Here is a 57,671-nt window from a genome sequence, read left to right as displayed (position 1 = left end):
TCAGAATCACAATCGACAGCGCGCGCACCGCATATAAAAAACACAGGATTTTCCGGCTGCTCCACCGATCCGCTACGATTCCGGACAGTAAGATACCAGCGATATTAAAACCGGCCAGCAGGCTGACAGCGGCGCTCGTAACAGTTGTAGAAAAACCGTGATCATGAGAAAAGGGAATTAAATGGGTATCCATCAGCCCGACGGTCGTAAAGCCGCAGATTAAAAACGGAAGGATCAACAGCCAAAACTGCCTCATACGAAACATCGCAGTTACTGAGCCTGCTTTGGTTTTTAATCCTGTTTCTACCTCCTCCTCAGCAGTCCCGCCGATCGGCTCTTCATTTTTCTCTGAAGGATGATTTCGCAGCAATAAAAGGGCTGCCGGAAGGACAATGACCATTAACAGCAACCCCAATGCCACAACCGTCAGCTTCCAGCTAAACCAATGGATCAGCATAAGCGAGCCGGGAACCAGCAGCATTTGCCCCGCTCCAAAGCCCGCTTCCATGATTCCAAAGGCAAGTCCGCGCTTTTTGCTAAACCAATTCACCACCAGCACACTTGTTGCTACATTCGATGCTCCGCCAACTCCGAGTGACACCCCCAACCCGTAAAGCAGAAAGAGATGCCACGGTGAAGTGATAAAACATGTCGAGAAAATGCTGATCCCGGTCAGTAACGTGCTCCATGATAAAACCGCCCGCGCGCCCCATCTGTCCACAAGCCGCCCGATCACAGGCTGGGATATCCCGTAAACGACAAAGCTCAGCGTTGAAATCAGCGAGATGGTGCCCCTATCCAGCGAAAACTCCCGCTCCCAAGGCTCGACAAACGCACCAAACGACAGGCGCACACCTTGTACGGCCAGTAAAATCAAAAAGGTGATAAAAACAATGATCCAAGCATAGTGGAGTCTTTTCATGACAGCTCTAAATCCCACCGCTCTTCTGTCAGATGCTGTCCCCATAATGGCGTTTCTTCTTTCACTTCACTCAGTCTGAATCCAAATTTCTCGTAAAGCGGACGGGCTTCAGCCATACTGCTCACTGTCCAAAGATAAATCCGTTCAAACTTCATCTCTCTGCTATATGTAACGAGATGCTCAAGCAGTTGTGTGCCCAGCCCTCTGCCCCGAAAAGCGGCATCAACCAAGAACCATCTCAGCTGCACCGTCTTTTTATCTTGTTTGACCAATCCGACACAGCCTGCAAATTTTCCGCCGCTTTCCGCGATCCATATCTTTTCAATTTCCGCGTCAAATGTCTCATGGAGATAAGCTAAAAATGTATTATCCCAGCCATGAGCTTCTGCATAAAATTGCCTTTGCTTTTCGATGAGAAGGTGAATGTCATCCGATAGATAATAATCTCTGATTGAAATACCCGATGTCTTGGATGAGAGCGACTGAGACAATATGGCTTCAATCTCCTCCATAGCTGTCGCAAGCTTGTGCTGCTCTTCGTCATCGATTTCCTTTAACATCAGCTCAACCTGTTCATTTGCTTTCTTCTCAAGCTTTTTATAAATGGTTTCCCCCGTTTCCGTCACATATATATAATGGTGGCGGGCATCAGCTTTGCTCTTCTCTTTATAAATCAAATCTTCTTTTTCAAACTGTTTTAGCATTCTGCTGACATATCCCCGGTCAAGCCCAAGCTTATCCTGAAGATCTTTCGCCGTACAATTCGGCGTATTGTAAATCTCAAATAGAATCCGTGTCTCCGTTAAGGAAAACGGGCTGTCATAAATGTGTTCGTTAAGGAAGCCAAGAACATTCGTGTAAAATCGATTGAACTTTCTGAATTTTAATCCCACAGCTGATTCATTGATTTTCAAACTCATCCCCACTTTCTATATCGTTGATTAAAGCAATTATAATCATATATAGTTGCTATAGTCAACGATATATCAAAAAGCGAGGCGAGATTTTATTTTCCAGATGCCTTCCTCTTCCTCACCACCATCAATGTAATATACGATAAAATTAGCGAAAACAAACTATAGACAACGGCCCATCCCAAAAATGATTGATTAAAAATCGTAAACGTAAGCACGAGAGAAATAATCAGACTAATCAACGGCATCATATACACGTTTTTACAAACATAAGTCCCGGCGACCGATAACACAATAACCGCTAACGGTAAAATGCCGAATGCGATATCTAATTCATCCACCTGGCAACAGCCTCCTCCCAGATTTTTATGCTACTTGTAAAAAAACATAACCTCAATGATTAAAAGGATAATATTTACTTTTTTCACTCCATTTAAAATTACCCGTTTACATTCACTCCAGACTATGATAGTTTAAGAAAGCGCTATCATAATAAGTTAATAGCTTGGATGGAGATGAGGAGAGCCAGGAATCCCCCCCTTTTGACAAGGGGTGTTTTCTGGCTCTTTTTGTTTGTCAGAAAGGAGGCACGTCACACATCCAACACAAACAGCAAAGGGGATGATTTGATGTTTCACCTATTTAAACCGGCTCCTCACATTGAGAGACTGGATGATTCAAAGACGGATGCGGCTTATAAACGGCTAAGGCTGCAAGTATTCATAGGTATTTTTATCGGCTACGCAGGTTATTACCTGCTGCGGAAAAACTTTGCCTTTGCCATTCCTTATCTGCAGGAACAGGGGTTTTCAAAAACCGAGCTTGGATTGGTGCTGGCCGCGGTATCCATTGCGTACGGCTTCAGTAAATTTATTATGGGCATGGTGTCCGATCGCTGCAACCCGAGGTATTTTCTCGCGACAGGCCTATTTTTATCTGCAATCGTTAATATTCTTTTTGTTTCTATGCCTTGGGTAACTTCAAGCGTCACCATCATGTTTATTTTTATGTTTATCAATGGATGGTTCCAAGGGATGGGCTGGCCTCCATGCGGGAGAACAATGGCCCATTGGTTTTCTATAAGTGAACGCGGCACGAAGATGTCGATTTGGAATGTCGCTCACAACATTGGCGGGGGAATTCTGGCTCCGCTTGTCACTCTTGGAATTGCTATGTTTGTCACTTGGAAAAGCGTGTTTTTCTTCCCTGCCATTATTGCAATACTGATTTCATTTTTAATTGTCCTTTTGGTGCGGGATACCCCTCAATCTTGCGGACTTCCGCCAATTGAAGAGTACCGGAACGACTATCCAAAACACGCTTTCAAAGATCAAGAAAAAGAATTAACGACAAAAGAAATCCTCTTTCAATATGTACTTAATAATAAGTTTCTTTGGTACATCGCATTTGCAAACGTATTTGTTTACTTTGTGCGATACGGCGTAGTGGACTGGGCGCCTACTTACTTAACAGAAGCCAAAGGGTTCTCTCCGGAAGACTCCCGGTGGTCGTATTTTCTTTACGAATACGCCGGCATACCAGGAACGATCCTGTGCGGCTGGATCAGCGACCGCTTCTTCAAGAGCCGCCGTGCACCGGCAGGCGTTCTGTTTATGGCGGGTGTTTTCATTGCCGTATTGGTGTACTGGCTGAATCCGGCCGGCCATCCGCTGGTAGACAACATTGCTCTGATCAGCATCGGCTTTTTAATTTATGGTCCTGTGATGCTCATCGGTCTGCAAGCCATTGACCTCGCACCGAAGAAAGCAGCCGGAACGGCGGCTGGATTGACCGGGTTTTTCGGATACATCGGCGGATCTGCTTTCGCAAACGCCATTATGGGACTTGTCGTTGACAGATTTGATTGGAACGGCGGCTTCATCATGCTGATCTCATCTTGTATACTGGCTATCGTGTTCTTGGCTTTGACATGGAATACGGGAAAACGAGCGGAGCATGCTTAAGAAAAGATTATAAAAGATTAATATTTTCCCAACACGCCATTTACATCCGTTATCTAACATAAAAGCTGTTACTGCTTGTTCATAAGGAGGAAGAAAAGATGCGAAACAATAGATTACTAGCTTTGGTTCTGCTATCTTTTGGTTTGCTGTCGTTTATGGTTACACCAGTTTCGGCAGCCTCAAAAGGAAACCTGCTGTCTCCTGACCGGATCCTGACAGTCGCGCACAGAGGGGCTTCCGGATATGTGCCTGAGCACACCATTCTGTCCTACGAAACCGCTCAGAAAATGAAAGCCGATTATATTGAGCTGGATTTACAGATGACAAAAGACGGGAAACTCATTGTCATGCACGATGAAAAACTGGACCGCACCACAAACGGAACGGGCTGGGTGAAGGATCATACGCTCGCGGAGATTAAGAAACTTGATGCCGGCTCTTGGTTTAATGAAGCTTATCCGGCAAAAGCAAAGCCGCAGTATGCCGGCCTTAAAGTTCCTACATTAGAAGAGGTATTAAATCGTTTTGGCAAACATGCTAACTATTACATTGAAACAAAATCGCCTGACACCTATCCAGGCATGGAGGAAAAACTGATCGCTTCCTTACAGAAGCATAAACTGTTAAGCAAGCAGTCAAAGCGCGGGCAAGTCATCATCCAATCGTTCAGCAAAGAAAGCCTGTTAAAAATTCATCAATTACAGCCTAACCTGCCGACTGTTCAATTGTTGGAAGCAAAACAAATGGCTTCCATGACAGATGCTGCTCTGGAGGAAATCAAAACCTACGCTGTCGGCGCGGGTCCGGATTATAAAGCATTGAATGCAGAAAATGTCCGCATGATTCGCAGCCACGGTCTGATTTTGCATCCTTACACAGTCAATACAGAAGCAGATATGCGCCGCCTGCTCAACTGGGGAGTTACCGGCGTGTTTACCAACTATCCGGATGTATTTCATCATGTGAAAAAAGACTACAAAAAAAGCTTTGAATCCTAGGATTCAAAGCTTTTTCTCATCATTTTCCCTCAAGTACAGCCTGCGCAATATTTACCGCATGATCGCCGATACGCTCCAGGTTACTGATCATATCAACAAATACGATACCCGCTTGCCCTGTACACAGTCCTTCATTTAGACGGATAATATGCTTTTTGCGAAGCTTTCGTTCCATCTTGTCAATTTCATCTTCTTTTTCAATGACATGAGCAGCAGTTTGTTCATCATTGTGGTGCAGAGCCTCCATTGATGCCTTCACAGTGGAAATTGTTAAATCCATCATGTCCGTTAAATCCGTCATGGCTGATTCGGTAATAACGACACGGTGTGCCTGCTGATACTCAATCAATTCAATTACATTTTCAAAATGATCGCCGATTCTTTCAATATCTCTGACAGTATCCATCAGCATATGATGCTCCTCAGATTCATGATCTGAGAGGGAGCTCGATGAAAGCTCAATCAAATAATCGGTAATTTTCCGGTCGAGATTGTTGACCGCATCCTCTAACTGATAAGCATTTGCCGCGTATTTTGTCTGTTTTGTCACTAAGAATTGTTTTGTGACTTCCAGCCCCTGAACCGCAAAGTTCCCCATTTGCAGCACTTCTTCCTTCGCTTGTCCGAGAGCAATAGATGGAGACTGCTCAATAAAAATCGGATCAAGATGCGACTTGTATTCCATCATTGAATCCTTGCCCGGAATCAATTTTGTCACAATCAAAGCCAATAGCCCGACAAAAGGTAGCTGTATGATCGTATTTGACGTATTAAAGATTCCGTGAGCAAATGCAATCGTCATTTTAGGATCAAGTCCCATCGAAGCCTGGAGCCATAAGATCAAAGCTGTAAACGGCTTGAGCAAAATCATGAAAATGGTTGTCCCGATTAGATTGAACAGTACATGAGTAGCCGCAGCACGTCTCGCTGCAACAGATGCTCCAAGAGACGCAAGCACCGCGGTGATCGTCGTCCCGATATTGTCCCCGAATAACACTGGCAGCGCGCCGTTAATATCAATCAGACCATCTGCGAATAAACCTTGCAGAATACCGATAGTGGCACTGGAGCTTTGCACGAGAACCGTAAACAAAGTGCCGATGACGACACCGAGAACCGGATTTGAACTCATATTGACTGTTAAATCATGAAAGGCCTCGAGGGAACGAAGCGGTTTCATGCCGCCGCTCATTAACTCCAATCCATAAAATAAGGCCCCAAACCCAAACACAATCTGGCCCACATTTTGCACATTTTTATGCTTAAAGAAAAACAATAAAAATCCGCCGACAGCAATAATCGGCAACGCATAGGCCCCTATATCGATTCCGATAATAAAAGCGGTAACCGTTGTACCAATATTGGCGCCCATAATGACCCCAATCGCCTGCCGCAGTGTCATAAAACCTGCGCTCACAAGTCCAACGGTAATAACCGTCGTTCCAGAGCTGCTTTGTATCAAAACCGTCACAATCAAACCCGCTAACACGCCCATTAGCGGATTGCTTGTAAAGCGGTCTAAAATATTTCTTAGTCTATCTCCAGCCGATTTCTGAAGCCCGTCTCCCATGAACTTAATCCCAATCAGGAAAATACCAAGGCCTCCCAGAAATTCGAACAGTAATGTTTGTAAGTCAATCCCCAACATGTTCACCTCTATTTAGACATTATTCAGCAAACTCTCTTCGATTATGTTTCAAGTTCATATGATTGTAAACAAGTCGCCAGACAATTTTACAATAACTTAACAATGAGTAAGAAGGACCCCAACCGCATTTACATTGGTGTAATATTTCACGATAACCATGACTTGTTGACTAAAAAAACCTTGTGCTCTCAGCACAAGGTTTTCTCCATTTATTCTTTTCCCGCAGCAGCTTCTGACTGTGCGCTTATCAGCTGGCTATTAATCTCCTTCGCATCTTTCAAATACTCTGTCTTAAATCCGCTCTTCAGCGCCCACACATAGAAACCGAGCGATACAAAGGCAATCAAGGCCATATCCCAGCCATACGTAATGACGTTTAGACCGCCGAATTTGTCACTGCCCAAATAGGAAATCATCATCATGACAAGCAGGTAAAACACCATCCATATGCCAGCTTTAACGTTTTGGCCAAATCCTTTCCATTTCGCCTTAGCCTGATAATAGAAATAAATCGGAAGTCCGATCAAAATAATAAACAGAACCTGCCCTGTTAACGGCCAGCGCGCCCAATACAGCACAAGCGACGCAAAGATAAATCCAAGCGGTGCAATTACGCTTAAGCCTTTTAAACGAAGAGGCCTGTACAAATCCTTCCCTGTCCGTCTCAATGTCATCACTGTAACCGGGCCTGTAATATAAGAAATTAATGTGGCTACAGAAATAATTTCCGCTAATACACCCCACCCTCTGAACAGGAACAAAAAGATAAACGAAACAATCAAGTTAAAAAACATCGCTTGGCGCGGAACGCCGTAAATCGGATGAAGCTTGCCAAACACGCTCGGCATGTATTTGTTCTTCTCCATTCCGTAAATCATGCGGGAAGTCGTCGCCGTATACGTAATACCAGTTCCGGAAGGTGACACAAAAGCATCCGCATATAATACGATGACAAGCCAGTTAATATTTAATGCAATCGCCAAATCAGCAAAAGGAGAATTAAAATTAAGATGGCTCCAGCCGTGAGCGATATCAGACGGATTCACCGCTCCGATGAAAGCAATCTGCAGCAGCACATAAATGACTGTCGCAACTAACAGAGAACCGACAACTGCAATTGGAATCGATTTCCCGGGATTTTTGGCTTCTCCCGCCATATTGATCGGGCTTTGAAATCCGTTAAACGCAAACACGATACCGGAAGTCGCAACCGCAGTCAGAACACTTGCCCAGCCATTCGGTGCAATGCTCTGGCCCGCTGTAAAGTTTTCTCCATGAAATCCGACAAACAGCAAAGCGCCAATTGTCAGGCCTGGAATAATGATTTTAAAAATTGTAATTAATGAATTCGCTTTCGAAAACAAATTGACTGTCCAGTAGTTCAGCAGAAAATAAATCAGAAGCAAAACAGAAGCAAACACCAATCCTTCTCCTGTCAGCGTTCCGTTTTTCACCAAACCGCTTGTCCATTTCGCCCATTCCCATGGCCATGAACTCATATATTGAACGGAGGCCACAGCTTCAACAGGAATAACGGATACAATCGCAATCCAGTTGGCCCAGCCTGCAATAAATCCGATAAACGAACCGTGTGAATATTGCGTATATTTTACCATTCCCCCTGCCTCAGGGAACATAGAACCTAATTCACTATAAGAAAGAGCAATAAATAAAATAACGATCATGCCGATAACCCATGAAATAATGGCAGCCGGCCCCGCAATTTGGGCAGCGCGCCACGCCCCAAATAACCAGCCTGACCCGATCATCGACCCGAGCCCGACCATCATAAGGGCAAACGTCCCCATTCTTCGATGTAACTGATTCATATCGTAAACACCTTTCATGTATGATGACATTCTGTTGCTAAGTTATATTATTATTCTGATTACTTCACTTTGTCAATATTTATCGAATTTTAACTAAAATAATATAAAATCAATGTATAGTGCCTTCCAATATAGGAATGAAGTAACTAGCTTCACCTAAAATAAAATGTACTGTTGATAAAATACACAGAGGTTTAGCCTTAAGCAAAACGGGAATGATACAGGAAACATTACTTTTAAAATAGAAAGGAGTTATTACCATGAAACAAAAGCTGTTATTTTCCGGTCTCGCTGTTTCAACTGTCGGCATCACTTCTTATCTATTAAAAGACCCGTCAAACCGCCAAAAGGCAAGAGAATTCATTCACAGCATGAAAATGAAGTTAACAAAACAACCAGACATGGAAACGTTCCCAGTCGATAAGGCCGGTCACCCGCACCCGCATGACATTGAGGACAACAAAATGGTATCCGAAGGCTCCATGTACCCTGTTCAATACTACGATGAAAAAAAGAAGTAATCAAAAAAGCTCTCTTCGAAAAGGAAGAGAGCTTTTATATTTACCTTTTCCGTCTAATGCCGCTCATCACAAATCCGCTTTCAGGCATTGACGGCATTCTGGCAAGACTGTAATGCAGCGATTGTTTTGGCACGTCATATTCAACCTGATTCACGAGAAAATCCAGGCTCGCTTTCATCACTTCAATGGTAATCCCTTCCCCCGGACAGCGATGGCCCTTCTCCGCGTTGCCCCCGCCTTGAGGGATGAAATCAAACGGATTTTCCTCCCGCTCTTTAAAACGCTCAGGCCGGAATTCATCAGGATTGTTCCACATACGGGGATCATGATTCGTTCCATACACATCAAGCAGCACTGATGCCCCCTTCTTAAACTCACAGTCATTCCATATAAAATCCTTTTTGACAACGGCTCCTAAAAACGGGCCAAAGGGATAAAATCTGCGCACCTCTTGCACAAACATTTCTCTTTCCTGACTGCCTCCAGAACGAAGCCATTCCTTATACTTTGGGTGTTCATCCAGCGCCAACGCTGAAAACGAGATAAAGTAAGCAATCGCTATAATCGGACGCAGCACATTAATGAGCTCGATGGCTGCCATGCGGGCATCAAGCCGGCTCCCATTCTCTTGCGTATAAAAAGCCATTTCATGCAGCGCTGATCCATGTTCTGTTTTCAGCCTGCCGCCGCGGACATCTTCTATCAATTTTTCAATCCACTCTTCCGTCCGAGGTCTTGCCCTTCTTCCCTTCCAATGCCGCGGCCCCACTGCACCAAACGCGTCTACCATATCAATGAAATCGTCCGCTCTCTCTTTCACTTCCGTTTCCTTCAGCGGAACACCCGCCCAATAGCAGGCCACTCGGCATAAGATTTCTTTTGCTTCATCAAACAACACCACCTGATCCGCCATTTCCCATCTTGTTACAGCCGCTTCCCACTGCTCTTTCATCAGATCAGCCAGCCGTTTTTGATGCGGAGGTGTCATCAATGACAGAAAAAGCAGCTTTCGATGGATATGAGCGTCGCCATCCATTGTCTGGATCGCATTGACGCCAAACAGCGATTTCTGCACTCGTTTCGGGAGAGCACCCTGCCGCTGAAACCGTTCAGTATCATAAAATACCTTCGCAGCCTCCGCCCCGCTCATACAAATAAATGTTTTTCCAAGCAAGCGTGCCTGAAACAAATCCGAATGGTAATGTTCTTTTCTATTCTTGATAAACAAATATCCTTCCCGCATCAAAGCCACACTGTTATCGAGGCTTTTGTCATGTGGAATCTGCTCATTCATCCCGCAACCCTGCCTTCCTTTTTTACTTCTGTTTTCACTTTATCTCACGAAGATAAACCCAATGACAGTATTTGCTTCCAAGCATTTTTTCATTACTTTTAAAGGTAGAAACACAGAAATGGAGAAAAGATAGATGATCAAAACAAAGGGGAGATCAAAATGAAGAAATGGATATATGCTTTTCTTGTGCTGGTCATTGCCGGTTCAGGAGGTTTGTCCCTCCATGCAAAAGCGCCCGCCAATGAAACAAAAAAGCACCTGAATGTAAGCCGAATGAATGTGGATAAGGAGTTCAAGGATACTGACGGAACCTTTATCCTTCATGATTTAGAAAAGGATCAGACATTTGTCTACAACAAGAAACGGGCCAACAAAAGACAAACTCCGCAATCTACCTTTAAAGTGACCAATGCCTTAATCGGCTTGCAGGTGAAAGCTGTCCGGGATGAATATGATGTCAAACGCTGGGATGGCGTCAAACGCGAATTCGAATCATGAAACCGCGACCATACGCTTGGCTCAGCCATGCGGGAATCTGCCATCTGGTATTACCAGGCATTAGCGAAGGACATCGGCGAGGAAAGAATGAAAAACTGGCTTCATACCCTGTCATACGGAAACGAAGATATCAGCGGCGGAATCGACCAGTTTTGGCTGCAAAGCTCTCTGACTATTTCTCCGTTGGAACAAGAAGCCTTTATGGAGAAGCTCTACAAAGAGAAGCTCCCGTTTGACAAAACAGTCATGAAAACCGTCAAACGCATGATGATTCAAGAAGAAGGAGATCATTATACGCTTTACGGCAAAACCGGAACTCGCCTGACAGACATGGGATTAGGGTGGTTTGTCGGATTCATCAAAACAGAGCACGGTTCCTATACGTTTGTCACCAATGTTGATGACTCCGGTACAACAGCCAAAAACATCACAATTGATCTTCTAAAAAAATATGGCCTGATCACTTCATAAATGAATGAGCCCTGCAAACGCACAGGGCTCTTAAATGTCATTCTCAAAGCAATAATGATTCACAAGCTCTTCAATTAAATCATGATCCGGGTAATCACCGTTAAACTCGAATTCAATTTCTTCAACAAATTCTCCATGACGATACACGTGGATCGCCCCATTTTGCCGGACGACACTAAATTCCGGCTGAAACATATATCCGCTTCGTTCAATCGCACCCAATTTCATTCCCGCCTTTCTCAAAGCAGTAATTCATACACCTCATTTAATTCCTTGGCCCGTTTTTGATCCTGTTCGTCTTGGGCATACTTAATCTCCTTTTCCAGCACCTGATTCAAATATGACATCTCATCGTCATCCAAATCCTTTACAAACTCCTCTTCATTGGCATACCGCTGCGCCAGCATCTTCTTGCAAATCCGCAGACAGACTTCATTTTCAAGATGATTTGAAAGTGACTCCCGCAAATAACCGAGTGTAACATCCATGATATAAGCACCTTTCCTTTGCGTTCTTTATCCTATAGGTTGCTGAAATGAGAAAAATTCATACGCAAAAAATGAAAAAAGAGACATCAGTCAATGTCTCTTTTTCCTGTATTATTCAGCTGCTTGATTTCTTTTTGTAACGTCCGCCTGCACGCGCTTGCCAATTCCAAAAGCATAATAACTGATGACCACAAGAGCTAAGAAAATAACCCCTACAATTAAAGATATCCGAGTATCATTATTAAACCACATGCCGACAAGAACCATCAGCAAGAAAGCAATTGTCAAATAATTTGTGTAAGGTGCAAACGGCATTTTGAACGGATGTTTATCTAACGCAGCGCCCTTCGCTTTTCTGAACCCGAGGTGGCTGATCAAAATGATAAACCAAGGGATCATCCCCGGCAGCACGCTTGCGCTGTATACATATACGAAGATCTTCGGCGGCGCAACATAGTTCAGCACAACGCCGACAGCTAATCCGATCAGCACTGCGATTGTGCCATACAGCGGCACACCATTTCGAGAAATCTTCGCAAAGAATTTCGGTGCCTGTCCATTGACACCTAATGTATAAAGCATACGTCCCGCGCTGAAAATCCCGCTGTTGCAGCCTGACATCGCCGCCGTGATAACGACAAAGTTAATAATGCCGGCCGCTGCCGTAATTCCAACTTTAGAAAACGTAGACACAAACGGGCTTCCAAGTGCATTCAGCTCATCCCAAGGATATACCGTCACGATCACAAAAATAGCACCAATATAGAAAATCAAAATGCGCCAGATAATGCTTTGAATCGCGTTGCGCAGCGTGTTTTGCGGGTCCTTTGCTTCTCCGGCAGTAATCCCGATCAGCTCAACCCCTTGATAAGCCGCTATAACCAGAGACAATGCAAAGAAAAATCCTGAGAAACCGCCCGCAAAGAAGCCGCCGTGAGACCATAGGTTAGACAAACCGATAGCATCTCCGCCATTGCCAAAGCCGAAGAAAATAATTCCTAATCCCGCGATAATCATTAAGATAATCGTCACAATTTTAATCATCGCAAACCAAAATTCAAACTCACCAAACGACTTAACAGAAATTAAGTTCGCTGCACCAAGAATTGCCATAGCTACGATACCAGGTATCCAAGCAGGCAAATCCGGGAACCAATATTTCATATAAGAACCGACTGCGATAATTTCTGACATGCCGACGATCACCCACTGGAACCAGTTGCTCCACGCCGTCATGTAACCAGCAAGGGGATGAATGTATTGATGGCCAAATGTTGCAAAAGAACCGGTACTTGGTTCCACATACAGCATTTCACCCATTGCACGCATGATAAAAAAGATAAAAATTCCGCAAATCGCATAAGCCAGAAGGACAGACGGGCCAGTCCATGAAATCGTGCTGGCAGAACCCATAAATAAACCAACACCGATCGTACCGCCCAAGGCAATCATCTGAATATGACGGGCGCTCAAGCCCCTCTTCAATTCTTTATTTTCCACTCCGCTTCCTCCTCTTAAAAACGAATACAGCTCAACCGAAATAGCATAAAGGCCGATCAGCCTTCAAAACGTTCTTCATTTCGTATGAAGCTACAAATATCAGAAAATTCAATCATAAAATTGTTAGATAATCTCCAAAATTACTTATTTCATCATAATAAATTTCTCTGGAAAATACAATTGTTTTTTTCGGGTAAACACTTTCATTCAATGGGTTTGATCTATCACTTCAATTAAAATCTTTTATATGAATATAATGAAATCAGAACAATATGAAAACGATATATGATACAGCTGCTTTCATGAGATGGGCATAAAAAAATAAGCTGTTCACGATGAACAGCTTACCTAATAATTTACGCCAGTTTGGCGTTTTAATGTTTCTAGCCACTCCGTATCACCTGTCCCATAGCCCTTGCTTTGCCCCAGATCTCTCAAAGACCCATTGATGTAGCCAATTGACAGTATGAAATCAGGGATGGCATCATACCCGATTTCCGCCATTTTACTGAGCTGTGATCCATAGTGAGATATAGCATAGGAAGCAGTTTGTTTTTGCATAGGATCATTCTCAAGTTTTTCTTTATATACCTCTAATAGATCTCGTCCGTCAGGTGTGATGTATCGGCCGTCGACAACTTCTAAATCCTTCAAATGGTAGCCTGTGACTTCGTACATCTCACGAACTGCTTGATACTTTTGATACGCCGCTTCGGAATATTGTGATGAATCACGGGCCTGGCTTTTCATGATATGTACAAACAGCTCTTTGCTGTTGTCTCCAGATTGCAGCAATCGCTCAATTTGACCGATGAGCTCCTTGTCGTCTGTTCCGCTCACCTTTACCTTATAATCGATGGGTGTAATGGTAAACGTAAGTTCTGTACCCGCCGGGATTTGAATATGGTTCCGATTCAGGAGCACTTGAAGCTGTTGGTTAACCTGGCTTCGCTGGAACACCTTTGCATTCTCCGATTCCGCTTCCCCATTAAACGTAAGATTGCGAAACGCTGCATCCTGGAGATTATAGTTTTGCGCCTTTCCTTTGAATAGCCATTCTGTTTCATTATCGTAAGCAGCCTGTCTTTCTGCAGCTGACAGATCACTTCTGAAATAAGGAGACTTCGAATTTTGATACTTATCCTTTATATAACCTAAAGGATCGGACTTCGTTTTGTTTATCGCATTCATTCGGCTGTACTTTTCATCTAGAATTTTGATTCGGATATCGCTCTCAGATTCATAAGGATTATTGGATCGAATCACAGTTTCTTCCCCTGTGTCTGTCACTGTTCGGTCATTTGCTGATTGAAACACTTTGCTGAAAGTCCCGTTGTTCCCCGCTACACTGGTTTTTGAGTAATTGAGCTGATCGATTCCCTTCTCAGAGGGCCGTGTCTCAAGCCGGCTGTATGCCTTTTCCAGCACCTCTGCAGATGTACTCCTGCCTTTATCAGCCGAAACCTTTTTCGTGATATTCTGTGCCATGAGCTGGGTGCGGATATATTGACGATTCAGACGCATTCGATTCCCTCCTGAATAATTCTCTCTTCTCTATTTATCGGCAAATCCCTTGTATATATTAACCTCTTAAAACATTTATTTACACTTTAAACTTTATTATGTATGATGGAAAAAAAAGGAGGTTTTCTCATGACTAAAAAATGGATCATTCAATTCGCTATCATGCTGTCAGTTCTATTTACTTGTACTTATTCTGCTTCCGCAGCCGGAATCAATGCCATTACAGGGAACAATTCATTTGATACAGCAGCCCCAATCGGATATTGGAAATATAAGAATATAGACACAACGATACTGGAAGCCGGACAAGATGAAGCCTATTTCACATTTACAGCCAATAAGGGAGAAAAATTATACGTAAGAAGTACATACCAGAGTGCGTACACAGGGATGAAAATCGAAATTTACGATAAGAACAGAGTACCTGTTTCGCAAGGCACAGAAGTCATTAATCCTAATACATTTTCTTCTTTTATTTATGCAAATGCCGACGCCCAAAACACCACTGATACATTCTATGTAAAAGTGTCCCGCGGCACCTATACTGGAAACATGTATTTCACACTTTCAATTGAAGACCGGATCAAATCCGGCAGCGGAACGTTCCAATTCAGCGGCGTGGCTGAAAATAAAGGAAATACAAGCCTTAGCCCCTCAGGTTCTGACTCCAGCGTCATCAAGCTTGACTTAACAAACCAATCAGGAATTCCTCGTGATGCCACTGTAACAAGAGTCCAAACAACCGCTACTCAAACACCAAGCCAGGGAAATACACGACATATCATCATGACGAGTGAAAACAGCGAATGGCGCCGTGCTCTTGTGAATAGCTCAACTTCGGGATCATATGATATATCCTTAACAGACCAACTCAGTGCGGCAAAGGTATGGAGTTTTAAATACAATACATTAGCGACTGCGAAATCAACGATGAGTAATGTAAAGGCAAAAATAGATTATCAATACGATGTCACAAAGCAGTTTTAATGTCATACTGAGCTGGCTCAGATTCCATGATCCGGCTCTTTTTTTATGCTAAGCTTCCATAGAATAGACTTAGCCCAAGATGCAATTGTTTTGATAAACTATCATCAGTACAACTAAGGGAAGTGCAGCGCGAATGGCATTAAAACAGTTAAAAAAGCTATTATTTGACCGCCCTCTGAAGGACGGCGTCATACTGAACAACCAATACAAAATCGAAGAATGCCTCGGCATGGGCGGCTACGGCTTGGTTTATGTGTGCACCGATGTCCTTACGCAAACACCGTACGTTTTAAAACAGCTCCGTCCGACAAAAGCCAAAAAACAAAAGGAAAGAGTCCGATTTCAGCAGGAAATTGGTCTGCTCAAACGCATCAGCCACCCGCAAATCCCGGCCTATATAGAAGACTTCATCATAGACGGACAAGCCTACTATGTCATGCAGATGATCGAGGGCGATAATATAGAGGAATTGTTATTTTTTCAAAAACAGCCGTTTACAGAGCTGATGGCATTACAGCTGATGTCTCAGCTGCTGGACATTGTAGAATACCTGCATGAACGTCTTATTTTTCACAGTGACATCAGAACGCCAAACATTATGATGAATCACGGTAACGTATGCCTCATCGATTTCGGCCTTGCTAAACAGTTGTCTCGTGAAGAAGATGAGGAATTAAAGCTCAGAAAACGGGATGACTTCTTCGACCTCGGTGAAACCCTGTTGTTCCTGCTGTACTCTCAATATAAAGGGAAAAAGAAGAAAAACGCCACTTGGCTGGAGGAATTAACGCTGACAAAAGAAGTAACCCTGCTGCTGAAAAAATTATTGGGCATTGAGGAAGAATATCAGCACACCGCTTCTATTCGCGAAGACCTGAACCGCGCGATTCAATCAGTGACATAAAAAAACCCTTGTCCCAATGCGGAACAAGAACTTTTTTGAATTAACTGCTGCTGTAGCTACGGCGTTTGTAGCGGTGACTGCCGCCATAACGATCGTAATGTCTTCTTCTGCCAGAGCTGCTGCTGTAGCTGCGGTAATGCCGGCGCCGGCTGCTGCTGTAGTGCCGGTGTCTCCGATGGCGATCACTCGAGCTGCTTGAGAGGTACTTGATTGTTTTGATGATTTTTTTAAACATATGCTGTTCACCCCTTTTCTGCTTCCTATTATATATAATTCTCTGATAGAAAGAAAAACATAGCAGGATCACTTTTTTGAAAACAAAAACGCAGTACCATTTTCATTTGTCTGCAGCACATAGGTAATACGAAGCAGCCGGCATACATCCTCAATAATCTTCAGCCCAAGCCCGTCACTGTCTTGTTCTCTGTCAAATCCAATGCCATCATCGCGAATCGAAACAGCGCCGTTTTCTATCTTGACTTCCAGCTTTTCAGCTTTCGAATGCTTTAGCGTATTTTGAAAAATGTTATCGAACAGTCTCTGCATCCATAAACCGTTGCTTATCCATATCACATCTTGATCTGTTGGCTTATAGTGCAATTCAATCCCATTCACACTGTATAAATAATCCCACTTTTTCACCGCTGTTTCTAATAGATCGTTTATTCGTACTTCTTCATTTATAATATATGAACTCTCTAACGTTTCAGTGGAAAATAGATTCAAGTCATTCGTTAATTCCGCAATATATTCAATTTGCTGGTACAAAGATTCAAATGCAGTTTGATCCTGGCACTGGCTCTCCAAATAAAATAACTGCAGCCTGAGAGCTGTTAAAGGTGTATTAATATCATGCCTTAGTTTTTGCATCAGCTCCTTTTTCATGTCCTCTCGCTGACTTAGTTCCAGTTCCCGGTACGTTGTCCGTTCAATTAACAAGTTAACCGACTTAATCAATTCGCCAATTTCATCATCGTTTTTAACTTCCAGTTTATTGGGGATCTTTTTATCGCCCGCTAAACGCCGAATGGTTTGATTCAATAGATTGATTTTACGCAGCAGAGAATGAATTGATTTTGAAAATAAAAAAGCTAACAAAAAAAGTGATAATAAAAATACGGCCAGCATTGCCGGATACGCAAAAGACCTGTGAAAAGGCATGCCATGATTGATCGGTTTAAACATGCTGTCATAAATCACCGACATCAAAATGCTAACCGCCAGCAACAGTACCGGAACACTAATGACGGCCGTACATAATAACAACTGATATTTTGTCTTTAGCTTCATTTCTTCACAACGGTATTCAGCCGATACCCTTCTCCATAGATATTTTCAATGATCTCACCCGCTACATCATTAATTTTCGCTCTGATTTTTTTAATGTGCACATTCACGATATTCGGGTTTCTGTCTTCAAGCTGCCATAGATAGGCAAAGAAATGTTCCTTCGTTAAGATACTGTTTTTGTTTTCGTACAGATAGAAGAATATTTTCCGCTCAATCGCGGTAAACAGCACTTCATGATGCAAATCTCCATTGAATACCTTTTTGGTGTCTGCATCAATATGCAAATGTTTAATTCTCGTAAAGGTGCCATAATGATGCTCAAGCATATTCTTCATTCTCAGCAGCAGCTCTCTCGGATCAAAAGGTTTTACCATATAATCCTCGCCGATTTTTAATCCTTGAAGCTTGCTGTCCATATCATTGCGGGCGGACAGAAAAATGATAGGAATATTTAACCCTACATCTTTTATTTTTTTAGACATTTGATACCCGTCCTCACCCGGCAGCATGATATCCATAATGACCAAATCAGCCTTCTGAATGACTGAAAGCACATCCGCTCCGTCCGTTTTCCAGCTGACATCGTATCCCTCACGCTGCAAAATCTTCTGCAGCAGATCACCAATCATGACATCGTCTTCCACGATTAAAATATGATAACCCTTCATCTTAGCGAACCTTTCATTTCAGTTTTTGTTTGAGAAACTTCATAGAAAGCTGATAGATCTGATCAGGCTGGTATAAATATATGCTGTGTGTGCCCCTTAACTCTCTCACTTCTGATACTTCTAATTGGTCTGCAAGTTCTTTATAATCTTTACGTTGCTGTTTTGTATATTTTGAGTCTTTATATTGATCAGCAATGGCATCTAAAAATAAAATTGGTGTTTCTTTTGGTACCGGCAGATTCACAGATTTCCTGCCGTTTTGGTAAGACTGTAACAGCTCATGCGCCATATCAGCATTGAAAAATTGCTTAAAAGATATGGCTTTATAGATTTCTTTTTCATGATCAGTTAAAAACGACTGCCGAATCACCTCGGGATTATAGGCAGCAGACGGCATAAACCGATGAATACCGATCGACGTTAACAGATGGAACCCCCTTACTTTCAGTCTGTCAATCCCGCTCAATTTATACGTGACATACTGCTGAGGCAATCCAATGTCCATCGCAATAATGGCCTTGATTTCCTTAGGATATTTCTGCGCCCAATACATCGCTTCAATTCCTGATATGGAATGAGGCATTAAAATATAAGGAGGCTTATTCCCGCTTTGCAGTAGCGCTTTTCTCGTCTGTTCCAATATTGTATCAATATCTCTGTCATCATCATACACATCGCTGTAACCATAGCCCGCACGATTCACTACAGCAATCTTGTTTTCTTTTGAAAACTTGCTGTACAACCCCTTCATCTCATAAGCAGGCGCAGCAACCCCCGAACCTGACATAAACACAAACGTATCCTTCCCGCTTCCCTCTTGATAAACATTCATTCTCTTACCGTCAACATCGACTACTGTGCCTTTTTCTTTAAGAAGTGCTGCTTCCTTATTTAGTTGGTAATGGTGGTAGATAAAAACGGAAACAGCCCCAAGCAAAATCAATGCACCTATGCCGCCAAAAAAGATTTTTACGACTTTCCATAATGTTTTCATATGATGCTCCTTTCACGTGATACCGAAAGGATACGGTATAAAAATAAATTTCTGATTAACTTTGGAAAATTTTATTTTCACATTTGACTTTGCCCTTACGGAAAGGTGTACATTTGGAGCATGGAGGTGATCGCTTGCTATCGATCGGTGAATTTTCGAAGATATGCAAAGTATCAACAAAAACATTGCGATACTATGATGAAATTGGATTAATCCACCCCGAAGACATTAACCCTGAAAATGGATATCGATATTATTCGATCAGACAGCTGAAAAAAATGCTCTTGATTAACCGTTTAAAGTCCTATCAATTTTCTCTGGAAGAAATCAAAAACATTCTCGATTTGGAAGAGGATCTGGCTGAAGAAAAGCTTGGTTCTGCCCTTCATCGAAAAAGAAAAGAAGTACAAGAAAAGATCAATGCTTATGAATATACCCTTACACAATTGAACCTCGATATTCTGCGTGCAGAGAAAGGCAAACCAATGATGTCATGGCTTGACGATATAGAAGTAGTGCTTGCCGAAACCCAGCCAATGACCATCCTGTATTTACGCAAAATGATGAGCAGTAATGACTATGCCCTAGGATACGAAAAATATTTTAGCAGGCTATATGAAAGAATTGCTGTTGATAAACTTACCTTGCTCGGTACGCCCATGACAATTTATCACAGCCCTGAGTACAACCCTGCCGGCAATGATACAGAGTTTGCGATTCCAATAGAGGAGACTGTTAGAGGAACAAAAGATTTGCGCGGAGGTCTATGCGCAAAGTCTGTATTAAAGGGCCCCTATTCAGAATTGACATCCGTATACGCTAAGCTGAGGGAATGGGTCGAAAATGAGGGCTATGAATTGGCGCAATCCCCCTATGAAGTGTATGTAACTGATCATCTTCATGCCGCCATTCCAGAGGATATTGTGACCGAAGTGTATTTTCCAATAAAGAAAAAAGAGAGGTAACTGTCATGCAAAGAAACGACTGGCCAACTGAAGACCCGGCAGCCTTGGGGATGGACGCCGAAAAACTGTTTGAGCTTGACCCTAAGATAAAATCTGAATACAGCAATATAAACGGTATTGTGGTTGTAAAAAATGGATACATCGCTTATGAACGCTATTATCATGGCTATGGACCGAATGATACGCATCATATAGCATCAGGAACCAAAAGTATCTTATCCGCCCTTATTGGGATTGCGATAGATGCAGGATACATAAAAAATGTCGATCAAAAGGTGCTCAACTTTTTCCCGGAATATATACCCCATCCTGCCGACAAACAGAAACGAGACATCACCATACGCCATCTTCTCACAATGACGGCCCCCTACCCATTTGAGGAATGGCACGAACCACTCGACAAGATGTGCATGCAGCCAGACTGGGTCACCTATACGCTGGATATGCTGGGGCAAGGAGGAACGATCGGCACATTTAAATACTCCACCGCAGGCGCGCATCTGCTGTCAGCCATCATCACCCGCAGAACAGGAAAAAGTGCCCGCGAATTCGCCAACGAGCGCCTGTTTAAACCGATCGGCGTGAAAGAAATCCCGCATTATGGTATGCAATCATTCGGCTTTGACGATCTATTCGGAAAAAATGTGAAAGGCTGGGTGAATGATCCCAACGGCAACTCAACCGGAGGATGGGGGCTTACGATGACTCCGCGGGATATGGCACGGTTTGGTTGCCTTTATTTGAATCATGGTACTTGGAACAATCAACAGATCATTCCTGAATCATGGATTGACCAATCAACTGCGATGAACGCTAATAACTACGGCTATCTATGGTGGCTGCGTGATGAGGACAGTGTTTTTTCATACTCAGCACTAGGCGATGGCGGGAATGTGATTTGCTGTGTTCCGGAGAAAAACCTGGTTGTAGCCATTGCATCGGAGTTCATCATGAATGCTCGTGACAGGTGGCAATTGATTAAGGAGTATTTAGTTTCTCAATGAAATTATGAAAATTGACAAACGAGAATTCCTTATTGGCAGCCTGCTCTAAGGAGCACGATATTGAGAAGGCTGCCATTCTTTCTTATGTCAATTAAACTTTCACAAAACAGAATTCAGCGATATTTTATCCATGTAGTAACATAAAATCACCACAAAGCCTTTTTCTCTTCTTCCTGCTCGATAAACAAATGATTTTCAGGACGGCCCAAAACAGAAAAAAGCGCCAAAAGCAACTTCCATCCTCGAAGCGGACTTCCGCATCTAAACTTCAACACTTCTCCTTCCGCTAAAGTAAACCTCAAAGTTGGGCTTGTACACCAAGCAATCTTCACTTGAATAACATGCTCACCAGGCGGCAAATCAATTCGCAGCCTCCCTCCATCTTTGATATTTCCCATCTCAGCCCCATCAATTAGCACTGAATACTCTCTCAATTTGTTGATGTACTGCGATGTCCTTCTCATTTCAATGTACGTCTTTTGATTCACGATGACACATCCTCAAAGTAGTGATCTTACAGGCGAGAAGCGTTAGAACCCTTCCGCCATATCGTTATTTCCATTCCTAGTATATTATAAATTGCTGTACCTCAGATCTCCGTCGGCAAAAATCTCTTTCAGCTTCAGTGTGCCTTCTACTTGGGCTTATAAAAAAACACCCGCTTGTATTTACAAGCGGATGTTAGATCTTTCGAAATGAACCCATTGAATTTTAACAGTAAAACAAAGCAGTATATTATTGTTTAATATCTTTTAGCGCCTGTTTCGGTTGTGAATGAAAACTCATCAATGATGCAATAATTGCAATCATAACCCCTAATGCACCAATCCAGGTAATCGAGGCCAATGATACGTTTTATACAAAAACCCCGCCTATTCCTGCGCCGACTGCCATGGCGAATTGCATCATTGACTGATTCATGCTAAGCAAAACACCTGACATTTCCGGTTCTATTGTAGCCAAGTGAAATTGCTGTGTCGGACCGGTAGACCATGCGGCAAACGACCATAATATCAGAATCACCAACACTCCGACATAGGAATGGGTGACAAGTGACAGCAGAATCAGTGTGACGATATGCAATGTCATCCCTCCAACGAGTGTAAAGGGCACTCCCCATTTATCGGTGCTATATCCCCCAAACTTTGATCCAACCAAACTGGCAATCCCGAATATAAGCAAAACACCGCTAAGCAGATTGCCGCTTATTCCTGAAATGTTCAAGAGATAAGGTGACAAATAGGTATAAGCAACAGAATATCCCCCGAGCCAGAAGAAAGTGATTGATAATCCCATCGCCACTTTCCGTTTTTTGAAAAGGGCAAGCTGTTGAAGCAAAGGTACGGGCTTATCTCCTTCAGTATGCGGAAGAGTAAAGAATATAACGGCCATTGCGATCAATCCCAACAAAGCAATTGCACCAAATACAGACTTCCAGCCTAATGCTGTTGCTATCAATCTTCCAAGCGGAACACCAATGATTAAAGAAGCGGTAAATCCCATAACGACCGTAGCGATGGCACTGCCCTGCTTCCCTTCCGGCGCAATCTTAGCGGCAATCGTTAATGCGGTGACAACAACAACACCTGCTCCCATCGCCATAATGATCCGTGCTGCAATAAACCATCCATAACCAGGCAGGACAAAGGCCAAAATATTGCCGAACACAAACAAACCGAGAGCATACATCATCAACCTGCGTCTATCCATACTTGCTGTCAATGCCATGAGTACGGGTGTAGAAAGAGCATAAACAAGTGAAAAGATTGTAATGAGCTGGCCCGCGGCAGCCAAGGTTATCCCGAGTGTATCAGCAATGTGATCCAAAATTCCGGAAATGATGTACTCTGAAGTTCCGACTAAAAAGCTGACAATGGCTAAAATGTAAATCTTCCAAGTGTTAGACATAAACGTTCACTCCTTAATCATTAATATAACTACATATCACGAATTAACGATATGTTGGATCAAAAAATAAACACATCGTAATATGTCGATATGTATGGCGTAAAAATAAACATCTATTGATGTTTATTTTTATATCTCTGTTTTAAGAAAGTCAGCAAGTTTCCCAATGGCTTCTTCATCTCTTTTGTAATACGTGTACTTTCCGATTCGTTCCGCCTTAATCAGGCCGGCTCTTAAAAGGATGGTGAGATATTGGGAAGCCGTCGATTGCGTCATTTTCAATTTGTCTGTTATTTGACTGACACATACCCCGATTGTGTTCATATCAATCCCTTCATGGGGTGCAAAATGACGATCCGGTTCCTTCAGCCATTGCAAAATTTGCAGCCTTGATTCATTTGATAAGGCTTTGAATACTTCAATTGGTTCCATATTGATTATTATATCGTTATATTCCGATATGTCAATTCGTTTTTTTATTTTTGATGACTGACTTTTTTAGAATTAAAAATCTGAAGACTTATTTCAGTTTTGTTGGAGGTATTACAGAACTTAACTTTCGCCTATCTACTGCTAGATTGACCATTAGAAAGCGTTGCTTTATATATACTTTGCCCTGCTTCTGCTTTTTTATTTCTCCAACAAGGACCATATCTTAATCTATCCATAACACAAATTTTCGCTTCAAAGCCATTATGATGCATGTGTTTGCTCACGAACAACAACTTCCTTGACGTTTCCGCGAATGCTTGTGTTTGGATATGTAAGAATGTTTTTCATGTCTTTCAGTTAAATTGAATGTAATACTGTTCAAGTGTAGACTGTAAAAAAAACATCCGCTCGTAACAAAAGCGGATGTTAGATCTTTCCGAAATGAACCATTGAAGCTTCAGGAATAACAAGACAGTGTTTAATAAAACATTTTAACTCTCTAGATTATAATTTTTTCTCCAGATCATTACTTAATTTAAATACCATCACTCGCTCACCTGTCCGAGAGCTTAAATCTGTATGAAAACTTTTCACTTCTTCTCCAGTTATCGTTAGGATGATATTCTTAAGACCTTCTATCCCTGATTCAACTAACTCCGAACGAGTTTGTTTAATAGATAACATGCCCTCTTTTGTTCCACAAACTGTATATTCAGCAGGTGTTAAAATTCCCTTTAAATTAACAATGATCATATCCCGCAATATATCAGTCTTAACAGACACAGACCCGCGCCCAAGATAATCCTTTTCCCATTGCGTAATTGATTTACTGATCTCTGATTCATAAGAACCCTTCGATTTCTTCATATATAAAACATCTCCTGGCAAAATAATTAGCAGCATATTCTATTTGTTAGTTCGTCTCATTAATATTCTCTTACAACATGTCCTTCATATACACCTTCAATATCCAAATCAGTGTTACCGTTTCTTAAGACCACTATCATTTTGGATAACATATTTTCTTCCATCATAGAGTGTACATGCAAAATACGAATGCTCCCTAAATGGGTTTCCTCAACTTCTTCATAAGATTTTAAATGATAAAAATGAATTGCTTTTCTTATTACTTTTTTCAAACATTCCATATTTTCACGATCAAACGAGCTCATTTCCTCTATTGTTTTCGTGACAAAATCAGTTATATTGGCGCCCATTACATTCTCCTTAGAACTGCTTTCTCCCCTATATGGGTGTAGAAGCTGACCACTTCACTCCATCATGACAAGCAATGATCAGGTAAGGCTTGACCTGTTTTGCTAGAAGGAACCTCCACAATTGAGGATTCCCCATCCTTATGATCAACGATTAAACCTCTAACTTTAACATATGACGGCACAAGTGGATGTTGGCGTATGATATCAACACTTTTTTCAATCGTGCCGCTGTTATTTTCATTTAGCCACTCATCGACCGTACCGCCTAAAAATTCAGGCTTGCAATGTTGAAAGAGATAATCCAATGTTTGTATTTTATCTTTCATTGTTTCAAGTTGAGTGAGTCCATAACCTGTTGAAGTCCGCTTATCATTGGTTCCTACTACAAAAACCTCCTCAACATCTTCCTGGTAAATCGCAAAAATAACAGACCTCATGATTTCTCCATAAGGATGTGAGATAGCGGCACCATAGCTTTGTATAGTCAGCATATTTTCTGCTGGAGTGTTAGTCACTTCTTGTAAAATAGGCTCCAAACCGTTTTCAATGTCCGTCAAAAATAATACTTTTTTATTTTGATTTACATTCATATAGCACACCTCTTCTACATGTTTATCATTTTTATATTAAGTAACAAATCCATTTGATAACTGTTTAGAATTATAATTACCAGCTTTCCCAACATCCTTCTGGATCAATACTAGCCAGTCGAACCCATCCATTTTGAACTTTCTGCTGAAATACTGGGTCATTATTTAATAACCGTTCTACATGCTGTCTAGGTGCTTGAATGACAATCAACAAACGAAGAGGAGAATGATAAGCCTCATGATCTGATTGCATGACGGATTGCCAAGGCAGTCCGGCTAACAAGTCACTTGCATTCCCCTGCATAACTCCGAGGCCAGCAGTAACGGTTTGAGTTGCTTTATTTCCGCTGCCATAATAATGAGGTGCTACTGTTGATGCGTAATATTGTAAATTAATCCATTGGGCCACAGTTCCAGGTCCTGCGATAATATTTGCTAGGAGTTCACCGTTTTCATCCTGCTTCCAATCATAATTATGAAGAAAGGCTCTTCCTTCCAAATCACAATCCTGAGTGAGTTCACGTTGGCCGATAATAAAAGCGGCATTACGAGCCAGTCCCCATTCCGGACGTATCTCACTCCAATCTTCCGCAAATCGGTGTGCCTCAGCCTTCGGGTTTTTAAGTTTCGATTGGACATTCGGTAATTGGGCCAGACGTTCTGCATTAACGTTATGTCTCACTTTCGGCATAATAGCTTCAATATGGTCAAATGCTTCCTGTGCAGCTTCGGAAAGCTCTGGTACATAAAGCCAGTGTAATTCATCCACCGTTGTATTATGTTCAGCAGCAGCAAAAACTGTATCCTCAGGGATTTTCATTCCTTCAGTTAATAGAGCTTCTCTTACCTCTGAAAGATTACATAAAGCAGCTAAAACTCTTGCATTGAATCCACCGGCCGCTCCACCGCAGGCACCACAATCAAGAGCAGCGGCATAAGGATTATTGGTGCTTTGGCTGCCATGTCCGCAAATCACGACCAATGGGGCGATATTCTCTGTTAACCCCATCATTTTTAATGCTTGGCGAGCATAGTTTACTTTTTCTTCATCAGTAAAACCCAAAGGTATTTCTGCCTCTGTAGCATCATGATGAAGCGAGAGTTTTGTATCAGGTTTGCGCAACCAAGCCTCACGGAGATGACGAATGAAACGACCCGCCTTTCTTGGCACAAAGCTACGGGCTGCCATTTGCAGAGTAAGCCAAGGTCCACTTAGCTCAGGCAGTAGTAAGCTCGAAAGCACATTCTGCTTCATCGTTTTAAATGTATGGCTTAAAGAATGAAACGCTTGCGTTCGTTGGTTGTATTTTTCGAGTACATCTTCATCTACAAACTCTTTAACTTTATGTTGTGGTTTTTGTATGATCGGCAAGGAGGCATGACTGTGTTTACTGCCAAGTTCACAAGTTGCAATCGGCACCCCGAAGAAACCAGCCATACCAATCGTTTCAAACGGCCCTTCTTTTTCTAGTTGACGACGAAAAGGTTCTGATCGGACATCGATGCAGAATGCTAATTGAGCTAATGCAGATTTTTTACCATTGGTTTCACGTTGCTTCGAGATGATCTTCTGACTTAATCGATCAGTGTATGTTTGTTCCCAAGCTTCTAACCAAAGTTTCCTGCGAAGTTTCTCATCAAAGCTGTAGGCAAATGATAAATATTCGTTTTGTTCATCAGCCGACATCTGTGACCATTCCTCTAATGTAAGTCCCCCCCAGTGAATCCAAGCTGCTAAAAGGGGAGGAATCGAAACGTTTTTCTCAGATCGTTTATTAGTGAAAGGTAAATATGGCTTTATAAGGGCCCACTCCATAGATATTCGAACTGCTAAATATTCTGTTAGGAGTGCATGTTCTTTGCTCGATTGTTGGGAGCGCCATAGCATCATCCCTGCCCATCCAGGTAAGGAAAGTAAATGACCTTCAAGATAACGCTGGATTTCTGATTCGGGGATTTCTAACGCGAATAACGCTTTTTGTAAAGCCAAATGTGCCTCTTGCGGCCAGCCTTTTAACCTTTCACGCTGCTTTTTACTAAGTGCTGGATCATACTGAATGAGATGCTGCCAGGCACGATAGAAACCTTCCTCACGATTTGGCATTGTCCAACCTGCTTGAGAGTCATCAAGATATAATTTAGACCACTTAATGACATGATGATCCAGTATATTGACTAACCTTTCACCATCCTGATTCTCGATATACGAACTGATTGGTTGCATAAAAACATTCTCGATATGATCCAGTCCACTACATTCATTCACCAATTGCTCCAGCTTATGTGATGATAAAAGGTTGGAAGGCAGTGGTTCTAATTTTAATCCAGCATGACAAAATCGCTCTGCCACGTCCCGTGGGATGTTAAAAGAATGTGAATCCAGCCAACGCTGTAGCCCCATTTCCACAAAGTCTTCATCAATCTCGCCTTTATTCTTTGCTGAACGGATCATAGACACACTAGGGTATATATCAACATCACGAGTATTTTTCAGCCAGCTTGCAACCTGATCAAAAGGTTGGTTTTCAAGTCCCATCCACGGATTACGTGCAGCAAATGTAGAAATAGGCCAGAGTGGCGCAATGACTCGGCTGGCAGATGTAATTAAAACGTGAATATCACTTTCTTGAACATCAATATCTGTATCTTTGTTTTTTACATTTTCTTTCGTTAATACGGATGTAATGCCCATCTCTGATTAGCTCCTTATGATAAATATTGTTTAAGGTAGTCTGGGTGACTCTCTACTGACTTTGGTTTTGCTTCACCTAATCGCACTAACCAAAGATAGATTACCGCGGAGAAAACTGAAGAACGATGACGAGCAACCCAAGTACCTAAAGCACTGCCAAATAGTAAGAGACATACGACAATGATGACAGCTGACATTGGAGGTTGAACACTTTGAAAAACGCTTGTATGCAGCCACTTATAGAAGAGGTTATGAATGATAAAATAAACAAAGGCTGCTCCGCCTAAACATGTTAAGCCGGCAATTCGACCCAATCTTCCCTCTCCAAAAGCTACAAGCTGAGTCCAAGAAACGGACAATGACCACCCTAAGATCAGCGCACTAATGAATTGATACCCCTCTCCAGGAGCAGCGAGCCAAAAAGCAACGCCTATACCTAAGGATAAAACCCGACCAGCCATGATCCATAAATAGGATGTTCCTTTATTAGCGCGAGCTGATACTTCATGACTTCGTACTGCCGAACCAGCCTGTAAAAACAACGTAGCTTTGAATAAACCATGTAAAATAAGATGAATAATGGCTGCGATATAGGCTCCTAATGCACACTGGATGAGCATAAACCCCATTTGTGCAATTGTGGAGCCGACTAACTGGCGTTTATAATCAACCTGGACTAAACTAATGCCAGTTCCAATCAATACTGAGATGCTAGCAAGCATAAGTAAAATAATCGAAGCTATACCTCCATTAAATAAAGGAGAAAATCGAGCCAGTATGATCCCGCCTGCATTTACTAAACCTGCATGCATAATCGCAGAAACAGGAGTTGGAGCAACAATAGACTCAATTAACCATCTTTGGAATGGCCATTGAGCCGCAGGAATCATCACTGCTAATACAATCAATAGATTAATCCCTGTTCTCTCCCATGCCCCAAATTGAGCTAAGCTTTCATTTGTTAAAACCAACGATAACTGCCATTGACCTGTAACTTGAAAAAGCCAAACCATCGCGAAACACAAAGAAAACCAACTTACCAAAAATAAGCGACCAGAAACCTTGGCTGCTTCACTGGCCATTTGCCAGGCACTGTTCAGCCTTATAAGCAGGGTTAAACCGACAAGAGTGGCTCCCCAAAATAGAACCATCAAGCGGAGATCACCACTTAACCATGCAATTGAAGCAGCACCTGTAGTGAAAGTAAAAAGCGTAAAATATTTTCGATAAGATCGGTCTCCCATTAAGTAACGTACAGAAAAACGCTGAATGATTAAACCAATTGTCAAAACAAAGAAAGTCATTAACCAAGCTAAGGAATCGAAGTGCCAAGGGCCAACATTTCCTTCCACACTCTTTTTGGCAAGATTCACTAAGGAAACCAAAGGCGGTAAAGCCAAGATACCAATATGAATGCGGACATAACTCAAAGGTACGCGTGGATGTAAAAACAATAGTCCACTTATCCCAGAAGCAATAAGCGTAATAAAAAATAATGTTAATAATGATGATAAGCTCAGCGAAACTAACATTCTAACTTCTCCCTTTTTTAGATCTCGTTATTGTTCAAAAGACCTTTCAATCAGATCATTTTTTTATTATTTAATACAATTTTTATCTATCTCCATTTTTCCCCAGCAAAAAAGCCGACAACTTCAAAATTTCAATGATTATGCTAGATCATTGAATCTTGAAAATTGTCGGCTTCACTTCAACTAACTTCTGCGAAGTTTTTTGAAGAGCTACCTTATTATGGGTCATTTTACTTTATGCTATGTTTTAACTTCCTTCTAAAGGAATGAAATCATCGCTACATTTTAATATAGTGCTTAATTATCAAATAAAATCGACTTATGTTTCTCCTCCATTTAAATTAGGATACTTTTTCATCCTGTCAAGATTAGCTGAAAGAATGCTAAAGACCTAATAATTTAACAAACGAAAATAAACATCTGGGCCGATTATTAAGTTAAGTATAAGATATGCTAAATTTTAAACATTGTCAAGATGTTGGAATAAAGAGAATGAAGTATCAAATCCTTCTTTCCCTTTAAATATACATCCTGAATATTTATCCAAGGCTTATGATATCTATCACTTTAATTTTTTGTAGAAATACAAGAAGAATTTTATAATCATTTTTCTATTTTCTGTTTAGTAAATAACTGGGTTCAATTAGGAACTATAAATAAATACTGGTTCCTACTTTATTTTCAACAGCCTTAACGACCAAGAAATTGAACTAGCTGTTGTGGATATTGTTATAGCTAGAATTCCCCAATTTCTCCGTAGATGTCACTTTCCTTAAAAATACCTTCTTTAATATTTTCATATTCTTATGGCAATCCTAAATATCTGTAAAATTAAACATAGCCATCTTTAAAACAAAAAACCCCTTTGGCTAAAACTGTAGCTTTAAAATAAAGGTTGATCAAAAATCACACATGAATCTTCATAGAAAAAAAGATAGATCAAAATGGATTCTACAGCTTTGAATACAGATGGAATCTTTATAAAAGAGTTTATCATTTTAGGTTACGATTTTTTGAACATTAGCACCCGATTGTTGAATAAATCTAAAGGTTTTTTGACTTATTTTCCTTTCTTTTGAAGCGATAAAGAAGTATGTTTTCACATTTTTCATAAATTTTCATGGTAGTTTGAGTAATATTTAGTTTAGGGAATGTTAAATATATAAAAGTTGAAACTGCTAGGCTTATTAATACTCCTGCTAAAACATCAAAAGGATAATGAACCCCAACCCATATACGGGAGACTCCCACAAGAACAGCTAACAGTACCCATAAAATTGACCAGCCTCTCTTAAAGAGCCAGAATGAAATACAATATGAGAAGAATAAAATTGTATGGTCACTTGGAAAAGAATTGTCTTTTTCTTTATGTATCAGTTTATTAACCTCTCCCAATTCAACAAAAGGTTGATAATTCGAGTGAAATACCCCTGAAACCTTCCCTATCGTAAAGGCACAAATGAAAGCGATAGATGCACAAAGAATCATAATTCTATTATCCGTATCTCTTGTAAACCAAATAAAAAGAACACTTAGTGCAAGTAAAAAAACCATATATTCAGCAATAAAACTAAATACAGGATTCAAAAAGGGATGTTCTTTTCCTAAGTCATTAACTAGTCTAAACAGTGATATATTAACTTCTGAAATATCCAAACCTAACACCATCCAATCTCTTTTTAGAACATAATAAAAGAAAATTAGATGACCTGCCATCGAATCAAATTACATTATTTGAGATTAAAGTTACATTTTTGTAAGATTAGTGTCACATCTTTTATGTAAAAAGGGGGTCCAAAATCAATTGGAATCCCCTTATAATTTTTAGTTACCTGCCTCTTTAGTTAAAATAGAAAAATACCCTTAGACAAAAATTATCTAAGGGAAAAAGCATCGCAACATTTTTATAAACGTCGTAACTTTATTTTAAAGTCGCAAAAACAACCAAAGGGGTTAAACATTTTACTCCACAGTAACACTCTTCGCAAGGTTACGCGGCTTATCAACATCACAGCCGCGATGCAGTGCAGCATAGTAAGCGATCAGCTGCAATGGAACAACAGATACCAACGGAGCAAGCGCTGGGTTTACTTCCGGCAGTACGAATCTGTCATCCGCATCGTCTAGGCCTTTCAGTGAGATGATGCATGTGTTGGCTCCGCGAGCGGCAACTTCTTTGACGTTTCCGCGGATGCTTAGATTTACGTGCTCTTGTGTTGCCAGTGCGAATACTGGTGTACCTTGTTCGATCAAGGCAATCGTGCCGTGCTTCAGCTCTCCGCCGGCAAAGCCTTCTGCCTGGATGTAAGAAATCTCTTTCAGCTTCAGTGCGCCTTCGACACATACGAAGTAGTCGAGTCCGCGTCCGATGAAGAAAGCGTTTCTGGATACAGTCAGGTATTCACGTGCAATCATTTCCATTTCGTCTTTCTGGTCGCAAAGGGCTTCCATTGCGTTTGCCGCGATACCGAGTTCTTTGACGAGGTCAAATCCGATATCAATGCCGTTTTTATCAGCAGCTACAGATGCAAGAACCGCAAGAACAGCGATCTGTGCAGTGTATGCTTTCGTTGAAGCAACAGCAATTTCAGGGCCTGCATGAAGCAGCAATGTGTAGTCAGCTTCACGGGAAAGCGTTGATCCCGGTACGTTTGTGATCGTCAGCGCTTTGTGTCCGAGTGCTTTGACTTGAACAAGAACCGCGCGGCTGTCAGCTGTTTCTCCGCTTTGAGAAAGGAAAATAAAGAGCGGTTTCTTAGACAGAAGCGGCATGTTGTAAGAGAATTCACTCGCTACATGCACTTCAACCGGCACGTTTGCCCACATTTCAATATATTGTTTACCGACAAGTCCTGCATGGTAGCTCGTTCCGCAGCCAATGATATAGATGCGGTCCGCTTCCGCTACAGCCTCAGCGATATCGCCAGGCACAGACAGTTTGCCGTGTTCATCTTGATACGTTTGGATGATTTTGCGCATAACAACTGGCTGCTCATCCGTTTCTTTCAACATGTAGTGAGGGTACGTGCCTTTTTCGATATCACTGGCATCCAGCTCAGCGATATAAGACGCACGTGAAATAACGTCGCCATCAAGGTTTTTGATGACAACTTGATCATCAGTGACGATAACCATTTCTTTATCCATCAGCTCTACATATTCGTTTGTGACTTGAAGCATTGCCATCGCATCAGACGCCACGACGTTGAATGTATCTCCAAGTCCAACTAATAGAGGGCTTTTGTTTTTCGCTACAAAAATCGTTTCTCTGTTGTCGTTATCGAATAAAGCAATTGCATAAGAGCCTTTTAACAGTGTAAGTGTTTTGCGGAACGCTTCTTCTGTATCAAGTCCTCCGTTGACAAATTGCTCGATTACTTGAACGACTACCTCTGTATCGGTGTCACTTTTGAGCTCTACATCTTGTAAAAAGTCCTGTTTTAGCTGAACGTAGTTTTCGATCACGCCGTTATGAACAAGTGTAAAGCGGCCCAGTGCGCTTTGATGCGGGTGAGCGTTTAGATAGCTTGGTTCGCCGTGTGTTGCCCAGCGAGTATGGCCAATTCCTGCTTTGGCTCCAACATTGGCATCCACAACCTCACGAAGATCGGCAATGCGTCCTTTTTCTTTAAACACATGGATCCCCTGTTCGTTGGCAACTGCGATACCCGCAGAGTCATAGCCACGGTACTCAAGCTTCTCTAACCCTTTCAGCAAAATTTCCTTCGCATCAAGCTGACCGATATAACCTACGATTCCACACATAATTTCTTCCTCCTAAGATTGTAAAAGGAGACGAAGAAAGTCATTTTTCAAGGGGACTTTCAATCGTCCCCTCCTACATGTTTTATGGAAGATCATGTGATTTCCCTTTGTGCAAGGAGTCGCCTCCTTGGTTTGAAGAAATCCTTACGGCTGTGATCTGTATACTCAGCCGGGAGGCATCCGCCGAAAAATCGATAACCTCCATCCTCGTCAACTAAGCCTTTTTTCGGGCGCTTAGTTCGGGCGCTATAATTATAAGTGAAACAAAATCCCGTCTTTCCTGCCTCGAGAAAACAAGAACAAGACAAGCTTGATTTTACAGCATGTGCCAAGAATGGTCAATTGTTTTTTAAACAACTTTGCCGCCTGTCTCACAATTATCATATGTGAGTCGCACTTGTCTTGTTCGCTCTCTGTTTAAAGATTTCGTTACTCTAATCCCATTTCTGACCGGACGACTTCAACAATGCGATTAACATAGTCATCACACAGTTCTTTCGTCTTCGCTTCAGCCATGACACGAACGAGCGGTTCAGTGCCAGATGGGCGCACTAAAATCCGGCCGTCGCCGTTCATTTCTTTTTCAACCTCAGAAATAACAGCTTTTACTCTTTCATTTTCTTCGACTTTATATTTATCAGTTACTCTCACATTGACTAATAACTGCGGGAACTTCTGCATTTCAGCCGCAAGCTCTGAAAGCTGCTTGCCTGTCGCTTTTAAAGTATTCATCAGCATAATGGCGGACAATAATCCGTCCCCTGTTGTGTTGTAATCAAGGAAAATTAAGTGGCCGGACTGTTCTCCGCCGACATTGTAGCCGTCTTTTTTCATCGCCTCAACCACGTAGCGGTCACCCACAGCCGTCTGCACGCTTTTTATCCCTTCTTTTTCAAGCGCTTTATAGAAACCGAGGTTGCTCATGACAGTGGAAACAACCGTATCGTCCTTTAAGCGGCCCTCTGATTTCAGGTATTTTGAGCATATGTACATGATTTGGTCGCCGTCAACGATATTTCCTTTTTCGTCGACTGCGATCAGGCGGTCGCCGTCGCCGTCGAACGCAAGGCCGATATCAGCATTTTTCTCTTTTACAAACGCACTGAGCGCTTCAGGATGGGTCGATCCGACTCCGTCATTGATATTTAATCCGTTCGGAGAAGTTCCCATTGTCGACACATCGGCGTCTAAATCGGCAAACAAGTGTGTCGCCAGCGATGACGTCGCTCCGTGTGCGCAATCCAGCGCAACATGAATGCCTGTAAAATCTTCGTCAGCAGTCTGTTTTAAGAATTGCAGGTACTTTTGGCCGCCTTCAAAATAGTCGTTTACAAGTCCCAAATCGGCGCCAACTGGTCTTGGCAGCTTATCCTCCGGTTCATCCATCAGACGCTCAATTTCAGCCTCCTGTTCATCAGAAAGCTTAAATCCGTCTCCTCCAAAGAACTTGATTCCGTTATCCTGCACTGGATTATGAGAAGCAGAAATCATGACGCCAGCCTCTGCATCCATCGCTTTTGTTAAATAGGAAACACCAGGGGTAGAAATGACTCCCAGACGCATCACTTCTGCGCCAATTGATAAAAGTCCGGCGACAAGGGCTCCCTCCAGCATATGGCCGGAGATGCGTGTATCGCGGCCTATCAGCACTTTTGGACGTTGTTTATCTTTTGTCAGCACATACCCGCCGAAACGTCCGACTTTAAAGGCCAGCTCAGGCGTAAGCTCGCTGTTGGCAACACCTCTTACACCATCTGTTCCAAAATACTTGCCCATTTTATAATCGCTCCTTTTTTATTCTGATGAAGATTGTGAACCTGTATTTGATTCATCTTCATTCTGATCCTGATTTTGATCTTGGTTTTCGTCTTGTTTTTGATCATCACTGTTTTTATCGCTGTTCGTTGTATCTTCTCGCTGATTATTCTCTTTGTCATTCGTCTTGTCATCAGTGTCATCCTGGTTCCCTGACGTCGTATTGCTGTTATCTTTTGTTGTCGTATTCGTTTTTTTAGACGTAAGCTTGATTTTTGCGTTTTTCTGTCCCAAGGACCAGGTTACATTTTGAGGCCCGTTTACTTCAAGCTTCACACTGTGCTCTCCGTCATCTAAATCAGATACATTCACATATAATTCTATATCTGATTTCTGCAGTTTTTTTATGTTGCCGGGAGAGCCTTTGGCCGTCACGTCTACCGTTTGTGACTCCGGATCCAGAAATTCTATATTCTGTGAGCTGCTCAGCCCTACAGTCTTAATAGGGACATTCTCAAACGTCTGATCCGCTTCGCTATCTACTTCTATATGCAACGTCACCTTTGACGGCGAGATTTTTTTGACGCCGTCAGGAAGCGGAATATCCGCCTCGATATCGGTATCCTTTTTGATTTTGCTTAAATCTAAGCTGACGCCGTCTATAAATTCAAGAGAATCCAAGACATCCTGCGCGCCGTAAACCGTCACCTCACTGGGACTTGATTCGATATTCGCTATGCTGACCCCGTCAGGAAGGCTTCCTGTCCGCTCGATTTTAAAGGGCACTTTTTTACTCGGACTTGTCACCGGAACGGTAATTTTGATGACCGATGGCTCCACATCGACAGGAAGCGCGTTCCCGTCTTTATCATAGACAGTCACTTTCGCTTCCTTTTCAATCGTTTCATCTGCATTTTCCAGGTTTACCGAAGCTTTCACAAGAGAAATATTATCAATCACGGCTTTAGAACCGGTAATCTGTACATTTTTAGGACTGACAATCGGCTGCTCCGGAGAATAGCCTTTTTTCATTTTGCTTTTGTTGTAGTACTCCACTTCAACAGGAAAGCTTTCTGACGTGCGTTCTTGAATGGTGACGGTCGTTACGGATGGGTTAATGGATATCGTCAGCCCATCCGACACGTTTTTGGCCTTAAGCTCGACCTTATGTGTGCCGGTTTTCAGCTTCTCCATATCCGCGTATATTTCAAAATTCTTTGTCTGTCTCGCCTTCTTCACGGCGCTTGTCGAGCCTTTAATCGTGACATTCACCGTTTGCGGAACGCCCGTTACGACATAATTTTCATCATCGTAATATGCTTTAACCGGTATATCAGTCAGTGTTGCTTCATCAGTTGTAGATGTCGGAAAAAATGATTCACCGGGTTTTTTCGGAGTTGGTGCTTGGTTGCTGTTAACCGCTACATAAAGCAAGAGCGCGAAAAGCAGCGCAATGACTTTCACAGCCCAGCGGTTGTTTAAGAATTTATCCATTTTTCTTGCCCCTCCAATACCAGCGGTTAGAAGAAGTCTCTCTGGTGTTCTTCTTAAACTCTGCTTCAAGCATTTCTTTCAGCGCTTCTTCCGTCAGCTCTCTGTGAAGGTCGCCATTCCTTGCCACACTGACGCCGCCGGTCTCTTCAGACACGATAATCGTCAAACTGTCTGTAACTTCACTGATTCCGACAGCAGCCCTGTGCCGCGTTCCCAGTTCTTTTGAAATGAACGGGCTTTCAGAAAGCGGCAGATAACAGGCGGCAGCGGCAATTTCATTATTTTTCATAATGACCGCTCCGTCATGAAGCGGTGTATTCGGGATAAAAATATTGATTAAGAGCTCAGAGCTGACCTTTGCATTTAAAGGAATGCCCGTTTCAATATAATCCCCCATACCCGTATCCCGCTCAATGGTTAAAAGGGCGCCGATCCGGCGTTTCGCCATATAATTGATGGCTTTCGTTATAGCCTCAATTGTTTTCTGCTGCGCTTCCTCAACAGGCGTGCCGCTCCTTGAGAAGAAACGGCCCCGTCCAAGCTGTTCAAGCGCTCTTCTCAGCTCTGGCTGAAAGATAATAATAATTGCTAAAAATCCCCATGTTATCGCTTGGTCCATCAGCCACTGAAGTGTGCCGAGGCCCAAATATTGACTGGCCATACGGACAAGCACGATTACAACGATTCCTTTTAAGAGCTGAACCGCCTTCGTGCCGCGTATCACCATAATCAGTTTATATATCACATACCAAACAAGGAGAATATCAACGGCATTGCCGAGGTACTGCAAAAAAGGGATATCCTCAAAAGCCATTTCCTCGTCCTCCAAGAATTCAGTCATTTCGTATTTGAAGTTTCATGTGTTACGCATATGTACTTTACATAGCGAGCCCATTATACCACATTTCGTTTTGGCAAGTGAAATATGCCAGCCGTTTGAGAACCTTAAAAAAGAGTAAAGCGCACTACACGCTTTACTCTTCTCCGTTCGGGTCTAATGCATTGAATACACTTTTCCCCGCAGACTTCATTTTATACCATGTCCAGTCGAATAATTGATTAATCTCCTCTATTTGACCGGTGACTTGTCCAGCAGAGGCCATATACTTTTCTCCGTTTACAACGGTTACATCCCCATCTATTTTCCCTTTAATAATTAGCTTGCCGTTTTTGACGGTAACATCACCTTTGATCGTCTCACCTTCAGGCACGATCACAGTGTTGTTGTGCACGACCAGATTCGGCTGCTTCGACACGCTGAAGTTATGGTCATTGTGCCAGCTGTTTAACAACCCTCCGCCCATCAAAATGATGAATACCGCAGCAGCCGCGATAACCGGATGGGATCTGAACCATCTTTTCACAGAAGCTCTTTTCTTCTCCTTAGGCAATTTCGCCATGACGTTAGCGGTAAAATCGGCGGGGGCTTCGACATGCGATGTGCTCCGGACGAGCGCGATGGATTTTTCCATCTCATAAAAATGCTTTCTGCATTCCTCGCATGCCTCCAGGTGCTCTTTTAATACTTGTTCATCTTTCGGAAGGATATCTCCATCAAGATGCATATGCATAAGCTGCACAATTTGTTCAGGACAGCTCATTTCATCACCCCACTTAAAGATCCCTTAATTGTTTTCTAAGAGCCTCTCTGCCTCTGTGAATCCGTGTTTTTACCGTTCCCACAGGAATGTTCAGAATCTCGCCGATTTCAATTAATGAGAGTTCATCAATATACTTCAACACGATGACAGTTCTATATTTGTCAGGAAGCTTTAAAATTTTCTGCTGAATCGTGTGTGAAAGCTCCAGCGATACGACTGCATCTTCAGGCAAAACTCCATCTGCGGCGATTTGGGAATACATCGTCAAGCCTTCTGTACCCACCACTTCTGCATCGAGGTAATAATCCGGCTTCTTTTTGCGAATGCGGTCAATGGTCAAGTTGGTCGCAATTCGATAAAGCCAAGTTGAAAATTTCCGGTTGATATCAAAACTGTCGATATTGACATACGCTCTGATGAAAGCCTCTTGTGCGATATCTTCCGCCTCGTGCACATTGCCAAGCATACGGTAGCAAAGCTGATAAATTTTATCCTTGTAAATATCTACGATGTCCGCAAATGCATTTTGATCGCCTTTTTTGACTTGCTTAATTCTCTTTTTAATCATCATTTCCATATTTATCTAACCTCTGCCTTCACCGGTCTGTATGTATACGAGCTTCGTTTCTAAAGGTTTCAATTTTTTTATAAAATAAGTTTAACAAATTTTTGGCAGGGTGTAGATGGCAATTCGTGAATAAACTACCTTAACATATTTTTAAAATTATTACACAGACTGAACAGTTAGAAGTTGGAAGGATTTTTCAAAAAGAAAAAAGACACCTTTTGGTCAAAGGTGTCTGTGACTGGGCTAGCTGGATTCGAACCAACGCATGACGGAGTCAAAGTCCGTTGCCTTACCGCTTGGCTATAGCCCAATAATGGTGGAGGGGGGCAGATTCGAACTGCCGAACCCTGAGGGAGCGGATTTACAGTCCGCCGCGTTTAGCCACTTCGCTACCCCTCCATATTTTTAGGAAAAACAGTGCCGGCAAGAGGACTTGAACCCCCAACCTACTGATTACAAGTCAGTTGCTCTACCAATTGAGCTACACCGGCAAGATGGTGGAGGATGACGGGCTCGAACCGCCGACCCTCTGCTTGTAAGGCAGATGCTCTCCCAGCTGAGCTAATCCTCCAAATGGTGACCCGTACGGGATTCGAACCCGTGTTACCGCCGTGAAAGGGCGGTGTCTTAACCGCTTGACCAACGGGCCGTTTGTGTTCTCGTCGAGCTGACAAAAGTTATTATATACAGGTTCCCCCCCTTTTGTAAAGAGGAAAATTAAATTTTTTATTTTCAAACTTTTTAACCCCTTTTTTAACTGAAAAAGCCTCCCAACAATTATCATTTATCTTAAGATAGATATAGATCGAATCAAGAGAGGAGAAACCAATATGATACTAGTCAGCTCTTGCCTCGGGGGCATTGAATGCAGATACAACGGTTCGCATGCCGCATCAGAGAAAATTCGAAAACTGATTGAAGAAAAACAAGCAGTGATGGCTTGCCCTGAACTTCTCGGCGGCTTCTCCACTCCCCGGGAACCAGCAGAAATCATCGGAGGCACTGGTGAGGATGTTCTTAATGGATGCGCGAAAATCATAACGTCTTCAGGAGAAGATGTAACAGATTTATATATGAAGGGCGCGGCCCAAACATTGGCCTATGCAAAAAAAATTAACGCCTCTGCCGTCATATTGAAAGAAAACAGCCCATCATGCGGTAGCAATTTCATCTATAATGGCTCATTTTCAGGCAAAAAAATCGCTGGAAACGGAGTAACCGCCGCCCTATTAAAACAAGCGGGGTACCGTGTAATTTCTGAAAACCAGCTAGACGATATATTGTAAGGAGGCTCATCATGACGCAAGATATCTCTTTATCCTTCTATAAGCCTGAGCATTTACCTGAGCTTTACGCATTTACTTTACACAATGATGACAAACGCTTTACCGCTCTCCCTAAAGAGGTGCTGACTCAGGCCCTAAGCATACAGGAGCGCTATCCTGTTGTCATCTTAAAAGGTGATCTGCCAATAGGCTTTTTCATTCTACATACGTCAAAAGAAATCATTGCTCCCTATTCCAACAATCCATTTGCTTTATTGCTCAGTTCCTTATCATTAAACTCCGCTCACCACGGACAAGGCTATGCGAAAAAAGCCATGCTTCAGCTACCCTCCTTTGTTAACGGGTATTTCCCATGGTGCGATGAAATCATTTTAGCCGTCAATCACCTGAACACCCGTGCAAAGCAGCTTTATATGAAAACTGGATTTCTTGATAAAGGACGCCGAAAAATTGGGCCGCTCGGCGAACAGCTGATACTTCATTATTTTTTATAACCTCTTTTGAAATAAAGTTTCAAAAATCAAAAATGATAGTTGAAATATCATAACAGAAATGAATATACTGAATATTGAGATATATTTATTTTTTATACAGGGGGCATCCTCATGTCAGAACAATTGAATCTTCACAGCCTTACAACGGAATCACGCAATAGCCAAACAATGGAAATACACAAAGCAAATACCCTCGATATCTTAAAAATGATTAACAATGAAGATATCAAAGTCGCTACCGCCGTTCAGCATGTCCTCCCCGATATCGAAGCAGCGGTCGAATGCGCGTATGAATCCTTTCAAAATGGCGGACGGCTCATTTACGCAGGTGCAGGCACTAGCGGCCGACTCGGTGTGATGGACGCAGTTGAATGTCCTCCGACCTACAGCGTCAGTCCTGATCAAGTAATCGGATTAATGGCCGGCGGTCCCAACGCATTTTTGCAGGCGGCTGAGGGGATTGAAGATCATGAAGAAGCAGGGGCCGAGGATTTACGATCCATCCATCTCACCTCAGCCGATACAGTGATTGCGATTGCAGCAAGCGGCCGTACGCCTTATGCAGCGGGTGCGCTGAAATACGCCCGCAAAATCGGAGCAAACACCATCTCCCTTACCTGTAACAGACACTCCACCATCAGCAAACACGCTGATCACAGCATTGAGGTCGTGGTCGGACCAGAAGTCATTACAGGCTCGACACGTATGAAAGCCGCAACCGCTCATAAAATGATTCTAAACATGATATCCACCGCTGTAATGGTCAAAATCGGCAAGGTCTACGAAAACTTGATGGTGGATGTCAATGTCAGCAACAAAAAATTAAAAGAACGCGCCATCAGCATCATCCAAAGCCTCACAGACGTTTCTTATGAGAAAGCGCAATACACACTTGAACAGGCGAATCTTCATGTCAAAACAGCAATCGTTATGCTCAAAACCAGCACAGATCAAGACAAAGCGAAGACATTGCTTGATGAAGCGAACGGTTTTATAGACAAAGCAATTGAAAACTACTATTCATGATAAGGAGAGACAGTAATGGCGACAGGCGGTTTAGCTATTATTCAATCGATGAAACACAAGCTGCCACAATCAGAGCGTAAACTTGCAGACTACATATTAGCCCATCCCCACAAAGCGATAGAAAGCACAGTCAGCGAAATCAGCGCCTTAGCTAATTCAAGTGACGCTGCCGTCATCAGGCTCTGCAAGTCACTGGGACTAAAAGGATTTCAGGATTTAAAAATGAGGGTAGCGGGTGATCTGGCAAAACCTGCTGTTCAAGGCTACCGGGACATCGCCCCTCATGAATCACTGCCTTCCATCTCTGAAAAAGCAGCCGGCAATGCCATTCAAGCAATTCAAGACACCTCAGATCTCGTGGATTATCAAGAGCTTGAGCGCGCTGTTTCTCTACTGCTTCAAGCGAACACTGTACATTTCATCGGCCTGGGCGCCTCGGGCATTGTCGCCAAGGACGCCCAGCAAAAATGGCTTCGAATTCATAAACAGGCGACTGCTTTTACGGACACTCATCTCGTGGCATCTTTAATCGCAAATGCAGATAAAAAAGACATTGTATTTGCCATTTCGTTTTCAGGTGAAACACAGGAAATCATCGAGCTGCTTTCGATGGCAAAGAAAAAAGGCGTCACAATCATCAGCCTCACACAATATAGTCAAACTTCCGTCTCCGTATTGGCCGACGTTTCATTATATACAGCCCATTCCAACGAGGCCCTGATTCGAAGCGCAGCGACTTCCTCTCGTCTCGCCCAGCTCTTTATGATTGATGTTTTGTTTTTAAGCATGGCGGCCGAGCAGTATGAAGAAACGGTCAGCTACATTGATAAAACGAGAGAAGCAATCAAATCTATGAGAAAGACATAAGGCATCTTGAAAGGGAGGGGTTTGTATGAGCAAAGAAAAACAATACAATATTCTGGCGGAAAAAATCCTTGAGCTATGCGGGGGGAAATCCAATATTTCTTCCTATACGCATTGCATGACCCGCTTGCGCATTACGCCTTACGATGTCAGCAAAACGGATAGTAAGGCGTTAAGAGAGCTTGATGGCGTCCTTGGAGTCGTCGAAGCTGAAACCCTGCAGATTATCCTCGGCACTGGTGTCGTTAATCATGTCACCGCCGCTTTTTCGAAGCTGGTATCATCAGAAGAAGATTTCAATCTAAAAGAGGCCGCGTCCAAAAAGAAAACCGAGATCAATCGCAAGAACGCCACCCCGTTTAAGCTTTTTTTACGAAAAATAGCCAGCATCTTCATACCTCTCATTCCCGCACTCGTCGCTTCAGGCTTAATTACCGGGATTACCAAAGCGGTAACCCAAGCCGGCTGGCTCTCTGCAGAATCACAAACAGCAATTGTATTGACAGTCATCGGATCAGGCCTGTTCACTTATCTCGGTATTCTCGTCGGCATTAACGCGTCAAAAGAATTTGGCGGAACGCCCGCTCTCGGCGCTCTGGCAGGGATTCTGATCATTAACCCGGAAATCGCAAAGATCAGTTTATTCGGAGAACAGCTTCTTCCCGGCAGGGGAGGCCTCATCGGCGTTCTATTCGCAGCTATATTCATTGCTTATACCGAACAATTCGTCCGCCGCTTTATTCCTCAATCACTCGATATTATCGTAACGCCAACAGTTTCACTTTTGATCACTGGAATATTGACGTATGTCGTTTTCATGCCTTTAGGCGGTTTCATTTCAGATGTCATCACATCCGGTCTTCTGTCCATCTTAGACATCGGCGGAATCGCTGCAGGCTTTATTCTGGGCGCAACCTTCCTGCCTCTCGTTGTAACGGGGCTACATCAAGGCCTGACGCCGGTGCACATGGAACTCATCAATTCCATCGGTGATGACCCGCTTCTCCCTATCCTTGCCATGGGAGGCGCGGGACAAGTGGGCGCAGCCTTCGCCATCTTCGTTAAAACAAAGAAAAAAACGCTGAGAAAAGCGATAACAGGAGGTCTTCCTTCAGGACTGCTCGGCATCGGTGAACCGCTTATATTCGGTGTAACGCTGCCGCTTGGCCGTCCGTTTTTGACAGCATGTTTAGGGGCGGGGATCGGCGGAGCTTTTCAAGCTTATTTTCAGGTAGCCACAATTGCACTCGGCGTCTCCGGATTGCCGCTCTCCTTTCTGGTTCTGCCTTCACAAATCATCTTATATATCATTGGTCTCTTTATTTCCTATGCGGCAGGCTTTTTATTGACCTACGCTTTCGGATATAAAGATGAAATGGCTGCCCAGTTCGATTAAATGATGACAATTTAGGAATAGTAACGGCATAGAAACACGGAAAGGAGCAAGCTTGTGAGAACGAAGACATTAGCATTACTCAGCGCTATTTTAACCGTGTCCATTCTGACGCCGAACGAAGCCTTCGCACAAACCGCCCTTCATCAAGCAGACAACCAGGTTAAGCCGAAAACAATAAATCCAGAAACTGCACAGTTTTCGTCGAAGAAACTAAGGAAGGTTGATCAGATGATTGAACGGGACATTGCAGCAGGATTCCCCGGCGCCGTTCTAGTCGTCGTGAAGGACGGCCGTATGATCAAAAAAGAAGCGTACGGCTACAGTAAAAAATACGACGGGGCTGAACTCTTGCGCCGTCCGGCAAAAATGAAAACCCGCACGATGTTTGACTTGGCATCAAATACAAAAATGTATGCGACCAATTTTGCTTTACAGCGCTTAGTCAGCCAAGGCAAACTCGACGTTTATAAAAAGGTATCCGCTTATTTACCTGATTTCAAGGATCAGCCTACAGATCGCATCAAAGGAAAAGATAACATTCGTGTCATTGATGTCCTGCAGCACCAATCTGGGCTGCCATCCAGTTTCTACTTTTATAACCCAGAAAAAGCCGGCATGTATTATTCGCAGGAGCGGGAGAAAACCATTGAATACTTGATGAAAATCCCGCTGGATTATGAAACAGGAACAAAACACGTATACAGTGACATTGGATACATGCTTCTCGGCTGTATTGTCGAAAAACTCACCGGCAAACCGCTTGATGTCTATACGGAACAAGAGCTCTACAAACCGCTAGGGCTGAAGCATACATTGTACAATCCGCTGCAAAAGGGCTTTACAGCAAAACAGTTTGCAGCCACTGAACGTATGGGCAATACACGAGACGGTGTTATCCATTTTCCTCATATCCGCACAGACACGCTGCAAGGAGAAGTACATGACGAAAAAGCATTCTATTCGATGGAAGGCGTTTCAGGCCACGCCGGACTGTTTTCAAACGCTGATGATATGGCGATTCTGCTTCAAGTCATGTTAAACAAAGGAACGTACCGAAACGTTTCATTATTCAATCAGAAAACAGCTGACCTATTTACGGCGCCATCAGCAACAGATCCGACATTCGGCCTTGGATGGCGGCGAAATGGAAGTAAAAGCATGGAATGGATGTTTGGCCCTTATGCAAGCAAAAATGCGTACGGACATACTGGCTGGACAGGAACGGTTACCATCATTGATCCGGCATACAATTTAGGTATTGCTTTGTTAACAAATAAAAAGCATTCACCAGTCGCTGATCCAGTAGAAAATCCTAACGTGTTTGTGGGTGATCAATTTTCAACAGGCAGGTACGGAAGCGTCATCACCGCGATTTATGAAGCAATGAAATAATTGACGATAGGAGGAAGTTGTTATGAAACCTGTCATTTCGCTGATCCTTTCCACCGTCCTTTTTCTTTCATGTGTTCTCGGCGTCAATCAGACAGCTAAAGCGAAACCCCGCGGCTCAGCTGACGCCAAACAGATCGTTGATCATATGACGTTAGATGAAAAACTTGGCCAGATGCTGATGCCGGATTTCAGAAACTGGCAAAAGGAAGGTGAGACTTCTCCGAAAGCCTTCACAGAAATGAATGAGGAAGTCGCTGGCCTCATCAAGAAATATCAATTCGGCGGCGTCATATTATTTGCAGAAAATGTAAAAACAACTGAGCAAACGGTACGGCTGACAGACTCATATCAAAAGGCTGGCCCTAAGATTCCGCTCTTACTCAGCATTGATCAAGAAGGCGGGATCGTGACGAGATTAGGGGAGGGCACTCATTTCCCAGGCAATATGGCGCTTGGCGCAACAAGAAGCAGGATCAATGCATATCAGACCGGCAGCATGATTGGAAAAGAGCTTTCTGTCTTAGGCATCAATACAGATTTCAGCCCAGTCTTAGATATTAATAATAACCCTGATAATCCTGTGATCGGTGTAAGATCATTCAGTTCTGATCGTGAACTGACAGCACGACTCGGTCTATATTCTATGAAAGGTTTGCAACGGCAACATATCGCCTCTGCTCTTAAGCATTTCCCGGGACATGGCGACACTGACGTTGACAGCCATTATGGACTGCCGCTCGTTTCTCATAGCCAGGAACGGCTTCGTGAGGTTGAACTCTATCCTTTTCAAAAAGCGATTGATGCAGGAGCAGACATGGTGATGACAGCTCATGTTCAATTCCCAGCCTTTGACGACACCACATATAAAAGCAAGCTTGACGGATCAGATATTATGGTTCCCGCTACACTTTCAAAGAAAGTGATGACCGGGCTGCTTCGGCAGGAAATGGGGTTTGGCGGTGTAATCGTCACTGATGCTCTCAATATGAAAGCCATAGCAGATCATTTCGGCCAGGAAGAGGCGGTCGTCATGGCCATAAAGGCCGGTGTTGATATTGCGTTAATGCCTGCCTCAGTTACATCTCTGAAAAATGAACATAAATTTGCAAGCATAATTGGCTCCTTAAAAGAAGCTGTCGAGAAAGGGGACATTCCCTTACAGCAAATCAACAAATCGGTGGAAAGAATCATTTCCCTGAAAATAAAACGCGGTATTTACCCCGCTCAGAATGACAGCAGTATAGATAAAAAGGTGAAGAAAGCGCTCAAAACAGTGGGAAGCAAACACCATACGAAGACAGAGCAAAAAATCGCTGAAAAGGCAGTGACAGTATTAAAAAATGATCAGCATACCTTGCCGTTCAAACCCAAAAAAGGCAGCCGAATCTTAATTGCCGCACCTTACGAGGAACAATCAGCATCCATTGAAAAAACCATTCACCATTTAATGCAGCGAAAAAAAATCAATTCTGTTTCTCTTACCAAAATCAACTTTGCAGAAAAGGTATTTAATGCTGAGTATGAAAAACAAGTAAAAGAAGCTGATTATATCATTACAGGCTCTTACGTTGTAAAAAATGACCCTGTCGTCAACGACGGTGTCATCGACGACACGGTAACAGATTCAAGCAAATGGGCCACCGCTTTTCCGAGAGCTGTCATGAATGCCGCACTGCAGCACAAAAAGCAATTTGTCTTAATGAGTCTGCGGAATCCATATGATGCCGCCAATTTCGAAGAAGCCAGAGCCTTGATTGCCGTCTATGGTTTTAAAGGATATGCAAACGGCCGTTATCTTCAGCCGAATATACCGGCCGGGGTTAAAGCGATCTTCGGACAATCAAAGCCAAAGGGCACGCTGCCAGTCGACATTCCATCCGTCACAAAACCAGGAGACATCCTTTATCCATATGGCTATGGAGTAAACATCAAAACGGGAAAACCGCTTTAATAAGGAGGAACATATGAGAAAAACGGTATTGGTTCTTCTCGCAGGGCTTATGATGTTCGGAACAATGACGGCTGCCACTGCTACACCTGAATCGGCAAAACAAACAGCAAAAAAACCTAAAGTCCAGACCGGCATTGATATCCTCTTGTCCCAACACAAAAAGCAGCTAAAGGGAAAAAGAGTCGGCCTGATTACCAACCCAACAGGTGTGAGTGCATCCCTTAAAAGCAGCGTAGATATTCTTTACGAAGACCCCGATATTCAGCTGACAGCTTTATTCGGGCCTGAGCACGGCGTTCGCGGCGACGCTCAGGCAGGAGACGAAGTAGGCTCTTACATTGACGAAAAAACCGGGGTTCCCGTATACAGCCTTTACGGAAAAACGAAAAAACCCACTCCTGATATGCTGAAACATGTCGATGTTCTTATATTTGACATCCAGGACGTAGGGACTCGTTACTATACGTACATTTATACAATGGCCTATGCAATGGAAGCCGCGAAAGAAAACGGAATACCTTTTATCGTGCTGGACCGTCCGAATCCCCAAGGCGGAAAAAAGGTTGAAGGACCAGTGCTGGAGCCCGAGTACACATCCTTTGTCGGACTCTATCCCATTCCATTAAAGCACGGGATGACCATTGGAGAATTGGCTTTACTATTCAACAAGGAATTTAATATTGATGCTGATGTGTCAGTCGTAAAAATGAAGCACTGGAAACGCTCTATGGACTTTGATGAAACCAGACTGCCATTTGTTCTCCCTTCACCTAACATGCCAACCGCAGAGAGCACATTTGTGTACCCTGCAACAGGGTTAATTGAAGGCACAAATGTATCTGAAGGGCGGGGAACGACTAAGCCATTCGAGTTGATCGGAGCTCCCTTTATCAAAAGCACTGAGCTTGCAGAAAAAATGAACAGTCTTGATCTGCCTGGCGTTACATTCAGAGCTGCCTCCTTTACTCCGACGTTCTCTAAACATCAAGGAACACTTTGCCACGGCGTACAGCTCTTTATTACGGACAGAGAGAAATTTGAAGCTGTTAAAACAGGACTGTCGCTTATTAAAATGATACATGACCTCTATCCTGATGAGTTTAAGTTCCTAGCGTCTGGCTCATTTGATAAATTGGCTGGCAACGGCTGGGTTCGAATGAAAATCGTGAACGGTGCTTCAATTGATGAAATCATTGACACCTATCAAAAACAGCTGAAGCAATTCAATAAAACAAGAAAACAATATCTCATTTATTAAGACGTAAGAAGGGTATGTTACACGTGTAACATTCTCTTACCCAACAAAAGCTTGATCATTTTCCCTTGCCCGCTCTTGCGGCAAGGGTTTTTATATACAAAAACAACACGCTTTATATAGGAAAACTTTCATTTATTTGGTACAATCTTATTGAAAATGATTATCAATTAAGTGAGCGACTCTGAAAAGGTGGTCTTCTCCTTGCAAAACTCAATGATGATTTATCATCCTGTACAAATTGAATACATGAAGAAAACGAGTGATCTCTTCTCAGAACAGCAATTGGTTGACTCATTCGTGCTGATCTTTCATTTAAAAGGAGATGGACATATTTCTATCGGAACGAGAACTGCGCCTCTCCAAAAAAAGACACTGTATGTTTGTCCGCCTCATGAGACATTCGGTATTACACCAGCAGAAGAGAGAAATATAGATGTTTGTCTGATCAGGCTTCACTGCTATACAGCGGAAACCCAGCAAGATCTCTTAAAACCATGCACTGAAACTGATTTATCCACTCTAAACCTTGTGAATGTTTCACATATTGAAAACCTTTCAGCCCGGCTTCAAGAACTTGCTGAAATATGGACAGACTCATCACAGCTTTCTCAATTGAAATGTGTGATCGAGGTTCAGAGCCTGATTTATGACCTATTCACAGCCAATGTCTCTGATCAAAGCGATACACAGACAGCGCTCGAAAAAACAAAACAATACATCGAAACTCATGCCGATAGAAAAATTACACTAGGCCAGCTCTCACAAATGGCGGGAATCAGCCCCAAGCATTACAGCGAAACCTTTAAAAAGTGGACAGGTCAGAGCGTAACAGAATTTATCACAAAAACGCGAATCACTCGAGCGAAGCGACTCATGGCAAGATCCAACTGTAAACTGAAGGAAATCGCCCATCAAACCGGCTATCAAGATGAATTTTATTTCAGCAGAATCTTTAAAAAACACACAGGCTGTTCTCCAACAAGCTATATGAAAAAACGCCGGAAAAAAATAGCCGCCTATGGAAAGGGAACAATGGGGCAGCTCATTCCTCTCCATCATATACCGTTTGCAGCCGCACTCCATCCAAAATGGACGGCTTACTATTATCAGCTTTACTCAGCAGATATTCCAGTTCAGCTCAACGCATACCGGTTTAATGAAAAATGGGAGGAAAACCTGCATACCTTGTCCCAAGCTAAACCCGATATCATTTTCAGCATGGATTCTGTCTCTTCAGAAGAACAAAAGCGCCTGAACAGCATTGCAGAAGTATGTTACCTTCCTTCAGAGGAAAACTGGAGAGCTCACTTTCTGCAAACCGCCTCGTTTTTAAATGAAGAATCGGAAGCTGAAAAGTGGCTCGCAGCCTATGACAAGCAGACAGCTGCCGCTAAAAAGACATTGCTGCACGCTCAAGAGTTTCGCTTTCTCTTTCTTCGTCTGCACAAGCAGAGCTTTTATATGGCACATAATCGCAGCGTGCGCGAAGTCTTCTTTGAAGATTTAGGGTTCCAATCGGCTGAATCGGCTGACACGCCTTCAGAACAAGCGATTTCATTAGAAGACATCACAAATTGCCAAGCTGACTGTATCATGCTCTTTCTTTTTAAAGAGCCGGAAACCATTGCCTATTATCAGCAATTAAAACAGTCAGAAATATGGCAAAACCTAAGCGCAGTGCGGAACGGACGTGTGTATCACCTCTCTTCAGACCCATGGAATGAATACTCGGCTTGCGGGCACGAGCGGATTGTTCAGCAAACCATTTCTATGCTATCCGGCGATAGTCCATGATAAATATGGAATTTGTCCATGGCGTTATGTCTGTTCATTCTCTATAATTCCAATTGATAATAGTTATCAATTGAACAGGAGGCACTATAGATGAAAAAGCTATCTCTTACCTTATTAATCTTGCTTCTCGCCCTGACGGCGACAGCTTGCGGCAGCAAGGAAGAATCCTCTGCCAGCAAAGCGAGCGGCACAAAGTCCGAGAAAAAGAAAATCGAGTATTTGGATAAAACGTACGAAGTAAATGTACCGACAGATAAGATTGCCATTACGGGTAGCGTTGAATCCATGGAAGACGCTAAACTGCTTGACGTTCATCCGCAGGGTGCAATCTCATTTTCAGGAAAATTCCCTGAAATGTTCAAGGACATCACTGATAAAGCAACACCTACAGGGGAAAAAATGGAACCAAACATTGAAAAAATTCTTGAGATGCAGCCAGATGTGATCTTGGCATCTACAAAGTTCCCTGAAAAAACCCTGCAAAAAATAAGCACGGCAGGCACGACCATTCCGGTTTCTCACATCTCATCAAACTGGAAGGAAAACATGATGCTGCTTGCCCAGCTGACCGGAAAAGAGAAAAAAGCCAAAAAAATCATTGCCGACTATGAACAGGATCTAAAAGAAACAAAAACGAAAATCGATAAACAAGCAAAGGATTCAAAAGCGCTTGTCATCAGAATCAGACAAGGAAATATTTACATTTATCCTGAACAAGTGTACTTCAACTCAACTCTTTATGGTGACTTAGGCCTTAAAGCGCCGAATGAAGTCAAAGCCGCAAAAGCGCAAGAGCTGATTTCGTTAGAAAAACTCAGTGAAATGAACCCTGACCACATTTTCGTCCAATTTTCTGATGATGAAAATGCGGATAAACCTGATGCATTAAAAGATTTAGAAAAAAATCCAATCTGGAAAAGCCTCACAGCAGTCAAAGAAGATCATGTGTACGTCAATTCAGTTGATCCTCTCGCACAAGGCGGTACGGCTTGGAGCAAAGTCCGCTTCCTGAAAGCGGCATCTGAAAAATTAACACAAGACTAAATTAGAGTAGGTTTTTGTATGTATTCAAAACAGTGGACACGTATCATTTTGATTACTTCTCCATTTGCTATTGCATTATCATTGCTGCTTTCCGTCCTCTATGGCGCAAAGCAGCTTAATGCTGATATGGTCTTTGCATCACTTTTTCATTTTGATCCGGGAAACACAGACCATCAAATCATATGGCACTCCCGGATTCCAAGGGCTGCCGGCGCTCTGCTCATTGGGGCAGCCCTTGCTGTATCTGGAGCGCTCATGCAAGGCATCACACGCAATTATTTGGCATCGCCCTCAATTATGGGTGTTTCAGATGGTTCCGCCTTTATCATCACGCTTTGTATGGTTCTGCTTCCGCAATCATCTTCGCTTGAAATGATCATTTACTCTTTTATCGGCTCCGCATTTGGAGCTGCATTGGTATTCGGTCTGGCAACAATGCTGCCTAACGGGTTTACGCCTGTACAGCTAGCCATCATTGGCACTGTCACAAGTATGCTGCTAAATAGTTTAGCAGCTGCCATATCGATCTATTTTCAAATTTCACAGGATTTGAGTTTCTGGTACAGCGCCAGACTTCATCAAATGAGCCCCGAATTTCTGAAGCTTGCCGTTCCATTTTTTCTTGCTGGTATCGTCATAGCTGTCTCTCTCAGCAAAAAGGTGACCGCTGTTTCACTAGGCGACGATATTTCTAAGAGTTTGGGCCAAAAGAAAAAAACGATCAAAATCATGGCAATGCTCTCTGTCATCATTTTAACCGGAAGTGCCGTAGCGCTTGCCGGAAAAATTGCGTTTGTCGGTTTAGTCGTTCCGCATATCACGAGATTTCTCGTCGGCTCGGATTATAACAGACTGATTCCTTGTTCCTGCATCTTGGGCGGAATCTTTTTAACGCTGTGCGATCTCGCCAGCAGATTTATCAATTACCCATTTGAAACACCGATTGAGGTTGTGACTTCTATTATCGGCGTTCCTTTCTTCCTTTATTTGATCAAACGAAAAGGAGGAGAGCAAAATGGCTAAAAAATATGCAGTGTTAATCATATTGATTCTCCTTGTCAGCTATTTCAGCATGACCAGCGGATCATTTTCTGTTCGTCCGACAGAGCTGCTCTCCACTCTTTTTCAGATCAATCCCAATCCGCAGTATGAAGTTTTGCTGTTTGACTTAAGACTTCCGCGGATTGTCATGGCAGCCATTATCGGACTCGGACTTGGCATAGCAGGAGCTGTCATTCAGGCCATCACACGAAACGGCCTTGCAGACCCGGGAATATTGGGAATCAATGCCGGAGCAGGGGCAGGCATTGTGGCGTTTATGCTGTTGTTCCAAGGCCAGAAGGAAGTAACCTCAATCGTCGCGGCGATGGGAATGCCGTTTTTCGGCCTGATCGGCGGACTGGCTGCTGCAGTCATGATTTACATATTCGCTTGGAACAGAGGCAATTTAGATTCAGGCAGAATTATTCTGGTAGGAATCGCGATTAATTCGGGCTTCAGCGCCTTGTCGTTGTTTTTATCCTTAAAAATGGACCCGCAAGATTATGAAATGGCCATGGTATGGAAAAACGGAAGCATCTGGTCGGCAAACTGGACATATATCACAGCTGTTCTTCCGTGGATGCTGCTGTTTATTCCTATTCTTTTGGTCAAATCTCGTTTGCTTGATACCATCCGCTTTGACGAAGACACGGTCAGAAGCCTTGGCATATCATCAAATAAAGAAAAAACCATTCTGCTCGTCGCCTGTGTCGCCATCATCAGCGCCTGTGTCTCTGTGGCGGGAAGCATGGCATTTGTCGGCTTAATCGCGCCCCATATTTCCCGGAGATTGGCCGGTATCGAACACCGCTATATTTTGCCTTTGAGCGGCTTGATCGGCATGCTGCTTGTATTGAGCGCGGATTTTGCCGGGAAACTGTTTTTCCAGCCCGCAGAAGTGCCAGCCGGCATTATTTTAGCGATACTCGGTGTTCCGTATTTCTTATACCTGCTTTTCAAGCAAAAAAAGGGGGAGAACGTTTGAACGGATCTTTATCAGAGCATAAGGCGGGCGACAGGATGTTCAAGCTGTATCTCCCTCCTTCCTACAGTACGGACAGCAGGGAATTTCCTTCTGTTTACGTACAGGATGGCGGTTCTTTGTTTCAAAATCAACTAGAACTGATAGAAAGCAGGTTCCATCAAAACAGGGTGCCTGAGCTCGTGCTGATCGGTATAGAGCCTAAAAATCGAATTGACGAGTACACTCCTTGGCCCGCCGCATTACTCAGTGATCAGTTTCCAGACTTCGGCGGTAAGGGGACTGACTATCTTTCTGAAATAACAAACCGGCTCATTCCGTTTGTGGAAGAAAATTGGAATGTCTCCAAAAGAGCACAATCCAGAGGTATGATCGGCGCCTCATTAGGCGGCCTCATCTCGATGTTCGCCTTTCTGAGACATCCATCATTATTTGGAAATATAGGATCTCTTTCAAGTTCATACTGGTACGAGAACGCAGCAGAAACCATAGATACTGCCGCTGTAAGGCCCGGTTCAACGCGTATTTATATGTCTATCGGCAGTGAAGAAGGCGCTGGAAAACAATCGATTCAGCAGACGATGCTGCAAAAAACAAAATATGTATACGAGAGCCTAAAAGAAAAAGGCTTCACTCAAGATCAGCTGTGTCTCGTCATTGAGAAAGGGGCGGTGCACCACCGCAAGTATTTCTGTAAACAATTTATCAATGCCCTTGAATGGCTATACGGAAAAAACCGCTCTATCATATGAGCGGTTTTTTTCATGCCTTCTGCAAGACGGGTTTTAATTCAAAACGGTTCAGCATATAGCCGAACAAAGCAGCCAGGATTTGCTGAAACAGCATGCCAATCACAACCGGAACGGCTACCTGGGACGGAAAGAAGGTGACGGCAAGAACAGCGCCGGCACTGATATTCCTCATGCCTCCCGTAAAAATAAGAGAGACAATTTCCTCCTGTTGCCTTTTCATCATTTTACCGATAAGCCACGCAGCAGCATACCCGGTCAACGCGATACAAAAAACGGTGACAGCAATCCCTAAAAATCTTAAGTCAATCGCTTTGAAATAAGGTGCTATCGCAGAGCTGTTAATCGCAATCACCGCCATCAGGCACAGCTTTGAAAAGGGTGACAGTGTGCTGCTCAACGCCGCGGTTCTATCTGGAGATGACATCTGATTAAACAGCATGCCCAGGAATGAAGGAATCACCACCATCACAATCAGACCCTTCATCATTCCCCAGACATCCATGTGAACCTGGGCACCGGCCAGCACAGAAAGACTCAGCGGAACGATTAACGGCGACAGCACGGTATCAATCAATATGATAGAAAGCGTCAAACCGACATTCCCTTTGTACATTGCAGCCCAAATCAAGCTCGTAATCCCTGTAGGAATGACAACAGCTAATGTCAAACCGGTGATCGTTAATGGATCGCCTTGAAATATGAGATGTCCGCTGCCCCAGGCGAAAAGCGGCATAAAAATATGAAGAACAAATAATGCAAGAATCATAGGAAGAGGGTGCGCCAAGGCGTGTCTCAAAGATTGAAAGTTCGCGCTCAAGCTGCCCGCAAACGTAATAAACGCAAATATCCAAGGCACCGCGCTTTCATATCCATTTAAAAACTGAGACAGCAGGACGCCAAGCACAACACTAGTCGGTGTCAAAAGCGGCATGACTTTCCCCAATACACGGTTCAGCTTCTGAAGCATCATATACAAGTCCCCTATTAAAAATTTCTTTCTCTCTATTATATCAATGCAGTTCAACCATATGTTATATAAAAAAGCCCAGATCTCATCAATCTGGACTTTCACACTTTTATGCCATCTGTTTCATAAGGGCTTTACTTGCATTGTTCAGCCCTTTTAACTCAGCTTCAATTCCTTGCTCTTTAAACTTTGCGACAATCTTATCAAGCGCAGCCGCTCCTGAATCATCCCATACGTGAGCATCGGTCAAGTCAATGACAACTCGTTCGATATCCTCATCAAAGATAAACGCATTTGTAAGATCAGTCACTGACGCAAAAAAGATCTGTCCCTTGACTTGATACGTTCTCAGCTTTTGATCCTCTGCATGAGAAACGATTTTCAGCTTCGAGATTTTGGCTACAAAGAAAACGGCACTTAACAGAACACCGACGAATACGCCTTTCGATAAGTCATCCGTCACGACAACCGTAATCACCGTCACAACCATTACAATTGAATCTGTGATCGGCGCTTTTTTCAAGCCTTTTAAAGAAGACCAATCAAATGTGCCGACAGACACCATAACCATAACAGCCACTAACGCAGCCATCGGAATGTTTACAACAACCTGACTCAAAACGGCAATTAAAAACATAAGAAAAGCACCGGCAATAAAGGCTGATAACCGCCCACGGCCGCCCGCTTTTGTATTAATAACAGATTGTCCGATCATAGCGCAGCCCGCCATACCGCCAAAAAATCCAGTGACGATATTTGCGATTCCCTGTCCGCGGCTCTCTTTATTTTTATCACTGTCTGTATCCGTCATTTCATCAATAATCTGTGCAGTCAGCAAAGACTCAAGCAAACCGACAAACGCCAGAGCAATGGAATAAGGAAAAATGATTTTAAGCGTTTCGAAGGTAAACGGAACATCGGGAATGAGAAAATGAGGCAATGAACTAGAGATATTGCCCATATCTCCAACCGTCCGCACATCCACATGGAAAGTGACCGCAATAATCGTCATCACTATAATTGCGACAAGCGGAGATGGCACCGCAGTCGTAAACCTCGGCAGTACATAAATAATAACCAATGATCCGGCAAGCATCGCATACATGCTCCAAGATGCACCTGCAAACTGAGGCAGCTGCGCAGAAAAAATAAGAATTGCCAGCGCATTTACAAACCCGATCATCACAGAACGAGGAATGAATTTCATTAATCTCGCAATTTTACTGATACCTAAAATCACCTGAATAACACCTGTCAAAATGGTAGCCGCAAATAAATACTGAAGCCCGTAATCGGCAACCAGTGACACCATCACTACCGCCATCGAGCCAGTCGCAGCCGATATCATCCCCGGTCTTCCGCCAAAAATAGAAATAATAATGGCTATACAAAATGAAGCATAAAGACCAACCATTGGATCAACGCCGGCAATAATCGAGAAACCAATCGCTTCAGGTATTAAGGCTAAGGCCACCAAAATTCCAGCAAGAATATCTTTTCGGATATTACCGAACCACTGCTGTTTCAATGTAAAACGATTCAAATATAACGACTCCTTTTTAAAAATAAATCCGCACCGTATTTGTTGTATTGGGAGCTTAATTATTTTACGGAAGAAAACGAAAAGAAAAACTTTCGGAGAAAAAGGGGAAACGTTGAGTATAGTGTATTGAGGTAAGGAGTTATTATACAAAGAGTATCATAATAAATTTTAATCAAATGTGCAAGGTCAAATGCTGAAGAAAAAAATGGATCAATATATTTGAGCCATTTGCCATCAGATCATATTAGGATCAGAAACAAGAATCGTTTTGACTGCTTGAATATCTTTCCTGTCATTAGATGTCGAGTCTATTCCCATCAAGCTTTGTATGGCGGACTCAAATTTCTCCAGCGTCGTTTCTTCCGTTATGAGCTCAGAAAGCTGCGGCATATCTACAGCGCATGAAACCGCGTCCTCCATGATCTGCCGAGCCTCTCCGATTCAGACGATCGTAACCCAGTTAGAAAGCAATTGAAAAGGCCGATATTCTTTCATAGGTATCATCAAACCCCATCGGCAATGAACGGATAAGGCCCAATCAAGCTGATTGCCGATCGCGTCAAAGATCACATCGAACTTTCTTCTTCAGTTGCAACTGTCAGTCTTGATAATTTTTACCATCATTTAAAACGAATCAGTACAGATATAAAAAAAGAGCAAAATAAAAGACCAGTTCAGTTGAACTGGTCTTTACCTTGCTTGGCGGCGTCCTACTCTCACAGGGGGAGACCCCCGACTACCATCGGCGCTGAAGAGCTTAACTTCCGTGTTCGGCATGGGAACGGGTGTGACCTCTTCGCTATCGCCACCAAACAATTTGAGAGTGTTCTCTCAAAACTAGATAACAGGTGTGACATCATTAGAAATTAGGTTAAGTCCTCGATCGATTAGTATCTGTCAGCTCCATGTGTCGCCACACTTCCACCTCAGACCTATCAACCTGA

The 57,671-nt window shown here is 42.9% G+C and carries 50 protein-coding genes, 5 tRNA genes, 1 rRNA gene and 3 pseudogenes (1 of these 59 running past the window's edge); 21 read left to right on the top strand and 38 right to left on the bottom strand.

What is annotated here, in order from left to right:
* The 3 genes from LJF29_RS15980 to LJF29_RS15970 form a co-directional block, all read right to left on the bottom strand.
* Positions 1-922, bottom strand: partial view of an MFS transporter gene (locus tag LJF29_RS15980; protein ID WP_229149727.1) — the 5' portion only. Its footprint begins 332 nt before the window's first position; 922 of the gene's 1,254 nt are visible here — the first part of the coding sequence; it begins with the start codon at positions 920-922; its stop codon lies off the left edge, out of view.
* Positions 919-1,836 carry a bifunctional helix-turn-helix transcriptional regulator/GNAT family N-acetyltransferase gene (locus LJF29_RS15975; protein ID WP_229149587.1) on the bottom strand — a complete coding sequence of 306 codons (918 nt, stop codon included), beginning with the start codon at positions 1,834-1,836 and terminating at the stop codon, positions 919-921. Before LJF29_RS15975 ends, LJF29_RS15980 begins: the two co-directional genes overlap by 4 nt.
* A gap of 92 nt (positions 1,837-1,928) precedes the next feature.
* Positions 1,929-2,177 (bottom strand): YbeF family protein, encoded by a 249-nt coding sequence (locus LJF29_RS15970; protein ID WP_229149585.1) that lies wholly within the window; start codon positions 2,175-2,177, stop codon positions 1,929-1,931.
* Between the two features lie 288 nt (positions 2,178-2,465).
* Between LJF29_RS15970 and glpT the strand changes: the two genes are divergently transcribed.
* A complete protein-coding gene (glpT, locus tag LJF29_RS15965) occupies positions 2,466-3,800 on the top strand; it encodes a glycerol-3-phosphate transporter (RefSeq protein ID WP_010332849.1) in 1,335 nt (444 codons plus the stop codon).
* A 98-nt stretch (positions 3,801-3,898) separates the two neighbouring features.
* Positions 3,899-4,798 (top strand): glycerophosphodiester phosphodiesterase, encoded by a 900-nt coding sequence (locus LJF29_RS15960; protein ID WP_229149583.1) that lies wholly within the window; start codon positions 3,899-3,901, stop codon positions 4,796-4,798.
* Between the two features lie 19 nt (positions 4,799-4,817).
* On the opposite strand, the gene LJF29_RS15955 is transcribed toward LJF29_RS15960, so the two are convergent.
* Together LJF29_RS15955 and LJF29_RS15950 are read right to left on the bottom strand one after the other, a co-directional pair.
* Complete coding sequence (locus LJF29_RS15955) at positions 4,818-6,443, bottom strand: Na/Pi cotransporter family protein (RefSeq protein ID WP_411802142.1); 1,626 nt, start codon at positions 6,441-6,443, stop codon at positions 4,818-4,820.
* Between the two features lie 212 nt (positions 6,444-6,655).
* Positions 6,656-8,275 (bottom strand): APC family permease, encoded by a 1,620-nt coding sequence (locus tag LJF29_RS15950; RefSeq protein ID WP_229149580.1) that lies wholly within the window; start codon positions 8,273-8,275, stop codon positions 6,656-6,658.
* Between the two features lie 260 nt (positions 8,276-8,535).
* On the opposite strand from LJF29_RS15950, the gene LJF29_RS15945 reads away from it, so the two are divergent.
* Positions 8,536-8,796, top strand: coding sequence for a hypothetical protein (locus tag LJF29_RS15945; protein ID WP_010332845.1), 261 nt, complete (start codon positions 8,536-8,538; stop codon positions 8,794-8,796).
* Positions 8,797-8,836: 40 nt separating this feature from the next.
* On the opposite strand, the gene LJF29_RS15940 is transcribed toward LJF29_RS15945, so the two are convergent.
* Positions 8,837-10,090, bottom strand: coding sequence for a cytochrome P450 (locus LJF29_RS15940; protein ID WP_229149578.1), 1,254 nt, complete (start codon positions 10,088-10,090; stop codon positions 8,837-8,839).
* Between the two features lie 159 nt (positions 10,091-10,249).
* Here LJF29_RS15940 and blaOXA point away from each other — a divergent pair.
* Positions 10,250-11,059: pseudogene (blaOXA, locus tag LJF29_RS15935) on the top strand (class D beta-lactamase).
* Between the two features lie 30 nt (positions 11,060-11,089).
* Here the strand turns inward: blaOXA and LJF29_RS15930 are convergent.
* The 4 genes from LJF29_RS15930 to LJF29_RS15915 form a co-directional block, all read right to left on the bottom strand.
* The gene (locus tag LJF29_RS15930) at positions 11,090-11,281 is read right to left on the bottom strand and encodes a DUF5370 family protein (RefSeq protein ID WP_229149566.1); all 192 of its coding nucleotides are present in this window, start codon (positions 11,279-11,281) and stop codon (positions 11,090-11,092) included.
* Positions 11,282-11,298: 17 nt separating this feature from the next.
* A complete protein-coding gene (locus LJF29_RS15925) occupies positions 11,299-11,547 on the bottom strand; it encodes a sigma-G-dependent sporulation-specific acid-soluble spore protein CsgA (protein WP_229149564.1) in 249 nt (82 codons plus the stop codon).
* 111 nt (positions 11,548-11,658) lie between these two features.
* On the bottom strand, positions 11,659-13,047 hold the full coding sequence (locus LJF29_RS15920; protein WP_229149563.1) for an amino acid permease: 1,389 nt from the start codon (positions 13,045-13,047) through the stop codon (positions 11,659-11,661).
* Between the two features lie 348 nt (positions 13,048-13,395).
* On the bottom strand, positions 13,396-14,571 hold the full coding sequence (locus tag LJF29_RS15915) for a DUF4885 domain-containing protein (RefSeq protein ID WP_010332839.1): 1,176 nt from the start codon (positions 14,569-14,571) through the stop codon (positions 13,396-13,398).
* A gap of 129 nt (positions 14,572-14,700) precedes the next feature.
* On the opposite strand from LJF29_RS15915, the gene LJF29_RS15910 reads away from it, so the two are divergent.
* Both LJF29_RS15910 and LJF29_RS15905 read left to right on the top strand, forming a co-directional pair.
* Complete coding sequence (locus tag LJF29_RS15910) at positions 14,701-15,558, top strand: hypothetical protein (protein WP_229149561.1); 858 nt, start codon at positions 14,701-14,703, stop codon at positions 15,556-15,558.
* A gap of 133 nt (positions 15,559-15,691) precedes the next feature.
* Entirely contained in the window at positions 15,692-16,462 is a 771-nt protein-coding gene (locus LJF29_RS15905; RefSeq protein WP_229149559.1) for a serine/threonine protein kinase, read from the top strand.
* Here the strand turns inward: LJF29_RS15905 and LJF29_RS15900 are convergent.
* Genes LJF29_RS15900 through LJF29_RS15885 form a run of 4 tightly spaced genes read right to left on the bottom strand, consistent with a single transcriptional unit; the run spans position 16,451 to position 19,414 of the window.
* The gene (locus LJF29_RS15900; protein WP_229149558.1) at positions 16,451-16,708 is read right to left on the bottom strand and encodes a hypothetical protein; all 258 of its coding nucleotides are present in this window, start codon (positions 16,706-16,708) and stop codon (positions 16,451-16,453) included. The genes LJF29_RS15905 and LJF29_RS15900 overlap by 12 nt on opposite strands.
* 57 nt (positions 16,709-16,765) lie before the next feature.
* Entirely contained in the window at positions 16,766-17,752 is a 987-nt protein-coding gene (locus tag LJF29_RS15895) for a sensor histidine kinase (RefSeq protein WP_229149557.1), read from the bottom strand.
* Entirely contained in the window at positions 17,749-18,420 is a 672-nt protein-coding gene (locus LJF29_RS15890; RefSeq protein ID WP_229149543.1) for a response regulator transcription factor, read from the bottom strand. Before LJF29_RS15890 ends, LJF29_RS15895 begins: the two co-directional genes overlap by 4 nt.
* Positions 18,421-18,433: 13 nt before the next feature.
* On the bottom strand, positions 18,434-19,414 hold the full coding sequence (locus LJF29_RS15885; RefSeq protein WP_229149542.1) for an alpha/beta fold hydrolase: 981 nt from the start codon (positions 19,412-19,414) through the stop codon (positions 18,434-18,436).
* 134 nt (positions 19,415-19,548) lie between these two features.
* Between LJF29_RS15885 and LJF29_RS15880 the strand changes: the two genes are divergently transcribed.
* A complete protein-coding gene (locus tag LJF29_RS15880) occupies positions 19,549-20,379 on the top strand; it encodes a MerR family transcriptional regulator (RefSeq protein WP_229149541.1) in 831 nt (276 codons plus the stop codon).
* Between the two features lie 5 nt (positions 20,380-20,384).
* On the top strand, positions 20,385-21,383 hold the full coding sequence (locus tag LJF29_RS15875; RefSeq protein ID WP_010332831.1) for a serine hydrolase domain-containing protein: 999 nt from the start codon (positions 20,385-20,387) through the stop codon (positions 21,381-21,383).
* 146 nt (positions 21,384-21,529) lie between these two features.
* Here LJF29_RS15875 and LJF29_RS15870 read toward each other — a convergent pair whose 3' ends face one another.
* The 20 genes and pseudogenes from LJF29_RS15870 to LJF29_RS15775 all read right to left on the bottom strand — a co-directional run bounded on the left by LJF29_RS15870 (position 21,530) and on the right by LJF29_RS15775 (position 39,586).
* Entirely contained in the window at positions 21,530-21,871 is a 342-nt protein-coding gene (locus LJF29_RS15870) for a hypothetical protein (RefSeq protein WP_010332829.1), read from the bottom strand.
* A 247-nt stretch (positions 21,872-22,118) separates the two neighbouring features.
* Positions 22,119-23,291 (bottom strand): annotated as a pseudogene (locus LJF29_RS15865) (MFS transporter).
* A gap of 129 nt (positions 23,292-23,420) precedes the next feature.
* Positions 23,421-23,723 (bottom strand): ArsR/SmtB family transcription factor, encoded by a 303-nt coding sequence (locus LJF29_RS15860; RefSeq protein ID WP_003234907.1) that lies wholly within the window; start codon positions 23,721-23,723, stop codon positions 23,421-23,423.
* Positions 23,724-24,227: 504 nt separating this feature from the next.
* Entirely contained in the window at positions 24,228-24,590 is a 363-nt protein-coding gene (locus LJF29_RS15855; RefSeq protein WP_010332827.1) for a DUF2294 domain-containing protein, read from the bottom strand.
* A gap of 59 nt (positions 24,591-24,649) precedes the next feature.
* Positions 24,650-24,940, bottom strand: coding sequence for a DUF6407 family protein (locus tag LJF29_RS15850; RefSeq protein ID WP_229149539.1), 291 nt, complete (start codon positions 24,938-24,940; stop codon positions 24,650-24,652).
* 62 nt (positions 24,941-25,002) lie between these two features.
* A complete protein-coding gene (locus tag LJF29_RS15845; protein ID WP_229149538.1) occupies positions 25,003-25,530 on the bottom strand; it encodes a carbonic anhydrase in 528 nt (175 codons plus the stop codon).
* Positions 25,531-25,606: 76 nt separating this feature from the next.
* Positions 25,607-28,222: a DUF2309 domain-containing protein gene (locus LJF29_RS15840; protein ID WP_229149537.1), complete on the bottom strand. Its 2,616-nt coding sequence runs from the start codon at positions 28,220-28,222 to the stop codon at positions 25,607-25,609.
* A gap of 14 nt (positions 28,223-28,236) precedes the next feature.
* Positions 28,237-29,754: an NADH dehydrogenase subunit 5 gene (locus LJF29_RS15835; RefSeq protein WP_229149536.1), complete on the bottom strand. Its 1,518-nt coding sequence runs from the start codon at positions 29,752-29,754 to the stop codon at positions 28,237-28,239.
* A 1,044-nt stretch (positions 29,755-30,798) separates the two neighbouring features.
* On the bottom strand, positions 30,799-31,422 hold the full coding sequence (locus LJF29_RS15830) for an undecaprenyl-diphosphatase (protein WP_083504421.1): 624 nt from the start codon (positions 31,420-31,422) through the stop codon (positions 30,799-30,801).
* Positions 31,423-31,716: 294 nt separating this feature from the next.
* Positions 31,717-33,519, bottom strand: a complete 1,803-nt coding sequence (gene glmS, locus LJF29_RS15825) for a glutamine--fructose-6-phosphate transaminase (isomerizing) (protein WP_229149530.1) — start codon at positions 33,517-33,519, stop codon at positions 31,717-31,719.
* 429 nt (positions 33,520-33,948) lie between these two features.
* A complete protein-coding gene (gene glmM / locus LJF29_RS15820) occupies positions 33,949-35,295 on the bottom strand; it encodes a phosphoglucosamine mutase (RefSeq protein ID WP_229149528.1) in 1,347 nt (448 codons plus the stop codon).
* Positions 35,296-35,313: 18 nt separating this feature from the next.
* A complete protein-coding gene (locus LJF29_RS15815) occupies positions 35,314-36,768 on the bottom strand; it encodes a YbbR-like domain-containing protein (RefSeq protein ID WP_229149527.1) in 1,455 nt (484 codons plus the stop codon).
* Positions 36,761-37,582 (bottom strand): diadenylate cyclase CdaA, encoded by an 822-nt coding sequence (cdaA, locus tag LJF29_RS15810; RefSeq protein ID WP_010332815.1) that lies wholly within the window; start codon positions 37,580-37,582, stop codon positions 36,761-36,763. Before cdaA ends, LJF29_RS15815 begins: the two co-directional genes overlap by 8 nt.
* Positions 37,583-37,742: 160 nt before the next feature.
* Positions 37,743-38,369 (bottom strand): anti-sigma-W factor RsiW, encoded by a 627-nt coding sequence (gene rsiW / locus LJF29_RS15805; RefSeq protein ID WP_010332814.1) that lies wholly within the window; start codon positions 38,367-38,369, stop codon positions 37,743-37,745.
* Positions 38,370-38,382: 13 nt separating this feature from the next.
* Positions 38,383-38,946, bottom strand: coding sequence for an RNA polymerase sigma factor SigW (sigW, locus tag LJF29_RS15800; protein WP_229149525.1), 564 nt, complete (start codon positions 38,944-38,946; stop codon positions 38,383-38,385).
* Between the two features lie 229 nt (positions 38,947-39,175).
* Positions 39,176-39,247: transfer RNA gene (locus LJF29_RS15795), tRNA-Gln, on the bottom strand.
* Positions 39,248-39,251: 4 nt separating this feature from the next.
* Positions 39,252-39,336, bottom strand: a tRNA-Tyr gene (locus LJF29_RS15790).
* A 19-nt stretch (positions 39,337-39,355) separates the two neighbouring features.
* Positions 39,356-39,428, bottom strand: a tRNA-Thr gene (locus LJF29_RS15785).
* A 4-nt stretch (positions 39,429-39,432) separates the two neighbouring features.
* Positions 39,433-39,508, bottom strand: a tRNA-Val gene (locus tag LJF29_RS15780).
* A 3-nt stretch (positions 39,509-39,511) separates the two neighbouring features.
* A tRNA-Glu gene (locus LJF29_RS15775) sits at positions 39,512-39,586 on the bottom strand.
* Positions 39,587-39,767: 181 nt separating this feature from the next.
* Between LJF29_RS15775 and LJF29_RS15770 the strand changes: the two genes are divergently transcribed.
* From LJF29_RS15770 to LJF29_RS15710, 13 genes are all read left to right on the top strand, one after another.
* A complete protein-coding gene (locus tag LJF29_RS15770; RefSeq protein WP_168746801.1) occupies positions 39,768-40,223 on the top strand; it encodes a DUF523 domain-containing protein in 456 nt (151 codons plus the stop codon).
* Positions 40,224-40,234: 11 nt separating this feature from the next.
* A complete protein-coding gene (locus LJF29_RS15765) occupies positions 40,235-40,717 on the top strand; it encodes a GNAT family N-acetyltransferase (RefSeq protein WP_010332811.1) in 483 nt (160 codons plus the stop codon).
* Between the two features lie 111 nt (positions 40,718-40,828).
* Complete coding sequence (murQ, locus tag LJF29_RS15760; RefSeq protein ID WP_229149523.1) at positions 40,829-41,743, top strand: N-acetylmuramic acid 6-phosphate etherase; 915 nt, start codon at positions 40,829-40,831, stop codon at positions 41,741-41,743.
* Positions 41,744-41,758: 15 nt separating this feature from the next.
* Positions 41,759-42,610 carry a MurR/RpiR family transcriptional regulator gene (locus tag LJF29_RS15755; RefSeq protein WP_168746798.1) on the top strand — a complete coding sequence of 284 codons (852 nt, stop codon included), beginning with the start codon at positions 41,759-41,761 and terminating at the stop codon, positions 42,608-42,610.
* A 25-nt stretch (positions 42,611-42,635) separates the two neighbouring features.
* Positions 42,636-44,003 (top strand): PTS transporter subunit EIIC, encoded by a 1,368-nt coding sequence (locus LJF29_RS15750; RefSeq protein WP_229149521.1) that lies wholly within the window; start codon positions 42,636-42,638, stop codon positions 44,001-44,003.
* A gap of 54 nt (positions 44,004-44,057) precedes the next feature.
* Complete coding sequence (gene pbp4b / locus LJF29_RS15745) at positions 44,058-45,395, top strand: penicillin binding protein PBP4B (protein WP_229149519.1); 1,338 nt, start codon at positions 44,058-44,060, stop codon at positions 45,393-45,395.
* Between the two features lie 22 nt (positions 45,396-45,417).
* On the top strand, positions 45,418-47,346 hold the full coding sequence (locus LJF29_RS15740; protein WP_229149517.1) for a glycoside hydrolase family 3 protein: 1,929 nt from the start codon (positions 45,418-45,420) through the stop codon (positions 47,344-47,346).
* A gap of 13 nt (positions 47,347-47,359) precedes the next feature.
* Entirely contained in the window at positions 47,360-48,604 is a 1,245-nt protein-coding gene (locus LJF29_RS15735; RefSeq protein ID WP_229149516.1) for an exo-beta-N-acetylmuramidase NamZ domain-containing protein, read from the top strand.
* Positions 48,605-48,817: 213 nt separating this feature from the next.
* On the top strand, positions 48,818-50,398 hold the full coding sequence (locus LJF29_RS15730) for an AraC family transcriptional regulator (protein ID WP_324255125.1): 1,581 nt from the start codon (positions 48,818-48,820) through the stop codon (positions 50,396-50,398).
* Positions 50,399-50,488: 90 nt separating this feature from the next.
* Positions 50,489-51,442 carry an iron ABC transporter substrate-binding protein FeuA gene (gene feuA / locus LJF29_RS15725; protein WP_229149513.1) on the top strand — a complete coding sequence of 318 codons (954 nt, stop codon included), beginning with the start codon at positions 50,489-50,491 and terminating at the stop codon, positions 51,440-51,442.
* An 18-nt stretch (positions 51,443-51,460) separates the two neighbouring features.
* Positions 51,461-52,465, top strand: a complete 1,005-nt coding sequence (locus tag LJF29_RS15720) for a FecCD family ABC transporter permease (RefSeq protein WP_168746792.1) — start codon at positions 51,461-51,463, stop codon at positions 52,463-52,465.
* Positions 52,458-53,468, top strand: coding sequence for an iron ABC transporter permease FeuC (gene feuC, locus LJF29_RS15715; protein WP_229149512.1), 1,011 nt, complete (start codon positions 52,458-52,460; stop codon positions 53,466-53,468). The genes LJF29_RS15720 and feuC overlap by 8 nt, the downstream gene beginning before the upstream one ends.
* Positions 53,465-54,217 (top strand): alpha/beta hydrolase, encoded by a 753-nt coding sequence (locus LJF29_RS15710; protein ID WP_229149510.1) that lies wholly within the window; start codon positions 53,465-53,467, stop codon positions 54,215-54,217. Before feuC ends, LJF29_RS15710 begins: the two co-directional genes overlap by 4 nt.
* 10 nt (positions 54,218-54,227) lie before the next feature.
* Here LJF29_RS15710 and LJF29_RS15705 read toward each other — a convergent pair whose 3' ends face one another.
* The 4 genes and pseudogenes from LJF29_RS15705 to rrf form a co-directional block, all read right to left on the bottom strand.
* Entirely contained in the window at positions 54,228-55,148 is a 921-nt protein-coding gene (locus tag LJF29_RS15705) for a bile acid:sodium symporter family protein (RefSeq protein WP_229149725.1), read from the bottom strand.
* A gap of 145 nt (positions 55,149-55,293) precedes the next feature.
* Positions 55,294-56,727 (bottom strand): SulP family inorganic anion transporter, encoded by a 1,434-nt coding sequence (locus LJF29_RS15700; protein ID WP_229149508.1) that lies wholly within the window; start codon positions 56,725-56,727, stop codon positions 55,294-55,296.
* 234 nt (positions 56,728-56,961) lie between these two features.
* A pseudogene (locus LJF29_RS21255) lies at positions 56,962-57,309 on the bottom strand (alcohol dehydrogenase); the annotation flags it as partial.
* Between the two features lie 115 nt (positions 57,310-57,424).
* Positions 57,425-57,540: ribosomal RNA gene (gene rrf, locus LJF29_RS15690) — 5S ribosomal RNA — on the bottom strand.
* Between the last annotated feature and the right edge of the window lie 131 nt (positions 57,541-57,671).

Source organism: Bacillus sp. LBG-1-113 (assembly GCF_020708615.1).
Classification (GTDB): Bacteria; Bacillota; Bacilli; order Bacillales; family Bacillaceae; genus Bacillus; species Bacillus mojavensis.
Note: the sequence above shows the minus strand (reverse complement) of the source record. Positions and strands in the feature narration are given on the sequence as shown.

Bases quoted from the DNA above. Each gene is read 5' to 3' on its own strand.
- glpT (WP_010332849.1), top strand. From the start codon at position 2,466: ATGTTTCACCTATTTAAACCGGCTCCTCACATTGAGAGACTGGATGAT.
- LJF29_RS15960 (WP_229149583.1), top strand. From the start codon at position 3,899: ATGCGAAACAATAGATTACTAGCTTTGGTTCTGCTATCTTTTGGTTTG.
- LJF29_RS15950 (WP_229149580.1), bottom strand. From the start codon at position 8,275: ATGAATCAGTTACATCGAAGAATGGGGACGTTTGCCCTTATGATGGTC.
- LJF29_RS15945 (WP_010332845.1), top strand. From the start codon at position 8,536: ATGAAACAAAAGCTGTTATTTTCCGGTCTCGCTGTTTCAACTGTCGGC.
- LJF29_RS15940 (WP_229149578.1), bottom strand. From the start codon at position 10,090: ATGAATGAGCAGATTCCACATGACAAAAGCCTCGATAACAGTGTGGCT.
- LJF29_RS15925 (WP_229149564.1), bottom strand. From the start codon at position 11,547: ATGGATGTTACACTCGGTTATTTGCGGGAGTCACTTTCAAATCATCTT.
- LJF29_RS15915 (WP_010332839.1), bottom strand. From the start codon at position 14,571: ATGCGTCTGAATCGTCAATATATCCGCACCCAGCTCATGGCACAGAAT.
- LJF29_RS15910 (WP_229149561.1), top strand. From the start codon at position 14,701: ATGACTAAAAAATGGATCATTCAATTCGCTATCATGCTGTCAGTTCTA.
- LJF29_RS15905 (WP_229149559.1), top strand. From the start codon at position 15,692: ATGGCATTAAAACAGTTAAAAAAGCTATTATTTGACCGCCCTCTGAAG.
- LJF29_RS15895 (WP_229149557.1), bottom strand. From the start codon at position 17,752: ATGAAGCTAAAGACAAAATATCAGTTGTTATTATGTACGGCCGTCATT.
- LJF29_RS15890 (WP_229149543.1), bottom strand. From the start codon at position 18,420: ATGAAGGGTTATCATATTTTAATCGTGGAAGACGATGTCATGATTGGT.
- LJF29_RS15885 (WP_229149542.1), bottom strand. From the start codon at position 19,414: ATGAAAACATTATGGAAAGTCGTAAAAATCTTTTTTGGCGGCATAGGT.
- LJF29_RS15875 (WP_010332831.1), top strand. From the start codon at position 20,385: ATGCAAAGAAACGACTGGCCAACTGAAGACCCGGCAGCCTTGGGGATG.
- LJF29_RS15860 (WP_003234907.1), bottom strand. From the start codon at position 23,723: ATGGAACCAATTGAAGTATTCAAAGCCTTATCAAATGAATCAAGGCTG.
- LJF29_RS15855 (WP_010332827.1), bottom strand. From the start codon at position 24,590: ATGAAGAAATCGAAGGGTTCTTATGAATCAGAGATCAGTAAATCAATT.
- LJF29_RS15850 (WP_229149539.1), bottom strand. From the start codon at position 24,940: ATGGGCGCCAATATAACTGATTTTGTCACGAAAACAATAGAGGAAATG.
- LJF29_RS15845 (WP_229149538.1), bottom strand. From the start codon at position 25,530: ATGAATGTAAATCAAAATAAAAAAGTATTATTTTTGACGGACATTGAA.
- LJF29_RS15840 (WP_229149537.1), bottom strand. From the start codon at position 28,222: ATGGGCATTACATCCGTATTAACGAAAGAAAATGTAAAAAACAAAGAT.
- LJF29_RS15835 (WP_229149536.1), bottom strand. From the start codon at position 29,754: ATGTTAGTTTCGCTGAGCTTATCATCATTATTAACATTATTTTTTATT.
- LJF29_RS15830 (WP_083504421.1), bottom strand. From the start codon at position 31,422: ATGGTGTTAGGTTTGGATATTTCAGAAGTTAATATATCACTGTTTAGA.
- glmS (WP_229149530.1), bottom strand. From the start codon at position 33,519: ATGTGTGGAATCGTAGGTTATATCGGTCAGCTTGATGCGAAGGAAATT.
- glmM (WP_229149528.1), bottom strand. From the start codon at position 35,295: ATGGGCAAGTATTTTGGAACAGATGGTGTAAGAGGTGTTGCCAACAGC.
- LJF29_RS15815 (WP_229149527.1), bottom strand. From the start codon at position 36,768: ATGGATAAATTCTTAAACAACCGCTGGGCTGTGAAAGTCATTGCGCTG.
- cdaA (WP_010332815.1), bottom strand. From the start codon at position 37,582: ATGGCTTTTGAGGATATCCCTTTTTTGCAGTACCTCGGCAATGCCGTT.
- rsiW (WP_010332814.1), bottom strand. From the start codon at position 38,369: ATGAGCTGTCCTGAACAAATTGTGCAGCTTATGCATATGCATCTTGAT.
- sigW (WP_229149525.1), bottom strand. From the start codon at position 38,946: ATGGAAATGATGATTAAAAAGAGAATTAAGCAAGTCAAAAAAGGCGAT.
- LJF29_RS15770 (WP_168746801.1), top strand. From the start codon at position 39,768: ATGATACTAGTCAGCTCTTGCCTCGGGGGCATTGAATGCAGATACAAC.
- LJF29_RS15765 (WP_010332811.1), top strand. From the start codon at position 40,235: ATGACGCAAGATATCTCTTTATCCTTCTATAAGCCTGAGCATTTACCT.
- murQ (WP_229149523.1), top strand. From the start codon at position 40,829: ATGTCAGAACAATTGAATCTTCACAGCCTTACAACGGAATCACGCAAT.
- LJF29_RS15755 (WP_168746798.1), top strand. From the start codon at position 41,759: ATGGCGACAGGCGGTTTAGCTATTATTCAATCGATGAAACACAAGCTG.
- LJF29_RS15750 (WP_229149521.1), top strand. From the start codon at position 42,636: ATGAGCAAAGAAAAACAATACAATATTCTGGCGGAAAAAATCCTTGAG.
- LJF29_RS15740 (WP_229149517.1), top strand. From the start codon at position 45,418: ATGAAACCTGTCATTTCGCTGATCCTTTCCACCGTCCTTTTTCTTTCA.
- LJF29_RS15735 (WP_229149516.1), top strand. From the start codon at position 47,360: ATGAGAAAAACGGTATTGGTTCTTCTCGCAGGGCTTATGATGTTCGGA.
- LJF29_RS15730 (WP_324255125.1), top strand. From the start codon at position 48,818: ATGATGATTTATCATCCTGTACAAATTGAATACATGAAGAAAACGAGT.
- feuA (WP_229149513.1), top strand. From the start codon at position 50,489: ATGAAAAAGCTATCTCTTACCTTATTAATCTTGCTTCTCGCCCTGACG.
- LJF29_RS15720 (WP_168746792.1), top strand. From the start codon at position 51,461: ATGTATTCAAAACAGTGGACACGTATCATTTTGATTACTTCTCCATTT.
- feuC (WP_229149512.1), top strand. From the start codon at position 52,458: ATGGCTAAAAAATATGCAGTGTTAATCATATTGATTCTCCTTGTCAGC.
- LJF29_RS15705 (WP_229149725.1), bottom strand. From the start codon at position 55,148: ATGCCGCTTTTGACACCGACTAGTGTTGTGCTTGGCGTCCTGCTGTCT.